Below are 43,819 nucleotides of genomic sequence, written 5' to 3' on the forward strand. Positions count from 1 at the left end.
GCGGCGCAGTCCTCGACCCCATCGGCCTCCAGCGTCCACGTCGGACGGTGGGCGGCGAACGCCTCCGGCGTGAGAAGCAGCCGGACCTCCTCGACGCGCTCGCCGCGACGCGCATACGTGTTCGTTCCGTCGGGCCGGTAGCCGAGCTTCTCGGAGACGCGGTGCGACGCCCGGTTGTCCGTGAACGCTCCCGAGCGTGCCCGCGTCGCACCGAGGTGGTCGAACGCGAACAGCAGGACCGCCGCGCGCATCTCCGTGCCGATCCCCCGTCGCTGATGGGCCAGCCCCAACCACGACCCGGTCGAGACCTCACGGGTCACCGCGAAGTCGGTGGCCATGACACTCTGCACGCCGACGACCTTCCCGTCGACGCGCACCAGGAAGTGCAGCGCCCACTTCTCCGGTGCGAACTCGGCCCGCTGCGACCAGAAGTGCTGCAGCGTTCCCCGCCCCATGTAGGCCGGATCGGCCTCCGTCCACGGCACCAGGAAAGGCATCTCGTCCGGGGGGTGAACTCCCTGGTAGCCGACCTCGACGAGGTCGAACAGCCCGGCGTCGTCGTCCGGGCGCAGCTCGATCCGCGGTGTACGCAGCACCAGGTGCCGCAACGGCCATTGCTCAGGATGGGTCATACGGGCAGAGCGTGCCGGATCGCGCGCGAGAGCTCGACGGAATAGCGTCCGCGCCATGTACGCCATCACTGTGCGCGAGCCTGGGGGCCCGGAGGCCCTCGAGTGGACCGAGGTGCCCGACCCGGAGGCCGGTCCCGGCGAGGTCGTCGTCGACGTCGCCGCCGCCGGGGTCAACCGGGCCGATCTCATGCAGCGCCAGGGCCACTACCCGCCCCCGCCCGGGGCCTCGGACATCATCGGGCTCGAGGTGTCCGGCCGGATCGCGGAGCTCGGCGAGGGCGTCGAGGGCTGGCGGGTCGGCGACGAGGTCGCCGCGCTGCTCGCCGGCGGCGGGTACGCCCAGAAGGTCGTCGTCCCGGCCGCGCAACTCCTCCCGATCCCCGACGGCGTCGACCTGATCACCGCGGCCGGCCTCCCCGAGGTTGCCAGCACCGTCTGGTCCAACGTCGTCGGTGCGGGCCGGCTCAAGGCGGGCGAGACGTTCCTCGTCCAGGGCGGCAGCAGCGGCATCGGCACGCACGCCATCCAGGTGGCCAAGGCGCTCGGCGCGAAGGTCGCCGCCACCGCCGGGCACCCCGACCGGCTGCAGCGCGTCCGCGACCTCGGTGCCGACATCGCCATCGACTACCACGACGACGTCGCCGAGGAGCTGAAGAAGGCCACCGCCGGCCACGGCGCCGACGTCATCCTCGACAACATGGGCGCCAAGGGGCTGGCGAACAACATCGCCGCCCTCGCCCCCGACGGCCGGCTCGTGATCATCGGCCTGCAGGGCGGGGTCAAGGGCGAGCTCAACATCGGGGCGCTGCTCGCCAAGCGCGGCAGTATCACCGCGATGGGGCTGCGCGGGCGTCCGGTGGACGGCCCGAACGGCAAGGGCGCGATCATCCAGGGGGTGCGCGATCAGGTCTGGCCGATGATCGCCGACGGCCGGGTCAAGCCGATCGTGCACGGCACCGTCCCGATGGAGCAGGCCGCCGAGGCGCACCGCCAGCTCGAGCAGGGCGGCGTGGTCGGCAAGCTGCTGCTGGTCGCGCCGCAGCGCTGACCGATCCCTCAGTTGAGCTCGGCGACCGCGCTGACCAGCGCCTCCACCTCGGTGACGTTGGTGTAGTGGGCCAACCCGATGCGGACCACCCCGCCGACCTCGGCGCTGCCCAGATGCGCGAGCACGCCGTGGTCGCCGGGGTCGGCGAAGGCGCAGATCCCCCGCTCGGCCAGGTGCTCGACGACGTCGGGTGCCTTCACCGAGGTGTGTGTGAACGACAGCATCGGGATCCTGCGCATCGGATCGCCCAGCACGATGGCCCCGGTACGGGTGCGCAGCTCGACGAGGAGCGTCGCGAGCAGGCTCGCCTGGTAGGCCTTGACCTCGGCCATCGAGGCCAGCAGCCGTTCGCGCCGGGTTCCGCCGGCGGTCTCGTCGAGCTCGGCCAGGTGCTCGATCGACGCGACGAGCGCGGCGAGCTGCGGACCGGAATGCGGCCCGATCTCCAGCCGGCGCGGCCCGTGGGCGGACGGTTCGAGCGAGCACGACGCGAGCCGGTCGAGCAGCGCGGGCGTACGGAACACCAGCGCCCCGACCTGCGGGCCGCCCCATGCGGCGGCGTCGACCGCGACGACGTCGGCGCCGAGCGCCGCGATGTCCAGCGGTCCGTACGGCGCCGCGGCATGGGCGTCGACGACGAGCAGCACACCGCGCTCCTGCGTTCGTGCCGCGATCTTGGCGATCTCCGGGCGGGTGCCGACCTGCGCGGATGCGGCGGTCAGCGCGACGACCCGGGCGGATCCGTCCAGGAGCTCGTCGAACTGCCAATCGGGCAGCTCGCAGGTCTCGATGTCGATCTCCGCCCAGCGCACGCCGACGCCCTTGCGCTGGGCGCTGCGCAGCCACGGGGCCACGTTGGCGACATCGTCGAGGCGGGAGACCACGACCTCGTCGCCGAGGACCCACGTCTCGCTGACCGCTTCGGCCAGCCGGTGCAGGAGTACGGCGGTGTTGGGGCCCAGGACCACACCGCGTGGATCGCCGGCGACCAGGTCCGCGACCGCGGCACGCGCGGCGTCCTCGATCTCCTCGGCGTGCAGCGAGGCCGGGAACACCCCGCCGGGAACCGAGACCGGCGCCCGTACTGCCTGCAGCGTCGCCGACGCCACCTGTTCGGGGACGTGCATCCCGCCGGTGGCGTCCAGGTGTACCCATCCGTCACCCAGTGCGGGTATGAGCCCGCGCACCCGGGCGACATCGAAGGCCATTCGGATACGGTAGCGGCGCCGCCAAATCGATCGGTGCCGATGAGGCCCGGTCGGCGGCCCGGGCCACGGCCCCGTCCAACCGCCCGGCCCGTCCCGCACCGAACGACGTCCAGGGCCATGATGGACGCCATGAGCGAGCCGTCAGACCAGAACACGGCAGACAGTGCCGAACAGCAGGTCATGGTGATCGGACCGGACGGCCGTCCGGTCGGCATGGCCCGCGTCCCGCAGTCGGGCGACGACGAGAACGGCGAGGACCAGGGCGTGGGCTCGATGGTCGAGCAGCCCGCCAAGGTCATGCGTATCGGCACCATGATCAAGCAGCTGCTCGAGGAGGTACGGGCGGCGCCGCTGGACGAGGCGTCGCGGGCCCGGCTCCGCGAGATCCATGAGAACTCGATAAAGGAACTGGAGCAGGGCCTCGCCCCCGAGCTGCGCGAGGAGCTGCACCGGCTCAGCCTGCCCTTCTCCGAGGAGGGGACGCCCTCGGAGGGAGAGCTGCGGATCGCGCAGGCGCAGCTCGTCGGCTGGCTGGAGGGGCTGTTCCACGGGATCCAGACCGCGCTGTTCGCCCAGCAGATGGCCGCCCGCCAGCAGCTGGAGCAGATGCGCCGCGGACTGCCGCCGGGGATGAGCGGCCACCCCGGACAGGCGATGCCCGACGGCACAGGCCGCGGCACAGGCCAGTACCTCTGACCCTCTGAACCTCGGGCCCCCGGACCCCGTGCACTCACGAACGGCACTTTCGTTCAGACCTGTTGAACGAAAGTGCCGTTCGTGGCGACGGGGCGCCCGGCCCGGTCGCCCGTGGTCCCACCGCTGGTAGGCGGTCGGCCACCCGCCGGTACCCTCGCGTCCGTGGCTGTGACCGTGACCGAGGACGGCAACCGGGCCGAGGATGCGCGCCCGCTCGTCGACGCCGCCCCGGGCCCGCGCAGCTGGCAGCGCGCCTTCGCCGACCTACGCCAGGGCTGGAAGCAGCGCACCCTGTGGGGCTACCTCGGCTGGCAGGACATCAAGCAGCGCTACCGGCGCTCGGTGCTCGGTCCGCTGTGGATCAGCATCAGCATGGGCGTCATCGCGACGGCCATGGGCATCCTGTACGCGGCGTTGTTCCAGGAGGACCTGCACAGCTTCCTGCCCTACGTGGCGACCGGCCTGCTGATCTGGAACTTCATCAGCGGCTGCATCCTCGAGGGCAGCGAGGTCTTCATCGCCAACGAGGGACTGATCAGGTTCCTGCCGGCGCCACTGAGCCTGCACGTGTACCGGCTGGTGTGGCGTCAGACGCTGTTCTTCCTGCACAACCTGGTCATCTGGGGCCTCCTGATGATCATCTTTCCGCAGCCGCTCGACTGGTCGCTGCTGCTGGCGATCCCCGCATTCGTCCTGCTCGTGTTCAACGGCGGCTGGATCTCGATCCTGTCGGGCATCATCGCGACCCGGTTCCGGGACATCCCGCCGATCATCTCCAGCGTCACCCAGCTGGTGTTCTTCATGACGCCGATCGTCTGGTCCTACGAGCGACTGCTCTCGAACCCGGCCGTCGCCGAGCGGGCCCGCATCGCCGAGCTGAACCCGGCCATGCACTTCGTGGAGATCCTGCGCCAGCCGCTGCTCGGCCACGACATCGTGTGGCGGCACTGGACCATCGTCGGTGTCATCACCGTGATCGGCTGGGCCGCCGCACTGGTCTGCCTGCGGAACTACCGCTCGCGCGTCGCGTACTGGGTGTGAGGACGGCCCGAACATGGTGAGCATCGACATCGCCGGCGCCTGCGTCGACTTCCCGATCTTCGACGCGAAGAGCAGGTCGCTGAAGAAGGCAGTCCTCGGCAAGGCCGGCGGCCGGATCGGCACCGAGAGCAAGGTGCCGATCATCGAGGCGCTGCGCGACATCAACATCTCGTTGCGCAAGGGCGACCGGGTCGCGCTCGTCGGGCACAACGGCGCCGGCAAGTCGACGCTGCTGCGGCTGATGTCGGGCATCTACGAGCCGACCCGCGGTCGCGCCGCCGTCCACGGCAAGGTCGCGCCCGTCTTCGACCTCGCCGTCGGCATGGACCCGGAGATCTCCGGGCTGGACAACATCCTCATCCGCGGGCTGTTCCTCGGGATGACCAAGAAGCAGATGGAGGCGCGGGTCGACGACATCGCGGAGTTCACCGAGCTCGGCGACTACCTGTCGATGCCGCTGCGCACCTACTCCACCGGCATGCGGGTGCGGCTCGCGCTCGGCGTCGTGACCAGCATCGACCCCGAGATCCTGTTGCTCGACGAGGGCATCGGCGCCGTCGACGCCGAGTTCCTGGCCAAGGCCCGCGACCGGCTCAACGAGCTGGTCGAGCGGTCGGGGATCCTGGTCTTCGCCTCACACTCCGACGAGTTCCTCGCCGACCTGTGCGACACCGCGATCTGGATGGACCACGGCACGGTCCGGGAGCACGGGCCGCTGCGCGAGGTGCTGCACCACTACAAGGGCCGCGACGTGCTGGCCGAGATGGAGGCCCGGTGAGCGCTGTGCCCACATCGGCGCAGCTCCCGCCGGACTCCGTCGTCGCCGTCGTCGTCACCCGGCACCGCACGGACCTTTTGGTCGACTCGCTGGCCGCCATGGCCAAGCAGACGCACCCGATCGCGCACCTCATCGTCGTCGACAACGGGCCCGATCAGCCGGCTCGCGAGGTCGTGGAGGCCTGCGGACTGCCGGTGACGTGGCTGCCGTCCTGGCGCAACCTGGGCGGTGCCGGTGGGTTCGCGCTCGGCATGCTGCAAGCGCTCGCGATGGGCGCCGACTGGATCTGGCTCGGTGACGACGACGGCCACGCCGCTGACGAGACCGCGCTGGCCATCCTGATGGACACCGCGACCCGGCGTGGGCTGGCCGCCGTCTCCCCCGTCGTCGCGGACAAGTCGGATCCGGACCGCCTGGCGTTCCCGCTGCGCCGGGGGCTGACCTGGCACCGGACACGCCCGGCCCTGCTCGCGGCCGACGGCCAGGGGGACGACGAGCTCCTGCCGGGAATCGCGTCGTTCTTCAACGGCGCGCTGTTCCGGGCCTCCACCCTGGAGGTGATCGGGGTGCCTGACCTGCGGCTGTTCGTGCGGGGTGACGAGGTCGAGATGCACCGTCGGATGGTGCGCTCCGGGCTGCCGTTCGGCACCTGTCTGCGCGCGGCGTACCTGCACCCGTACGGTTCGGACGAGTTCAAGCCGATGCTCGGCGGGCGACTGCACGCGCAGGACCCCGAGGACCCGGTGAAGCGGTACTACACCTACCGCAACCGCGGATACCTGATGAGCCAGCCGGGGATGCGCCGGATCGGGCTGCTCGAGGTACCGCGGTTCGCGTGGTACTTCCTCGTCACGCGGAGGGACCCGAAGGCGTTCGGCGAGTGGCTGCGACTGCTGCGCCAGGGCCGGGCGGAGCGCTTCGACCGCGCATAACCCCTCCCCCGCGAGTCGCGGTACCCCGCGCGCAAGTCGCGGTATCCCCGCGCGCGAGTCGGGATATCCCCGCGCGCGAGTCGGGATATCCCCGCGCGCGAGTCGCGGTATCGGGGCGCGCGAGTCGCGGTATCGGCGCGTGGTCGAGTCGCGGTCAGCGGCGGAAGACGACCGTCCGCAGCATCACGAAGTTGATCGCCGTCGCGCAGCCCTGGGCGACCACCCATGCGATCGAGGTCTCGAACCGCATCTGCGGCAACAAGGCCAGGGCCAGGGCGTTCATCCCCACGTTGATCGCGAACGTCGTCGCGTAGAGCGCCACGAACGCCGCGAAGCGACCCTTGCCGCCATCGGTGTCGGTGAAGGTGAAGCGCCGGTTGAGCAGGTACGCCGTCGTGGTGCCGAGGATGAAGCTGATGCCCTTGGCCGCGTGCACCCAGGTGCCGAGGGAGAGCAGCAGGTGGTAGAAGCCGAAGTCGACGAGCGCCGACACCGCACCCACGGCGACGAATCGGCTCAGCTGGCCGACCAGGCCGAGGGCGGCCGGCTCCGAACGCGTCGCGGTCACCGGGCCAGGGTATCGGCCGGGACGTGCACGGCCGACCGACGGCTTCGGATCGGCGTGCCGCGTTCCCGGAACGCGCCGACTGCGGTCGTTCCCACGGTGTTCGGAGTGCCGGACCGGGTGTGCCGGCGGGACGAGGGGCCGTCGGTTCCGCTGCGCAGCGACTCGCGCACCGCAACACCCCGACTCGCGCCGCAACACCCCGACTCGCGCACCGCGACACCCCGACTCGCGCACCGCGACACCCCGACTCGCGCGCCGCGACACCCCGACTCGCGGACGGCGACACCCCGACTCGCCCTCCTGGAAACCCCGACTCGCGGGTCAGAAGAAGCGGCCGGCGAAACGGTAGCGGCGGCGCACCGTCACCGAGCCCATGCCGCTGCGGCCGTAGATCCTGAAGTGCGGGCGGCCGGGGACCGGCGCGGACGGCACCTTGGAGCGGACGTGACCCATCGCCGCGACGAGCCCGTCGACGTCGGCGGTTGCGTCGTCCGGGACCAGCAGTCGGGCCGAGCCCGCACCGAGTTCCAGCTCCACCTCGACCACCGGGTGTGGTAGCTGGGTGTCGCAGAAGTCGAGGTAGACCGAGCCCATCCCGCTCTGCACCCGCAGCCGGGCCGGCACCGCCCACTGACCGGATCTGCGTAGCCCACCCATCCCGGTGCGCAGCACCATCGGCGGGCCGGCCGGAGTCGACAGCGGGGGCGGCGGCACGGTGACATCGATCGCCCCGCCGGGCAGGTCGGCCAGCGGCGGGGCGAGGTCGGCGCCGTACCGGGCCGCATAGACGACGGCGAGGCGCTCCTCGAGCTCGGACACCGTGATGCGACCCTCCGACAGCGCCTGATGCAGGCGGGCTGCGGCGCGCTCCCGGTCCGCGTCGGAGATGCGGATCCCCGGGCTGTCGCCGGACGGGGGCTGCAGGCTCACCGGCCAGAGGATAGTGGTCCGCCCACGGAAGGTCGCGCAGGCTCAAGCCCGGAACCGGGACAGGGGCGCCACCCGCGTAGCCTGGCGCCGATGTCGAGCCGGAGCACGAGCCTGAGCGGGTGGGGTCGCACCGCGCCCACCCTCGCCGAGGTCATCACACCGCACCGCCCCGAGGACGTCGCGGCCACGATCGCCGCCGCCGGACCCCGGGGCGTCATCGCCCGCGGTCTCGGCCGGTCCTACGGCGACCCCGCGCAGAACGCCGGCGGCACCGTCCTGGACATGACCGGCCTGAACACCATCCACTCGATCGACCCGGACACCGGCGTCGTCGTTCTGGACGGCGGGGTCAGCCTGGACACGCTGATGCGCGCCGCGCTGCCGCACGGGCTGTGGGTGCCGGTGCTGCCGGGCACCCGGCAGGTCACGATCGGTGGCGCGATCGGCGCCGACGTGCACGGCAAGAACCACCACAGCAAGGGCAGCTTCGGCAACCACGTGCTGTCCCTGGACCTGGTCACGGCCGACGGCACGATCCGCACACTCACCCCCGACGGCCCGGACGCCGACCTGTTCTGGGCCACCGTCGGGGGCATGGGCCTGACCGGCGTCATCGTGCGGGCGTCGGTGCAGCTGCACCGCACCGAGTCGGCGTACTTCGTCGTCGACACCGACCGCACCGCCGACCTCGACGAGCTGATGGCGCTGCTCACCGACGGCTCCGACGACTCCTACGGCTACTCCGCCGCCTGGTTCGACACCACGACCACAGGGGCCCAGCTCGGCCGGGCCGTGCTCACCCGGGGCTCGCTGGCGAAGGTCGACGAGCTGCCGGTGAAGAAGCGCGCCCAGCCGTTGACGTTCGATGCGCCGCAGCTGCTGACGTTCCCCGACGTGTTCCCCAGCGGCCTGGCCAACCCGGTGACGCTGCGGGCGTTCAGCGAGCTCTGGTACCGCAAGGCCCCCAGACGCCAGCGCGGCGCCATCCAGAACATCACCGCCTTCTACCAGGTGCTGGACCTGTTCGGCGACTGGAACCGGGTGTACGGGCGGCGCGGGTTCCTGCAGTACCAGTTCGCGGTGCCGTTCGGCGCCGAGGACACGTTCCGCCGGATCGTCGAGAAGATCGCCGCGTCCCCGCACGCGTCGGGGCTCAACGTGCTCAAGCGCTTCGGCGCGGGCAACAAGGCGCCGCTGTCGTTCCCGCAGCCCGGCTGGACGATCACCGTGGACTTCCCCGTCGCACCCGGCCTGCACCGCTTCTGCGACGAGCTCGACGAGCTGGTCCTGAGCGCCGGGGGACGGCTCTACCTGGCGAAGGAGTCGCGGACGTCGGCGGCGGCGTTCGCCCGCGGCTACCCGCGTCTCGACGAGTGGCGCAAGACCCGCGCCGCGGTGGACCCCGAAGGCGTGTTCGCCTCCGACATGTCACGACGGCTGGAGCTGACCTGATGATCGATGCCGTGGGCAACCCGCAGAGCATCCTGGTGCTGGGCGGCACCTCGGAGATCGGGCTCGCCGTGGTCGAGGCGTTCGCCTCCGATCGGCCACTGCGGGTCGTCCTCGCCGCCCGCCCCTCCGACCGGCTCGACGCCGCGAAGAAGCGCCTGGAGACCGCCGGCTGCGCGGTCGAGACCATCGACTTCGACGCCCGCGCCACCGACACCCACGCCGACGTGGTGCGCAAGGCGTTCGCCGGCGGGGACATCGACGTCGCGCTCGTCGCGTTCGGGGTGCTCGGCGACAACGAGCAGGCCTGGACGGATGTGAGCGCCGCGGTCGAGCTGGCCCAGGTCAACTACACCGCCGCGGTGTCGGTGGGGGTGGCGCTGGCCGATCGCCTCCGCGAGCAGGGCCACGGCGCGTTGGTCGCCCTGTCGTCGGTGGCCGGCGAGCGGGCCCGGCGCTCGAACTTCGTCTACGGCTCGACGAAGGCCGGGATGGACGCGTTCTACTCCGGCCTGACCGAGGCACTGCGCCCGCACGGTGTGGTGGTCACCGTGGTGCGGCCGGGCTTCGTGCACACCCGGATGACCGAGGGCCTCAAGGCCGCCCCGCTGTCGACCACGCCCGACGCGGTCGCCGCGGTGGTGGTGGACGCGGTGCGCTCCAAGAAGGAGCTGGTGTGGGCACCGGCACCGCTGCGTCTCGTGATGAGCGTGCTGCGGCACCTGCCGCGCGCGATCTTCCGCCGCATCCCGGCCTGATCTCTGTCGTGAGCGGCGATAGTGGCTTCAGCCGCTATCGCCGCTCACGGAGGGCGGTTACCAGCCGTTGACGTGCAGCACGGTGTCGAGCGGCTGGCGCGGCGCCGGCTTGAAGTCCGTTCCCTTGCTGTAGGCGACCGGGAGCAGCACGCCCTGTCGCACTCGCGGCGGGATACCGAGCAGCTCGGAGATCTCCTTCTCGTACTGCAGGTGCAGCGTGGTCCAGGCGCTGCCCAGGCCGCGGGCACGGGCGGCGAGCTGGAAGCTCCACGCGGCCGGGAGCAGCGACCCCCACAGCCCGGCCTGGTTTTCCGCCGGCAGCTCCTCGGTCGCGAAGATCGCCCCGATGAGGAGCACCGGGACGTCGGCCATGATCTCGGCGAGGTACTCGGCGCTGGACGCGACGCGGGCCTGCGTGGCGTTGCGTTCGTCGTCGTAGCGCTTGGAGCCCGCGTAACCAGGCGAGTTGCGGTAGGCGTCGAACGCCTGCCGGTAGTAGCCGGCGATGGCCTTGCGCTGGTCCGGGTCGGTCACCACGATCCAGTGCCAGCCCTGGATGTTGCTCCCGCTCGGGGCCTGCAGTGCGACCTCGAGGCACTCACGGATGACGTCCAGGGGCACCGGGCGGTCGAGGTCGAGCCGCTTGCGCACCGAGCGCGTGGTGGTCAGTAGTTCGTCGGGATCCAGCGGCAGCAGTTCGGTCATGCCCCGATCATCGTCGTGGACACCCGTGAGCGGTGAGCGGGGCTACGACCACTCACCGCCGACGGGAATCGGGTCAGCTGCCGGCCTGAGCCCAGGTCCGGTGCGCCGGACGGCGCTGCCGGCTTTCGATGGCCGCCGCCGCGGCGATCGCGGCGGCGAACGTCGGGGTGGTCGTGCGGGTCGTCGCGTGCCGAGGGCGGCGCGGCGCCGGCGGCAACATCTCTTGTTCGCCCGTGACCGCGGCCGCGCGGCGCCGGTGCGAGGGGGTGAACAGAGCGGCCGGGGCGCAGACGGCGGGCCGCCCGGGGCGGGCCGCAGCGGCGGCCCGGGTCGCGGCGACCGCCTGGGCAGCCGCCCAGGCCTGGGCCGCCGCCACCGGGTGGGGGCGCACCGCGGCAGCGGCGGCCGTCCGGGGGGCCGGAGCCCCGGCGCCCACGGCGATCGTCCGCAGCGCCCGGGTGACCGGGTCGGAGTCCGCTGCGACCTCGGCGGCCGGGCGGGGCCGGCGCGCACCGAACCACCCGCGCATCCGCAGCCGGGCCGGCTCCTCGATCCAGCGGTGGAGCCCGTGCGCCACGGGGAAGGTGACCAGCACGACCGCACCGCCGATGACGTGGGCGGTGACGGTCGGCTGCCACAGCGCCGGGAAGTAGGCCATCGCCAACCAGTAGACCTCGAAGATCGGGATGTGGACGAGGTACAGGCTGTACGAGATGCGCCCGCCGTGCACTGACCAGCGCGTCGACAGCGCCCGTGCCACACCGCGATCGGCCAGCGCCAGCGACCCGACGAGCACCGGGAACAGCGCGATCACCGCACCACCCCGGCCCGGCCCGACCAGCTCGCCGAGACACAGGCCTGCCGCGATCAGGAACGGCGTGATCGTGGCGATCAGCGAGGCGGCACGGCGGATCCGAACAGTGGCGGTCATCCGGCGCACGACCAGGTAGGTCAGGACCCCGGCACTGAAGCCGCACAGGATGCGGACCATCCAGCTCCACGGGAAGTAGGGGCTTCCCTCGCTGAGGTACGCCCACGCCATCGGCCCCATCAGCGCCAGCGCACCGAGCGCGAGCAGCGGGGGCGGCATGTTGCGCAGCCGATAGAAGACGACGACTGCGACGGGAAACAGCACGTAGGCCAGCCACTCGGCGCTGATGGACCAGGTCGAGCCCACCCACGAGGCGCCGTCGAAGAAGGCGTGGTCCCACAGGTGGACCATGAGCAGCTGCTCGAGCCATGCTCCGACGCTGACGACCGGCTGGACCCCCTGGAAGGCGATCTGGTCGTCACTGCCGAAGAGCAACCGGGCCCCGATCCAGAGACCGAATAGGTTGAAGACGACGACGTACGCGGGCCACATCCGGCACGCGCGGGCCCACACGAAGCGGGTGGCGGAGCCCGCTCGCAATGCCGGCCCCATCTTCTCGAGGTAGGTATAGGCGATCACGAAACCGCTGAGCACGAAGAAGAGGTCCACCCCGAGTGCTCCCGCCGTGAGCAGCGGGCCGACCACCTCGACGACGCCCGCGACACCGGGCAGAGCGGTGAAGTGGAAGTGGAACAGCATTACCCAGACCGCCGCGACGATCCGCAGCCCGGTGAGGGCCCGCAGCTCCCCACCCGCTCGGGGCGCGCCGGGAGCGGTAGGTTCTGCGGTCGTCGTCACATGTGCGGCAACGATGGGCCCCGATACGCGTTACGGGCGACCCCCAACTGGGCCTGAACGGAGCAATCGACTACTCACAGTCCGTTATGTCCTGCCGCCATTCGGATATTAGCCCGTTCAGATGACGGCGTCGTAGTTCCGGACAGTGACGGCCAGACGGGTCATGAGGTGGCCCGTCCGGGTACGCCGGCACCTGTCTAGCCTCGCGGCCGTGTTGACCTCCGAGCAGGTGACCGTCGACGGGGGTCGCGATCTTCATCCGCTCTCCGGTTCGCGCACCGACCGATGGGGACGCCGTGCCGCGGCCGGGCTCGGGCTGCTGGCCGCCCTGCTCGCCATCGCCTTCCCCTTCCTGCCCGTCGAGCAGGACACCGCCGAGCTGCGCTGGCCGTCGGCCGCCGGTGGCACCGCCCCGGTGACCGCGCCGCTGGTCGCGCTGCGGCCGGAGCGGCTCGTCGCCGACATCGACTGTGCCGCGATCTCCGCGCTGGACGCCCGGTCCCCCGGCCCTGCCACGGTGCTCTCCACGACACCGCCCACCTCCCCCGACGGAACGCTCGTCGGGCTGACGGTGACCGTGGCCGACGGTGCGCTGAGCTTCAGCAATCGCGGCCAGCGGATCGCGCTCGCCCCGCTGCCGGCACCCACCCCCGGCTGCACCCTGTCCATCACCTCCGACGCGACGTCGACGACGGCGGCCCTCGGCGGAACGTCATTGCTCGACGAGTCCGGCGATCATCGCCCTCAGGTCGTGGGCGTGTACTCCGACCTCGACGGAACGCGGGACGACATCGCCGGGACGGCGGTGCGGATCGCCGTCGACAACCGCTTCGACAGCACCCCGACCGGGCTCAAGACGGCGGCGGGCATCGCCGCGGTGCTCGCGCTGCTGGGTGCGCTGTGGGGGTTGCGCCGACTCGACGGACGGCACGGCAGGCAGGTCCCGCGAGCGTTGCCCCGCCCGTCGCGCGCACGGCGGGCCGATGTCGCGCGCGACATCGCGGTCGTAGGCGTGCTGGCCACGTGGTTCATGATCGGCAGCGTCACCGCTGACGACGGCTTCATCCTGACCATGGTCCGCGACGCCCAGAACTCGGGTTACGTCGGCAACTACTACCGCTGGTTCGACGTCCCGGAAGCGCCCTTCGGCTGGTTCTACCAGGTCTACGCCGCGTGGACGGACATCAGCCAGTCGATCGTCTGGCTGCGGTTGCCCGCGTTCGCGATGGGCGTCGTCTGCTGGCTGCTGCTCAGCCGCCGGATGCTGCCGCGGCTCGGCCGACAGGTGCGCCGCAGCGGCGCCGCCGGCTGGGCGGCCGCGGGTGTCTTCCTCTGCTTCTGGCTGCCGTTCAACAACGGTCTGCGCCCCGAGCCGGTCGTCGTGCTGGCCGCGCTGCTGGCGCTGTGCGCGGTCGAGCACGCACTCGTCATCCGCAGGCTGCTGCCGCTGGCACTGGGCCTGGTGGCCGCCGCCTTCGCCGTCGCCGCGACGCCGACCGGTCTGATGGCCGCGGCGCCGTTCCTCGCCGCGGGCCGCCCGTTGCTGGCCCTGGTCCGCGAGCGCTCGGCCCGGGACGGATGGCTGGGAGTGCTGGCCCCGCTGAGCGCAGCCGGGACGATCGTGCTGGTGGCGGTGTTCGGCGACCAGACGGCCGCAACGATCGTCGAAGCGACCCGGGTGCGCACGCAGATCGGGCCGAACATGTCCTGGTTCTCCGAGCTGTACCGCTACCAACTGCTGTTCTCCGAAACCCGGGACGGCTCCCTGGCCCGCCGGTTCCCGGTCCTGCTGCTCGTGCTGTGTGCCGCGGTGACCGTCGTCGTCCTGCTGCGCCGGGGGCGGATCCCCGGCGCCGCGACCGGCCCGGCGATGCGGCTGATCGGCAGCACCGTGGCCGCCTTCGGGGTGCTCGCCCTGACCCCGACCAAGTGGACCCACCACTTCGGCGCCTTCGCGGCCCTCGGTGCGGGGGTGGCCGCCCTCGCGGCGCTGGCCACGAGCGCCGGGGTGCTGCGGTCGCGGCGCAACCGGATGCTGTTCCTGGCCGCGGTGCTCACTGTCAGCGCGCTCGCGTTCACCGGGCCCAACACTTGGTGGTACGTGTCGAACTGGGGCGTCCCGTGGTTCGACAAGCCACCGTCGGTCGGCGGGTACGCGGCGTCCACCGCGTTGCTGCTGGCGGCCGCGGTGGTGCTCGTCGTGGCCGCGGTGGAGCACATCCGCGGACCGGAGACCGCCCGGCCGCCCCGGCCGGAGCGGCCGGGCCGTCCCGCGCGCTCGGACCGCGCCGGGCGCGCGCTGCGGCTCGGGACGGCACCGCTCGCGGTCATCTGCGGGCTGCTGGTGCTGTTCCAGGTCGCCTCGCTGGCCAAGGGCGTCACGAAGCAGCGAGGCAGCTACTCCCTCGGCTCCGACGTGCTGTCCGACCCGACCGGGTCGGGATGCGGACTGGCCGGGCGACTGCTCGTGGAGAACGATCCGGCCTCCGGGGTGCTCGCGCCCGCGGCACCGGTCGGGCCGGACCCGGAGCAGGCGGTGATCACCGGGTTCGTCCCCGAGGGGGTGCCGAGCACCGGGCCGGGGTCGGCTGCGGACACCAACGGGGACGGCAGCAGCGACGCCACCGTCACCGCGGCCGCGGCCGGCCCGGCGCTGGGGCAGGTGCTGGGCAGCTACCGCCCGGAGGGCAGCACGACCGCGTCGCTGCGGTCCGGGTGGTACGCGTTGCCGGACGAGGCACGCCGTGGCGACGCTCCGTTGATCGTGGCGATCGCCGGCCGGCTCGGTGACGGCAGCGCGCTCACCCTCGAGTTCGGCCGGGCCGACGGCGAGCGCGTCGAGACGATCGACCGCATCGAGCCGGACGGGAGCGCCGCCGTCGCGAGCACCGCCGATCCCGGCGGCGTCGCGGCCACCGGTGGGGGCTGGCGGGACCTGCGGCTGGACCTGTCCGGCCGCGACGCCGCCGAGGCCGACCGGGTCCGGGTGGTGGCCGAGGACCGCTCGCTGAATCCCGAGGGCTGGCTGGCCGTGGCCCCGCCGCGGGTGCCGCAGCTGACCCCGCTGACCGACATCGCCGCGCAGCCCGGCATGCTCGACTGGCCGACCACGTTCCCCAATCCGTGCCTGCGTCCGTTCGCGGTGACCGACGGGATCGCCGAGGTGCCGCGGTACCGGTTGCTGGCCGATCCGCAGCAGCGTGCGGTCGGCGAGAGCTGGTCGTCGGCGTCGGCGGGTGGACCGCTCGCGTGGATTCCGGAGGCCGCTCGTCAGCGCCTCGTTCCGCTGTACCTGGACGGGCAGTGGGACCGTGACCCGGGCCAGTTGCGGCTGCTCACTCAATGGGTTCCCGACGGCGCGAGGCCGGACGTCGTCACCGGTACCCGGCAGCGCTGGGGCTGGCAGCAGGACGGGCCGATGGGCGAACCGCCGGCCGGGCGGCCGAGCATCGCGCGCTGACCGACATGGCACAGAACCCCGCCGAGCCAAACCGGGCGGATGGTCGCGAACCGGATTCGCTGGCCTACCGTGGCCCGGTGCTCTCGCCCACCCCGTCGGAGGCGGACACCTCCCAGGAGCCGCAGCCCACGGAGGATCGCGGGGCACCGCGGCGGCTGGTCCTGATCCTGGGACTGGTCGCCGCACTCGCCGCACTGGCGTTCCCGTTCGCATCGGTGCATCAGCCTGTCGTGACCTACGCCTGGCCGCCGTCGGGGTCCGACCCGACCCCGGCTGCGATCCCGCTCATGCCGTATCAGCCGGTGGAGCTGACGGCCTCGGCCGACTGCGCTGCGGCGGCGCGGACGAGCGGAGTCCTGCTGTCGACGGTGCCGCTGCGCGCGGATCCCGGGGCGCAGCCGCTCACCGGGCTGCGCGTGAGGTCCGCCGCGGGGGCACTCGAGGTGTCCAGCGCCGGGATCGAGCTGGGCTCCTGGCCGCTGCCGGCCGGTGACTGCACCGTCACCGTCACGTCGGACCCGGCCCGGACCACCGTGCTGCTCGACGGCGTTCCGCTCGTCTCCCGGGCAGGGGACCTGCGTCCCGCCGTCGTCGGCGCGTTCACCGAGGCCACCGACGCGAGCGGCCTGAGCCTGCGGCTGACCGCCGACACCCGCTTCCAGACCACGATCAGCCCGCTCAAGGCTGCCCTCGCGGTGGTGTGCGTGCTCGCCCTGCTGGGCATGCTGGCCGCCCTGCGCCGCGCCGACCGGCACGTCCGGGCCCCGGTCCGGGCGCTGCCCCGGTGCTGGTGGCGGCCGCGGGTCGTCGACATCGCCGTCACCGGCCTGTTGGGGCTGTGGTGGGTCATCGGTCCGGTCACGGTCGACGACGGATACATCGCCGGCATCGTGCGCAACCGCCGCAGCAGCGGTTTCATCGGCAACGTCTACCGCTGGCTGAACGCCCCCGAGGCCCCGTTCAGCTGGTTCTACGACCTGTACTACGCGTGGTCACAGATCTCCCCGTCGACGGTGTGGCTGCGACTGCCCTCGGCGCTACTGGGGCTGGCGTGCTGGGTGTTGCTGTCGCGTGCCGTGGTGCCCCGGCTGCTGCCACGGGCAGCCGGGCGGGGGCGCGTCCGGTGGCTGGCGGCCGTCGCCTTCGCCGCATGGTGGCTGCCGTTCAACCTCGGGCTGCGCCCGGAGCCGTGGGTCGCGATCGGGCTGCTGGCGGTGTTCGTGGCCGTCGAGCGGGCGATCGCGACGCGGGCGGTGTTCCCGCTCACCGTCGGCCTCCTCGCGGCCGGGGTGACCACGGCGATCACCCCGGCCGGGTTGATGGCGTTCGTGCCGTTCGTGGCTGCGGGCGTGCCGGTCCTGCGGCTGTTGCGGGCGCGCACCGACCTGCACAGGCCGGCGCTGCCGGCCGCGCTCGTCGCCGCGCCTGCGGCGGCGCTGCTGCTGATGTTCGCCGACCAGAGCCTGGCCGCGGTTCTCGAGGCCATCCGGGTGCGGACGCTGATCGGCGGCGGGCAGCACTGGTACCAGGAGTACGAGCGCTACGCGCTGCTGGTCGAGCCGGACAACTTCCAGGGCGCCATCGGCAAGCGCGCGCCGGTGCTGCTGAGCCTGCTCGCCGCCGCCGGAGTGCTCTGGGCCGTCACCCGCGGCGGCAGGCCGGGCATCGCGGGGGGCCCGGCCCGCCGGATCGTCGTCGGGTTCCTGCTGGCCCTGCTGGTCATGGCCGCCGCCCCCACGAAGTGGACCCAGCACTTCGGTGACGTCGCCGGGGTCGGTGCCGCCGTGCTCCTGCTGGGCCTGGTGGCGTTCTCGGCCGCTGCCCTGCGTCGACGGTCCACGGGTGCCGAACGGCCGATGCTCGCCGGGCTGGGCGCATTGACGCTGGTCGGAGCTCTGGTGCTGGCCGGCTACAACGCCTGGCCCTACGTGTCGGGCTTCTACGGCCTCACCTGGAGCACGGTTCCGCCCCTGGTCGCCGGTATCCCGCTGGCCACGCTCTGGCTGGTCGGCGGCGGGCTGATCGTGGCCGTGCTGCTCGCGCGGTCGGCATGGCGGCGGGCCGCGCCGGGCCCCGCGGACACGCTCCTCCCGGGACGGGCACCCGCCCGCCGGGTGCCGGCCCCCGCCCTCGTCGCCCTCGTCCTCGTGCTCGCGGTGCTCGGGCTGCAGGTCCTGAGCTTCGTCCGGGTGAGCCTGGCCCACCGCGACGGCTACACCCTCGCGTCCGACGCTCTGGCCACGCTCGACGGGCGACCGTGCGGACTGCAGGAGGCCCTGTCGGTCGAGACCGATCCGGCAGCCGGCGCGCTACCCGCGGTCGCGGTCGCCGGACCGACGCTGCCCGTGGTCCCCGCGGACCTGGGGGGCCGAGCCATGCCGGGTGTCGCGGTGGCCGAGACCGGGAGCACGCCGTGGTTCGCCCTCGATCCCGAGCAGCGGGCCGGCCGGCTGCCCGTCGTGGTCACGGTGTCGGGCCGGATGCAGCCCGGGCAGGCGCTGCGTGCGGAGTTCGGCTCGAACGCCGGCCCGGGCCTCCGGCCGGGCTACCGCGTCGTCGCGGACCAGCCCGTGGACGCCGCCGACGGGACGGCCACGGACCGGCGGCTGATCGCCCCCGCCGACGCCGAGGTGGTGCGGCTCATGGTGGAAGCTCCCGCCGTGCCCGGGAGCGTGCTCGGCACCCCGGCGGTCGCCTCGTTGCCGCGGGTGCCACGCCTGACCCCGATGGCAGAGCTCCTCCCCGCAGGTACCCGGGCGATCCTGGACTGGCCGGTGGCGTTCGTGTTCCCGTGCCTGCGACCCGAGCCGCTCGCCCTGGGCGCGGCCGCACTCGCGCAGTGGCGCGTCGGGCCACCGCAGGACGATCCCGCCGCGGGGATCACCTACAGTCCCACGCTCGGCGGGCCCTTCGCCGCACCGCGACTGCTGGTCACCGAGCAGCGGATGGCCACCTACCTGCGCGACGATCCGACGCGCGACGCCGCGCAGCTGTACCGGTGGGTGCCGACCAGTCCGGTCGTAACGCCCGAACCCACCGTGACCAGCGGCGTCGTCGCCGACTGGCACGACAGCGGCCGCGCCCGGGTACCAGACTTGGACCCCATCGGTTGAGCGACGCGCCGAGCCCGGCGAACCCGGCCCCGCCTGCTTGACCCAGAATGTGGCTGACGGGGCACCCCTGCGCTCCCGATCCCGACCGGAGGACAACTGCTTCGCATGCTTGGCTCACCCGGCACCACCGAGACGCCGACACCATCCGGCGAGGGCTCCTCCGGCACGCCCCAGGAGCCCGGAGCACGACGCATCGTCGCCCAGCGTGGGTTGTTCGCAGGACCGTCGGCGCTCGTACCTGAAGACCTGTACGCAGAGGTGACCAAGGGGCTGGCCCGGCGGGAGCGCCATCGGCTGGAACTGTCACCGGGCAGCCACGTCACGACCAACACCTACTTCGGTCGGGTCCACGCCACCTACTGGCAGCGTTGGACCACAGTGACCGAGGTCGAGGTGGAGGCACTGGTCACCGGGTCCGGGCGGATTCGGCTGATGGCGTCGGACACCAACAAAGTCTGGCGGATCGTCGCCGCCCACGAAGCCCATGACGCCGACCGCGGCACCATCCGGCTGACCGCCCGAATCGACCGTTTCGTCGACGGCGGCGGGCTGTGGCTCGAGTTCACGACCGAGGCCGATGAGCTCCTCGTCGAGGACGTGCGCTGGACCGTCGCCGCGCCCACTGCGGTGCGGCCGGTGTCCGTGGTCGTCTGCACCTTCAACCGGGTGGACGACTGCCTCAACACCCTCGAGGCAATGGCGGACGATCCGGAGTCGCTCAGCGGTGTCGACACCGTCTACGTCGTGGACCAGGGCGGCGACCCCGTGGAGTCGCGCCCGCGTTTCGCCGAGGTTGCCGCCCGTTTCGGCGAGCAGCTTCGCTATCTGCGCCAACCCAACCTGGGCGGGGCAGGCGGTTTCACCCGCGGTCTGTTCGAGGCCACCGGAACGGACGCGGCTACGCACTCCGACGTGGTGTTCATGGACGATGACGTGCTGCTGGAGCCGGAGATCCTCATCCGGCTCACGGCATTCGCGAACCACACCACCCGTCCGACCATCGTCGGCGGGCAGATGCTGAACCTGCTGCATCCCACCCACCTGCACATTGGAGCGGAGTACGCCGACCCGGAGCGACTGGCGGCAGGGCTGCCGGTGGCGGAGGCATTCCACGACACGGATCTACTCGGCCTGGACGAGCGGAACCTGCCCAACGTTCAGGAGCGGCGGGTCGACACCGAGTACAACGGCTGGTGGGCCTGCCTGATCCCCGCCGAGATCGTGCGGGCCGTCGGCTATCCCCTCCCGATGTTCTTCCAGTGGGACGACGTCGAGTACGGCTATCGGGCCCGTGCGCACGGCTTCCCCACCGTGTCGCTCCCAGGGGCCGGCTTGTGGCACGCCGACTTCGGCTGGAAGGACTGGGACGAGTGGCACCGCTACTTCAATCTGCGTAATGCGCTCATCACCGCCGCACTGCACACCGGCTTCTCGGTCAAGACCATCGGCAAGCAGATCTCGGTGCTGCTCGGCCAATATCTGATCGGTATGCACTACGGGCTGACCGCCACCCTGCTACAGGCCGTCGAGGACTTCCTGATCGGCCCGGAGATCCTGCACGACGGTTCGGCTGCAGCGGCGGCGGAGATCCGTCGGATCCGCGCGGCTTACCCGGAGACCGTGGCGCATTCTGTGTCCGAGCAGCCGCACGACTTCCGTGACCTGCAGGTGGTGCGCGCCGCTCCGGAGCCCCGCATGATGGGCATGACCTGGCTGAAGCGCGCGGTCTACCAGGTCGCAGGAAAGGCGACGCACCGCACCGGGCTTATCCCGGCCGGTGATGCGCACTGGTGGCACGTGTCCTTGTTCGAGCGGGCCGTGGTGACCGACATGGCGGAGACCGGCGTCCGGGTCCGCACCCGCGACAGGGCGCGGATGCGCGAGCTCACGATCCGCGGGGCGAAGCTGCTGCGCCGGTTCGCCGCCGAGGGCCCGGCGGTCGCGGAACGTTATCGCGCCGCCCAGCCGATGCTGACCAGCCGGGAGAACTGGGCCCGGCTCTACGGCATCGAGGAATCCCGAGCGGAGTAGTTGGTAGCGCCAGACGTGACGGTGCCCCCTCGGCCGTAGCCGAGGGGGCACCGTCATCAGATCCGTCAGGCCGGATGGACGTCGAAGATGTGCTTCCAGCCCTCACGGCTGGTCAGCGACTCCTGCGCAGCGCGGTAGCGCCGGCGCAGCTCCGGCCACGCTCGCGCGATCTCCCGGTGCAGCGCCACCGACTCCTTGATCATGGCGCGGAACAGCTCCGGGTCACGCCGGCGGAACGTGACACCGCGGCCGTCGGGCGTCGAGACCGTCGCGGAGTCGAGCTGGGCCAGCACGAACCACTGCGCGTTGCGGGAGGGGACGTTGCGCTGCGGGACGGTCCGGTGCACCGGCGCCGGCGTCTTCAGGTTGCGCAGCACCCCGCGCGCGAGACCGAGGCCCACCTTGACCTTGCCGACCGGCGGCTCGGGGAAGACCTGCGAGGCGAGCGCGTCGAGTTCGGACAGCGGGACCTGGGTGGCCGAGTTGAGCGGGCGGCCGTCGTCGTACTCCGCGCGCTTGGCCCGGATCTCGCCGAGCACCACCGGCAGCTTCGGGAACAGGGCCTCGGGGCCGGTCAGGAAGTCGCGCAGCGCCATCGCCTGCAGCGCCACCGCCGAGTACTCCATCAGCATCAGGTGCCGAAGGGTGCGCTTGAACGTGTCCTTGAGCAGTGCCTTCGGGCTGTCCGGGCCGTGCAGCGCGGCGGCGACCAGCCGGTTGCGGTAGTGGAAGTAGGCCTGCCAGTCGCTGGTGTCGTCCTTCTCGATGAACGACATGTGCCAGATCGCGATGCCCGGCACGGTGGCCGTGCGGTAGCCGCGGGAACGGGCCCGCAGGCCGTACTCCGCGTCGTCCCACTTGATGAACAGCGGCAGCGGCAGACCGAGGTCCTCGGCGACCCGCCGCGGGATCAGGCACATCCACCAGGCGTTGTAGTCGACGTCGGTGCGGCTGTGCAACCAGGGGGTCTGGCGCAGCGTCTGGTCGGCGAGGTCGTGGTTGCCCTTGGTCTGCGGGGCGTCGCGCCAGATGAAGGCGTTGCGGTCGACGACCTCGCCCATCGAGTGCAGGTGCGAACGGGCCTGCAGGGACAGCATCTGGCCGCCGACGAGCATCGGCTCGCGGGAGAACCGGGAGAACGCGACGGCCCGCAGGATCGAGTCGGGCTCGAGCAGGATGTCGTCGTCCATGAACAGGATCTGCTCGCAGTCGGTGCTGCCCAGCGCCTCGTACATGACGCGGGCGTAGCCACCGGAGCCACCGAGGTTCGGCTGGTCGATGATCCGCAGCCGGTCCCCGAGCACGGCCGCCGCCTCGGCGTAGCCGGCCTGGTCGCGGACCTTCTGGTTGCCCTGATCCGGAATGATCACGGCGGTGACCGCGTCGAGGACCAGCGGGTCCTCACCGATCGCGGTCAGGGTGGCGACGCAGTCGGCGGGCCGGTTGAACGTCGGCATGCCGATCGTCACCGCAGCGCGACCGGGCGCGTTCGCGGGGGCGTACCAGCCGCCGGAGTGCAGGGCCAGCTCGTCGGAGTCGGTGGTGAGGTCGAACCAGTACCAGCCACCGTCCTCGAACGGACGCAGGTCGAGCTCGATGTCGAGCTCGTGGCGGCCGGGGGTGGTCAGCACCTCGCCGCGCACGTAGATGTGCGAGCCGTCGGCCTTGGAGCGGTAGACGTCGACCCGGCCGGTGCCCTCCAGGGAGAGCTTCAGGTGCACCTCGGTGAGGGTCGACCAGCGCCGCCAGTACCCCGCCGCGAAGCCGTTGAAGTAGGCGCCGAAGGAGACCTCGCTCTGCTCCGGCAGCACGGCAGTGGTCCGGGACGTCGGGCGCAGCCGGCGGCCGGTGACGGCGGAGACCGTCAGGTTCAGCGACTTCGCCGTCGGCTCAGCCGGATCCGGCTCCACCGGGGCCAGCCGGGTACCGGAGCGTTCGTCCATGTACAGCGAGCGGACGCTCAACGGGTCGGCGGTGCGCGGCAGGATGACCCGCTGCAGCAGGCTCTCGGACCGGTGCGGGTCCGGGGGCGCCGCCTGGGAGCGCGGGGCCGGCTTCCGTCGACCGGTCTTCTGGATCGTGGCCGCGTCGGTCATCAGCTGGAGTCAGTCCTCGGGGGTCTCGGTGCCGCTGAGGGCCTTGCCCTCGGTGAAGTACGGCGTGATCCGGTTGTCGAACATGGTCAGTGCGGACCCGATCGCCATGTGCATGTCGAGGTACTTGTACGTACCGAGCCGCCCGCCGAACAGGACGTTGCGGTTGGCGGTCTCCTTGCGGGCGAGGTCGCGGTAGCGCTCCAGCTTCGCCCGGTCGTCCGGGGTGTTGATCGGGTAGTACGGCTCGTCACCGGACTCGGCGAAGCGGGAGTACTCCCGGACGATGACGGTCTTGTCCTTGGGGTAGTCGCGCTCGGGGTGGAAGTGCCGGAACTCGTGGATCCGGGTGAACGGCACGTCCTCGTCGTTGTAGTTCATCACCGAGGTGCCCTGGAAGTCGCCGGTGTCGTGGCGGACCTCCTGCTCGAAGTCCAGCGTGCGCCACCCGAGCTCGCCCTCGGAGTAGTCGAAGTAGCGGTCCAGCGGACCGGTGTAGACCACCGGCGTGCCGTCCGGGATCTGGCCGCGGACATCGAAGTAGTCGGTGTCCAGACGGACCTCGATGTTCGGGTGGTCGGCCATCCTCTCCAGCCAGGCCGTGTACCCGTCGACCGGCAGACCCTCGTAGGTGTCGTTGAAGTACCGGTTGTCGAAGGTGTAGCGGACCGGCAGCCGGCTGATGATCGACGCGCCCAGCTTGGTGGGGTCGGTCTGCCACTGCTTGGCCGTGTAGCCCTTCACGAACGCCTCGTAGAGCGGGCGCCCGATCAGGGAGATGGCCTTCTCCTCCAGGTTCTGCGCGGTCGCGGTGTCGAATTCCGAGGCCTGCTCGGCGATCAGCGCGCGGGCCTCGTCCGGGGTGTGCGACCGGCCGAAGAACTGGTTGATCAGCGCCAGGTTCATCGGGAACGCGTAGACCTGGTCCTTGACCCGGGCGAACACCCGGTGCTGGTAGCCGGTGAACTCGGTGAACCGGTTGACGTAGTTCCAGACCCGCTCGTTGGAGGTGTGGAACAGGTGGGCGCCGTAGCGGTGGATCTCGATGCCGGTCTCCGGCTCGGGCTCGGAGTAGGCGTTGCCGCCGAGGTGCGAGCGGCGCTCCAGCACGAGCACCCGCTTGTCCAGCTCAGCGGCGGCCCGCTCCGCGACCGTCAGCCCGAAGAAGCCCGAGCCGACCACGACAAGATCGAACCCTGCGTAATCCACGACCGCCGAGGGTAGCGGCGCCGCCTGACCGGGCCCACTCGGCCCGCTCGCTATGCTCGGGCTCACCGGGTTCCGACGCCGCCGACTCGGTACAGCGACCGGGAGGGTGCTCGTGACCTGGCCAGAAGTCCAACCTTCGGACATCTGGGTCGTCGCCGTATACGTGCTGATTCTATGGGTGCCCGGCTTGCTGTTGGGAAAGGCACTAGGCGCCCGCGGCTGGGTCCTCTTCGGGACTTCACCCCTGATCACCTATTCAATTGTCGGACTTGCCGGTCCCGCCTATTCTGCAGCCGGACTGAACTGGTCCACGATGTCCTTCGGCGTGACCGTCGGAATCATAGCTGTCGTTGCAGGTACGGTGTCGATCGTTTCCGCTCGAAGTCCGGCCTCCACGGGCAGGCGCATCGCGGCAGTCCCCCCGCCATCCGAATGGTCCCAGGCAGCCAGCATTGCGGTGGCCGCCGTTGCATCGTCCGCTGCAGTGGTGGGCGCGGCCGCGATCTTGACAGGTATACGCACTTTTTCCGCCATTCCACAGGACTGGGACGCAGTCTTCCACGCCAACGGAATACGCGAGATCGCAACGACCGGCAACGGCGGACTTTTTGCGATGGGCCAGGTCAATTGGTACGAGGATGGAATTGCGGTCTTCTATCCGAATGCCTATCATCTGCTCGCAACGATCGCGTACCAACTGACCGGGTCGACGCTCCCAGTCGTTCTGAACGCTCACACGGTGCTCATCCCCGGCCTGCTCGCGTTCTCGCTCGTCACTCTCGTCAGGCGACTCGGCGGACGCGCGGTTCTCGCAGGATTCTCCGCCGTGGTGGCTGTCTCGATCTCCGCGTTGTACGACTTGCTCTGGCGAGGACCGCTGCTACCCTTCGCGACCGGTCTGGCACTGACTCCTTTGATCGTCGTGCTCTTGCTGGAACTCGTCGACGCTCCTCGGTGGAGAGGGATGGCCCGGCCAGGTGTACTGCTCTCCATAGGCCTCGCCGGATTGCTCTGCCTCCATCCAGCAATCATGATCGGCGGTGCCCTCTTCGCCGCTCCAGCGATGATCCAGCGATGGTGGCAACAGCCGAGTTCGGCGCGCACCGACCTACCCGTCACCCTTCTGTCCGGACTGATCGGAGCCGTCTTCTGCGTACTGCAACTCGCCGGAGCTGCGAGTTCTGCTTCCAATCTGAGCGCTATCGACTGGCCCGCCGATCTCAGTCAGAACGAGGCGATTGGAGAGCTCCTCACCTTCAGCCACGCCGGCCCCTTCCCGCAATGGTGGATCGTGGCAGCAGTCCTTGCGGGGCTGCTAGGTTACCGACGTCTCGCACAGCTGCGCTGGCTCGGCATCGTCGCCGTCGGCTTCGGCTCATTGTTCGTGATCGCCGCATCGTCAGACGAGCCGTGGGCAAACTCCATCACAAGTTTCTGGTGGAACGACCGGTGGCGCCTGATCGCACTCGCCGCGGTTCCGCTGTGCGTGATCGCCGGGCATGGTCTTGCCGAGATCCAGCGGGTCGCCTGGGACGGTCTGTGCACCATCTGGTCGAAGATGCGCAGCGCGCGGAACCGCGATCGATCAGCGGTGGGCTCCGCAGTCGTGGCCGTGGCCGTCGTCATCGCCTTCGCCCTCCTCAGCAACGATCTCTACTTCGCGCGCAATGCAGCACGAATGGCTCAGAACGTGGGCGACGGTCCCGCCATCTCCGGGGAGGAAGTAGCCGGAATTCGCGCACTTGCCGACATTGTGCCGGCCGGATCACGAGTGCTGAATGACCGAGGCGACGGTTCTGCATGGATGTACGCATTGGCCGGCGTACGTCCTGTGGCAGGCCACTACGACGGATTCCGCACAGGACCTGACGCAGCGATTCTTGCCCGCCAGTTCAAGGACTATCCGACCAACCCGGAGGTTCAAGCAGCAGTCCAGCGGCTGAACATCGAATATGTGATGCTCGGGAAGGGCTTCCTCAGACCGGATACACAACGCGCCCCCGGCCTCACCGACCTGAGCGGCGCCAACTGGCTGACGCGGGTCTACATCAACGACGATGTCGTCATCTACCGAATCGACGATGCTGATCTAGACGCTGGCCGACAACGTGAAGGTGAGCCCGTGGCGTCGGGTTGACCACCTAAGCGGCTGCCGCCGTCGGGCCAAGGGTAAGCATCAGGGCGCGTACGATACATGGACCGTTCAGATATTCCATCACTATCCCCGATAGTCAACCCGGACGAGATGCAGCGCCGACTGCACGGGCCGCACGTACAGCCAGCCGAGTCGAGTCAGTCGTAGGCCGGCGGCCAGTCCCGGGCCGGGACCGTCGCGAGCTCGCCCGTGATGCCCTCGGGCAGGGTGAACCCAGCCGAGTACGGTAGCGGCCGGCCGACCAGCCGGTACAGCAGCTCGTGGGTGCACCCGGCCGTGGCGGCCCGGATGAGGATCTTCCGCCCGGGCCGGCCGCCGGCCCGGTGCCCGGGCAGCTGCCGCAGCGCCTCGCTCAGCACGGTGATGTGGTCGGCGGCGGTGGTGCCGGCGTTGCCCGGGCGCAGCAGCACCGACAACGGTTCCCCGCTGCCGCCCGGCCCGTGGCCAACGACGGTCCACAGCGGGTGACGGCCGAACCGCGCCTCAACGTTGGGGCGGCGCCCTCCTTCTCGCTGTGCGCGGTCACCAGGGTGGCGTCCACGTCGATGACCAGCGGCGGTCCGCGCTCACGCCGTGGTCCGGGCTGTGCTGCCCGGCCCGTGCCCACGCCCGAGACGGGCGACGGCCCGGGCGGAGGCGATGGCGCGCAGCGCCGCGGTGGCACGCTCGGCGAGCCGGTCGAGGGTGCGGGACAGCGTCGGAGCCGACGCAACCGGGCCGTAGACGCCGGGCTCGGCGCGCAGCAACGCAATGTCGGCCAGGCAGTCCCCACCCAGTCCGAGGGCCACCGCCCGGTCGAGCACGATCGTGGCGGGGTCGTGCACCGCGTTCGCGCGCCGCCACGGCGCGAGCGCGGTCCACAATGCCAGCCCGCCGGACAGGGCCCGGTCCAGCCCGGCCGCCCGGACCGTCTCGGTGAGCAGCAGCCCACCAGCCAGAGACACGGCCCTCGACCCGGCTGCGTCCGCGGCCGGGCACGGGGAGAACCCACTACCCCTGCTCACCTGGAAGGTGCTCCTGATCTCGCACGGACACGGGCCTCGACAACCCACATCCTTGCTGCTCAGAAGCACCTTTGAGCGTTCAACACGCCCTCGCGCGACCCGCCCGTGAAAGCGCCGGGTTAGCCCCTGATCGGTACCCACCCGCACCGACCGAGCCGGTCGGCGAGCAGGGCGCCAGTGCGGCCACGTTGCGCACATGGCTCGATGCCATGCCGTCCCTCCGCCTACCTGCTCGACGTCGTGCTGGCCAGCTTGGTCGCCGGGCTGCTTGCTGTCGCTGCCCTTGCTTGGCGCCGCCCTCGCAGACGCACTAGCTACAGCGAAGCACCCAAGATCAAGAAGCGGCAGCAGCTCACCTCGGCACTATACGAACCGTCGAGCAACCTGCCAGTACGTACGGACCATCATGTTCGCGAGCCAGGTCAGGGCGGGCGAGCCCACCACCTGTCTGTCCAGGTCCGGTGTCAGCAGGGCCATCCACACCGTCGATGGTTCAGTCCGTTGAGCTTGGACCTCACGCCGCCGCGCCCGCAGGTGCGCCCGGTGCTTCCACAGCCACCACCAGCCACGGAACTTGTGCCGCCCCCACCCGCCGATCACGGCATGTCCCGCCAGCAGCAGTTCCACCACGAGCAACAACGGTCCCAGGACAATGAGCGCGCGTGTGCTCCAGAGGGTGGCCACCATCATCAGGCGGTTGCGCTCAAGCAGATACATCTTGGTGGCGTTCCGCGAGAACTCGTAATGATGCAGGGCGATGGCCGTGGGAACGCAGCGGGCGGCCCATCCCCGCTGCCAGGAGCGCAGGCTCAGTTCCGTGTCCTCGACGTAGGCGAAGTACTCGGCATCGAAACCACCGAGGGCAGTCCATACAGAACGACGCACCACGACACATGCGCCGCTGGCGGCAGTGACGTCAAAGGACGAGGAGCGGCTCTCGCGGGTGTACAGCCCGCCCGCCCACGAGAGACCGACGATGTGAACGGGGTTGCCAGCGCTGTTGATCAGCTCCGGAGAGTCCGCGATGCGGACACTGGCCATCACCGGGCCGATATCCGGCCTGGAAGCCTCGGAGACAAGCTGTCTCAGCGTGTCCGGGCACAGAACACAGTCCGAGTTGACCAGTGCCACGAACTCGGTGGACAAGGCCCCGACACCGAGGTTGCAGCCACCTGCAAAGCCCAGATTCCTCCCTGGCCGCAGTAGCCGGAACCGGCCGTGATCGGGCACCGCGGCGAGATCCTCGGGACGGCAGCCGTTGTCGACCACGACCAATTCGACCCGCACGCCGGTTGACGCGAGGATCGAGTCGACGCAGGTGGCAAGCCAGGGTTCGTTCTGCCACGCCAGAACCACAACGCCGACGATCGCCGGCGCGGAGACGGCTTCAGCGGCCGCGGCCACCTCCGCGGAGACGTGGAAGCGCGGGGGCCCGCCTTCAGGAGAAGCGATGATGATCACCGGCGTTTCTCGCGGCGGTCCACGGCCGCTTGGCCATCCCGGGGCAAACCCGGGCTGAGTGCCGTTCGGGGCCGAGGCCGAACACGAGCACGTTGACGACGACCAGCACGGCGCGGAGCCTATCCGGACGAGCCTCCCGAGTTTCGACGCCCCTCGGTCCCCGCCGGAACAGCGACGAGCCGGGCGCAGGAGCGCTTGAGCGTCCGGGCCCGACCTGTCGACATGCGTCCCGTACTGTTTGCCGGGTGGCGAGGGCGGCGCAGATCCGCAGGCAGCTCTCCGGGGCCGCAACGGTCAGCGGTGGCCTGGCGCTGCTCGGGCTGGCTGCCTACGCCTTCCTCGCCCTTGCCGGGCACGCACTGGCGCCCCACGACTACGCGGCCGTTGCGTCCCTGTACTTCCTGACAGCCATTGTGGGTCCTGGGCTCTTCGTTGCGGTGGAGCAGGAGGCCAACCGCGAGGTCAGCAGCCGCATCGCGGCCGGCTCCGGTACCGCGCCGGTCATGAAGGCCGCGTGGCTCGTCAGCGCGGGCCTCGCCGTACTGGTCATGCTCGTCCTGCTGGTCCTCTCACCGGTCCTCGTCAGAGAGGTCTTCGGCGGATCGTGGCCGCTACTGGTGGCCGCTGTCGTGTCCGTCGGCGGAGCAGCTGCGGTCTACGTCCTGCGGGGAGCGTTCGCCGGACAGCGCCGTTACGGCTGGTACTCCGCAACCCTGGCTGCGGAGGGACTGGCACGTCTCGTTCCCTGTGTTGCGCTGGTCCTCATGGGGATCGCCGACCCCACGACCTTCGGCTACGTCTTCGCACTCGGGACAGCCGTCGCCGCGGCGGCAACAGTCGCCGGCGGCCGTGTGGGCGCCCCGGGACCCGCCGTCAGCCGATCCGGCATGGCTCGCGGCGTTGGCCTTCTCGCGTGCGCATCCGGGTTGACCTTGCTTGTCGCCAACCTCGCTCCGGTCGTGGTGACCTCGCGGCTCACGGATGACCCTCGGGTCGCAGCAAGCTTCGCCTCGCTGTTCATCCTGGCCAGGACACCGCTGTTTCTCTTCGCGCCGGTGCAGGCCCTGCTACTCCCGCGGTTGGTAGGTGCAGCGGCGATCGGTGATGCAGGCACCGTCCGTCGGCAGGTAGGAACGGTGCTCGCCGCCGTAGCTGCCGTCGGACTCCCTGGAACCGTGTTCGCAGCGCTCCTCGGCCCCTGGGCGGCCCGAGTCTTCTTCGACGCTCCAACCGACCTGTCGATGGTCCTAGCCGGCCTGCTCGGGCTGAGCACGGCGGCGATGATGGCTGCTCAGGTGCTGCAGTCGGCCCTGGTGGCGCTTCGTGTCCACCGGATGACGACCGTTGCGTGGATCATCGGCACCCTGATCTTCGTGACGCTGCTGTTCATGCCCATCGACCCGGTGGTTGCAGCGGTCGTCGCACAGTTGGTGGCACCGTTCGTCGTCGTCAGCATCATGGCGGTCGCGATGCACCGGGCTCTGCGGACGCTCACCAGCGACACCGAGGTCCCCGCCTCAGCATCTTCCTGACGAGGGAGACGTCCTAGGCGGTGGACACGGTCGGACTGCCGTCACCCGCGATGGCCGATTCCGGCCGGGTGAGAGCTTTCCCATCGACCCGGCCGTTCGTTTCCGACTCGGCGCTCGGAGATGTCATCACTTCGGCAGCCGGACGCACCGACACGATCCATACGAGCGCCCCAACGATGAGCAGCCCAAGGATCTGCGCAACGATCGGCGTCGCGGACCCGACGATCGGGTGCCAATCTCCAAGCCGCGGATCGAGGCTGGTGATGCCGCGCTCGCCGACCTCCGGTAGCCCCCGCTGCCACCGCGCCATCGTGTAGAGCAGACAGATGAGGTGGATCGGCAGGAGCAGTAGGGCCGTGAGTCTGACGATGGTCCGAGCGTAGGGAGCGGCTACAGCTCGCTCTTCCAGCACGAAGGCAGCGAAGAGCACAACTCCGGCGAGCATCGGCAGGACGTAGCGACCCTGCGTGATGAACCCGGTCTCGTTCGCGAAGCGGACCTCCATGTAAGCCGGTACGAGCACGCCACCGCCCAGCAGCAAGAGCATGCGCCAGCGGTCGATTCGGCGAGCGACGACCAGGCTCGCGAGCAACAGGGCACCCGCGGCGAGCTGCCAGGTCAGGTAGAAGACCCCAGACATACGGGTGTCCAGCCAGCCCGTCACTCCGATCATCTGGTCGAGGTAACCGCGCCAGTTCTCGGCCTCGATCATCCAGGCCTGGGAAGCTGTCAGAATCCTCCCCCCGGTGTAGTCACCGAGGTCGGTCGTGTTCATGGCCAGGATCCAGACGACGGCGCTGAGGCCGGCCGCGCCGATCCCGATCACCCAGGGCCAGGTGGCCTTGCGGCTGAGGAGCGGTCGGAGGTTCTGGCTGCGCCACGGCACCAGGAACGCAATGAATCCCACGGCGAGCCAGAGCAAACTGCTGGCTCGGAGCACGGCGAGCGCAAGACCGCTCAGCCCCGCGAGCCACAACAACCCCGTCGTCGCGCCTTTGGTCCGACCGACGAGCAGCGGGATCAGCGCTGTGAAGAACGCAACTCCGGCCGCCATTTCCATACCGTTCGGGTTGATGGCGCTCGCCATGTACGTCGCCATGGGCGTGACGGCAACCAGCAGACCAGCCAGCATCAGCCGATGCCGGGAGCACCGGACGATGCTGACCAACGCACCAGCGAGCAGCGCTGCAGAGAGAGCTCCGCTGAGGAGCCTTGCGATGAGAAGCCCCGACCAACCGGGCCACCACTTCAGTGGCAAGCCGACCACGGCGTAGTACGCCGGGTAGTAGCGCCCGGCGCCACTCGGCGCCACCACCGGCGTCGCGTCCGCGCTCGGCGGCTCCGCGCAGGCCGCGGACTTCATCGGATCGAAGGCCCAGCAGTTGGCCCTCACAAGGCCAGCGGGAACCGTTTGGAAGGCCCCGGTTCCCCGTTTGGCGTCGGCCTCCGGAGGAGCCACCTCTCCGGAGACCACACCCACTGCCCGCACCACGTGGTCGAACTCGTCCGGCGAGCCGTCGTACGGCGCGGCGAGCGACCAGCTGGCGATCATGAGAAAGAACCCCATGAAGGCCGTGATCCACAACTTGGACGAGCTGAGTCGCACGAGGCCTCTGATTCTGGTTCGGCGGCACCATCCGGAATGCGCCCGAGAGCCTACAGTCGGCTTCCCTGCGCGGTGCACCACAGACCTGATGTCCACACTCCGGCTCTTTCCCCTACCCTGCGTCAGGAGGCCCTGGATCCCCTGGCGTCCGACCAGAACCGGAGATCGGTCCGTTCGAGGGGCAGCTGCGTGGTATCTCGTCTCACGACGACGGTAGGTCGTGTCAGCCGGCACAGCGGGGTTCGGTTCCTCGTTGTCGGCGGGCTCAGCGTGGCCATCGACGCCGGCTCGCTGTTCGTGCTGCATGGCGTGCTCGGGCTATGGCTTCCACTCGCGACGGCGATGGCATTTCTCATCGCGTTCGGGGTGAACTTCGGCCTCAACCGGATCTGGACATTCCAGGCCACTGGCGCGGCCGGGATGCACCTGCTGCGCTACGTCTCCCTGGTAGCGGCCAACCTCGGGATGACCGTCGTGCTCGTCCAGGGTCTGACCTGGTTGGGGCTTCCGTATCTGATCTCGAAGCTCTGCACGACCGCTGTCCTCGCAGTCGTCAACTACGTCGTGTCGAAGAAGTGGGTCTTCAAGTGACCGCCGCCACCGGACCGTCGGGCCCGGCGAAGGGCGCGGTCCCACTGGCGGCATCCCGGGCTGTACCGCTGTCCGATGCCTTCTCCGGAAGATCGAACAGTTTCGGCATCCTGCGATGGACCTTGGCGACACTCGTCATCGTCGGGCACGCATACCCGCTCGGAGGCTTCAGCGGCGGCACCGACCCGCTCTTTGACTGGAGCGGCGGCCAGGAGTCGTGCGGCGGGCTCGCGGTTGCCGGGTTCTTCATCATCAGCGGCTTCCTCATCACCCGAAGCTGGGCAAGCTCGGGGTCGGTCATGCGCTTCATGTGGCACCGGTTCCTGCGGATCTTCCCAGCGTTCTGGGTCTGTCTCGTCCTCACCGCGTTCGCGTTCGCGCCACTGGCGTGGTGGCGCGAACGAGGCACACTCGCCGGCTTCCTGACGGAGCCGGCGCGAAACGCCGTCGGGTACATCACGCAAAACTTCTGGCTCTCGATCAATCAGTACGAGATCGGTGATCTGCTCAGCAGTACCCCGTACGGCTCAGGTAGGCCCGGAGCGTGGAACGGCTCACTCTGGACGCTGAGCTACGAATTCGGCTGCTACCTGGTGATCGCGCTGCTGGGGGCGGTTGGGCTACTCAACGGGCACCGGGCGATCGTGACCGCCCTGGCAAGTCTGATGTACCTCGTCACATTGTCAGCTCAGATCGATCCCGGCCTCGCGGCCCGCCTGGTTCCCCTCTTCTCCGACACCTGGTTCGGCCGGTTCCTGTTCCTCTTCCTGCTGGGATCGATGTTCGCCCTCTACGCAGATCGGATCCAGGTCGACGACAGGTTGGGGGCTTTGGCCCTCGTTGCGACCGCCGTCTCCCTACACGGCGGCGGCTGGATCGCGGTGGGGTATCCCGCGTTGGCATACATGCTGATCTGGCTCGCCGTCCGGCTTCCGTTCTCCGCCTTCGACCGCCCTGGCGACTTCTCCTATGGGACCTACATCTACGCATTTCCGATTCAGATGCTGCTCGCCGAATTCGGTGTCCAGCGCCTCGGTCTCGCCGCCTACATGCTGCTCGGTATCGCTATCACCGCAGCTTTCGCAGTACTCAGCTGGCACGTGGTGGAGAAGCGTGCGTTGAGACTTAAGCGGTGGACACCTCAGCGTCCGAGATGGCGGAGCCGCGCTGCCGAGCCGGATTCCTTGAGCAGCAGAGCGCGTCCGACACCGGAATCGCCCGCGACAGCGCCGGAGACGGTGCGCGACTCCCCGCAGTCGAACTGAAGAACTATCTGGACCCCATCTCCGGGTTGCCCCGGTCCGCCACACGCGGGCTCTACCCCGAGGTCTCGGACCCAGACTCCTCCTCGCACGGCACAGACTTGTCCCTGCGCGTAGGCACATCGTCGATCTTCATCCGAAGGGCACCGACTTCCTCGGCCAGGCGCCGAGTCTGCTCCTCCAACAACCCGACCTCGCCGGAGAGCTGGAGCGAGACGGTCAGCAGCGCAAGGAGCGACACAAGGAAGAGCAGGTTGCTCGGCGTCTCGATCCCGACAAAGCGTGCGGTGACGTTCAGCAGGCTCGGGAAGACCGCCACTGTCAGCGTTCCGAGCGCGAAGAGAACCCAGATCACTGCGTACTTCTCCCGCAAACGCCGCCGCCGGAGCAACTCCGCGACGAGTAGCAGGACTCCGACCGCGATGACCAGCGAGAAGATCGTCAGACGAGCCATCAGCGCTGTGACAGAGGGTCGGCCGAGATCTGCGGAGGCCGTCTGAGGAGCGCGAGCCCGACGGCGGTGATGACGCGCATCAGGTAAATCGCTGCCCGAAGAGCGTTCTGGCTGGCTTCACCGGCCTGGCGAGGTCGCATCGCGACTGGCACCTGTCGAATGACCAGGCCGCACCGGTGAGCGATGACCAGGGCTTCCACGGTGTCACCGAGGTACTCCTCCGGGTAGTGGCGGGCAAAAAGCGCGACGGCTCTCCCCTGCGCCAACCGGAAGCCCGATGTCGGATCGGTGATCCGGGTCCCGGTCATCGTCGTGAGCATCGAGGACAGGAGCTTCATGGCCCACTTGCGCGGCCCCTTGACGACATAATCCCCACGGCCGGCAAATCGGGCCCCGATGACGACGTCCGTCCCGCCGGCAGCGTCGATCAGCACAGCGATGTCCGCCGGATCGTGCTGACCGTCGGCGTCGACCTGCACCACCTTGTCGAACCCATGGTCGGCGGCATACCGGTACGCAGCGCGCATTGCGCCACCGACCCCTAGATTGAACGGCAGCGACATGACCATCGCGCCCGCGGCGCGCGCGCGCTCCGCCGTGCAGTCCGTGGAGCCGTCATCGACGACCAAGATCGACGCGTCCGGCTGCTCACGCATGACATCCGCAATCACCCGTGCGACCGAGCCCTCTTCATTGAGAGCAGGCATCACGACAAGGAGGCGAGCGACCTCAGATCGTTGCGGCACGGCTGACGTTGGGTCGGTGGCCTCGACACTCATCGTTCCGACTCCTGATCGACTCGGCGGGGCTCCGAGGAAGCCGACCCGAGACCTTCGTGCGGACGACAGTGTGAGTCATCGACAGCGCCAAGACCTCTCGCGTGCACTGCGGGATCGTAGCGTTAGGAGCACCCGTGCTGACGCAGCAACCCGTTGATCACGATTGACGGGCCTGGATCAGGCGCGATGCACGCAGCTCAGGTGAAATCACTCGAATCAGGGCGTGGAACCATCCATCCGAGCCTGCGCCACCGCCATGACGTACTCGCCGTAGCCGGACTTGGCCTGGGCCGCGCCCAGGGCGTAGCAGGCCTCGGCGTCGATGAACCCGCGCTGCAGCGCGATCTCCTCCAGGCACGCGATCCGCACCCCCTGGCGGTGCTCCAGAACCTGCACGTACTGACCGGCCTCCAGCAGCGAGTCGTGGGTCCCGGTGTCCAGCCAGGCGAACCCCCGGCCCAGATCGACCAGCCGGGCGGCCCCGGCGTCGAGGTAGGCCCGGTTGACATCGGTGATCTCCAACTCGCCGCGGGCCGAGGGCCGCAACCCGGCAGCGATCTCGACCACCCGCTCGTCATAGAGGTACAACCCGGTAATCGCCCGGTTGGACCGGGGCACCGCGGGCTTCTCCTCGATCTCCACCAGCCGCCCGGCCGCGTCGGCCACCCCGACCCCGTAGCGCTGCGGATCGCGCACCGGATAGCCGAACAGCACCGCCCCGTCCGCGCCGCGGGCGATCCCGTCGATCCCGGCGCGCAGCACGTCGGCGAACCCGGGACCGTGGAAGATGTTGTCGCCCAGGACCAGCGCGCAGGGCTGCCCGCCGATGTGCTCGGCGCCGATCAGGAACGCCTGCGCGATGCCCTCGGGCTTGGGCTGCGCGGCGTAGCCCAGGCGCAGCCCGAGCTCGGCGCCGTCCCCGAGCAACCGGCGAAACAGCGGCAGCTCCTCCGGGGTGGTGATGACCAGGATGTCGCGGATCCCGGCCAGCATCAGCACCGACAACGGGTAGTAGATCATCGGTTTGTCGTAGACCGGCAGCAACTGCTTGGACACCGCCCGGGTGATCGGATGCAGCCGCGTGCCGGCCCCGCCGGCCAGAATGATGCCCTTCATCGGCCGGAATGCTGTCACACCGTCGATCAGGTGTAGACCGCCAGCACCAGCGCCGCGATCCAGGCCAGCGCCAGCACCTGCAGCACCCGGTCCGCGAGCGCGATCTCCTCGGGCTCGCCACCGTTGCCGCCGTCGACGTCCACCGCGTACCGCAGCACGGCGATGACGAACGGCACGATCGAGATGACCGACCAGACCGAGTTGTGGTGCGCCTCGCGGATCTCGAACGCCCACAGCCCGTAGGTCATGATCAGGACGGTGGCCGAGAGCGCCCAGACGAACCTCAGGTAGGACGCTGAGTAGCTCTCCAGCGACTTGCGGATCTTCGCGCCGGTCTTGTCGGCCAGTTGGATCTCCGCGTAGCGCTTGCCCGCGACCATGAACAGCGATCCGAACCCGGCCGCGAGCAGGAACCACTGCGACAGCGTTATGGCCGCCGCGGCGCCACCGGCGATCGCACGGAGCAGGAAGCCGGAGGCGACGATGCAGATGTCGATCACCGGCTGGTGCTTGAGCCACAAGCAGTAGGCCAGCTGCACCCCGATGTAGACCGCCAGCACGATGACCAGCTCCATCGAGGCCAGCAGGCTGACCGCGAGCGACCCGAGCAGCAGCACCACCGCAACGACGATCGCCAGCTGCGCCGGCACGATGCCGGCGGCGATCGGCCGGTTGCGCTTGGTCGGGTGCGCCCGGTCGGCGGCGATGTCGTTGGCGTCGTTGATCAGGTAGATCCCGGACGCCGCGAGCGAGAACGCCACGAACGCGATGGCCAGCTTCAGCGCCACCTGGGTGTCGAAAAGCTGCCCGGCCGCGAACGGCGCGGCGAGGACGAGGACGTTCTTGACCCACTGCCGGGGGCGCATCGTCTTGAGCACGCCACCGGCCATCCCGGCGGCACTGCGAGCCGGGGTACCGGTCTGTGCGGGCACGTCGGTGCTCGTCATCGCGTGGTCCCCTTCTGCCGGCGGGTACGGGCAAGCCTTCGCGTCACCGTCGCGACGGCCGCGCCGAGCGCGGAACCCACGACGACGTCACTGGGGTAGTGCACGCCCAGCACCAGCCGGGACAGCGCCATCGGGGGCACGAGCACCGCGGGCAGGGGGCGCCGCAGCAGCCGGCCGTAGAGGACCGCCGCCGCCGTGGTCGACGTGGCGTGCGCCGACGGGAAGCTCAGCCTGCTGGGGGTACCGACGAGCACCTGGACGCTCGGGTGGTCGGGCCGGGACCGGCGGACGACCCGCTTGACCCCGATCGACGCGCCGTGGGCCGCGGCCACACCGGCGGCCGCGACGAGCCAGTCGCGCCGTCGCGCCCGGTCGGTCGCCGCGCCGAGCAGGCCGATCGCCAGCCAGCCCGCCGCGTGCTCGCCGAACAGCGACATCCCGCGGGCCACCTTCACCACCGACGGCCGTGCGATCGCGCCCTGCACCGCCTGCAGCGCCCGCACCTCCCCCGCAGCGGGGTCGGGGAAGGGCTCGGCGGCGTCAGTGACGCCGGGGACGGGGGCAGTCGGAACGGGGCGGTCGAGGAGCTCGGCCACGAGCGGGGCCTCCAGTGGGCACCGCGCTCGTTCTGCGGGCGCCGATGGGTGGGTTCATTACGGCGGGCCATGGTACGCGTGGTGCTTCCGCCCTTACGGGCGATGCCGCGCGCGCCCGTACCGGTGGTGCGGAGCTCCCGCTAGAACCAGCGCTCGAGCACCAGTGCCAGCCCGTCCTCGGCGTTGGTCGCGGTGACCTCGTCGGCGATGTCGAGGAGCGCAGGGTGCGCGTTACCCATCGCCACCCCGTGCCCGGCCCAGCGCAGCATCTCCAGGTCGTTGGGCATGTCCCCGAACGCGATGACGTCCGGCGCGGCGACGCCGGCCCACTCGGCGACCTCAGCCAGCCCGGTCGCCTTCGTCACCCCGGCCGGCGAGGCCTCCACCAGGCCACGCGGGTGCGAGAACGTCAGGTCCACGGCGTCGCCGACCAGCGGCTGCAGTGCCGCCACCATCGCGTCGCTGCTCATGCCCGGTGCCCGGATCAGCATCTTGACCGCCGGGCGGACCAGCAACTCCGAGCGTGGAACGCTGCTGTTGTCCGGGTTCGGCCAGGCGTGCTGGTAGTCCGGCTCGGCGACGAACTGGGTCGCCGCGTCGTCGAACGCCCGGGCGCCCACCCGCTCGACGGCGAGCCCGCAGCCGGGCAGGGCCCGGGTCGCGGCCTCCGCGAGCTCGGCCAGCGCGTCGGGAGCGAGCGTGCGGGCCCACACGACCTCGTCGGCGACCGAGTCGTAGAGCACCGCGCCGTTGGCGCAGACCGCCAGCCGGGCCACGCCGAGCTGCTGCACCACCGGCGGGATCCAACGCGGCGGTCTACCGGTGACCAGCACGAAGCCGATCCCCTCCGACACCAGCCGGCCGATCACGGCGGCGGCGCGTGGGCTGACCCGCTCGTCGGGCCCCAGCAAGGTGCCGTCCACATCCGTGGCGACCAATCGAGGTGCCTGCACGCCTAACGCCGTCCACCAGTCACCCTGTCCAGAGTACGGCTGGACCCGGCGATCAGTCGTTCGTGTGCTTACCCTCTCGTGATGGCGGATGAGACCACGGCGGCCGAGTTGCTCGTCCGGTGCCTGGAGGCCGAGGGTGTGAACCAGGTCTTCGGGATCCCGGGTGAGGAGAACATCCACTTCGTCGACGCCCTGCGCGACTCCCCGATCCGGTACGTGCTGACGCGGCACGAGCAGGCCGCCGCGTTCATGGCCGAGATCGCCGGGCGGCTCACCGGACGGGCCGGGGTCGTCTCGGCCACGCTGGGCCCCGGCGCGATCAACCTGCAACTCGGGGTGGCCGACGCGCAGACCAACTCCACCCCGCTGGTGGCGCTGTCCGCGCAGGTGGGGCTGAGCCGCATCTACAAGGAGTCGCACCAGGCCGTGGACCTGGTCGGGATGTTCCGGCCGATCACCAAGTGGGCGGACCTGGTCCCGGGGCCGCCCGCCGTGCCGGAGATGGTCCGCCGGGCGTTCAAGATCGCGCAGACGGAGCGCCCGGGCGCCACCTACCTGGCCGTGCCGCAGGACGTCGAGGGCGCCGCGGCGCCGGCGGATGCCGTCCCGCTACCCACGGACCGGGTCCGTTACGAGGAGCCGTCGCCGAGCCAGCTCGGGCGGGCGGCCCAGGTGATGGCGGACGCGGAGCGGCCGATCCTGCTGGCCGGTCACGGCGCGGCGCGGCACGGCGCCGGTCCCGCGCTACTGGCACTGGCCGAGGCATGGAACGTGCCGGTGGCCACCACGTTCCACGGCAAGGGCGTCTTCCCCGACGATCACCCGCTCGCCCTCGGCGCCGTCGGGTTCATGCGGCACGACTACGTCAACTTCGGTTTCGACGCCGCCGACGTGGTGGTCGCGGTCGGCTACGAGTTGCAGGAGTTCGACCCGGTCAAGATCAACCCGGGCGGCGACAAGAAGATCATCCACGTACACACGTTCCCGGCCGAGGTCGACGCGCACTACCCGGTGGCGGTCGGCATCGAAGGCGACATCGCCCGGTCGCTGACCGCCCTGGCGACCGCGGTGCCCCGCCGGTTCGACACCGGCCCCGCCACCGGGAAGATCCGCAAGCTGCTGGCCGACGAGCTCGACCGCGGTGCCACGGACGACCGCTACCCGCTCAGCCCGCAACGGGTCGTGGCCGACACCCGCGCCGCGCTGGGACGCGACGACATCGTGCTGGCCGACACCGGTGCGGTGAAGATGTGGATGGCCCGGCTCTACCCCACCTACGTGGCCAACACCTGCCTCATCTCCAACGGGCTGTCCACGATGGGTTTCGCCCTGCCCGGGGCGATCGCGGCCGCCCTGGTCCGGCCCGAGGTCCGCACGCTCGCCGTGGTCGGCGACGGCGCGTTCCTCATGCACAGCCAGGAGATCGAGACCGCGACGCGGGAAGGGGTGCCGCTGACCGTCCTGGTCTGGGAGGACGACTCCTACGGGCTCATCGAGTGGAAGATGAACCTGGAGCTGGGCCGCAGCTCCAGCGTCCGGTTCGCCAACCCGGATCTGGTCCGCTACGCCGAGAGCTTCGGCGCACGGGGATACCGGGTGGGCGCGGCCGGCGAACTGCTCCCGATCCTGCGCGAGGCGCTGGCCGACGACGGCGTGTCGATCATCTCCTGCCCGGTGGACTACACCGAGAACATGCGGCTGACCGACTGGCTGGGTGAGCTCAGCGGCCCGTTCTGACGCCGTCTCCGGTCGGGAGTGGACCCGAGCGTGCACGGGTAGATCGATGGCCGATCACGAGAGACTCCTCGGCGCGCTGCTCGATCGCGCCGGAACGACGTACGCCTCCCAGGCCGGCATCCGGTTGACGGACACACCGGCGCCGCTGTACCGGCTGCTGGTGCTGTCGGTCCTGCTGTCCACCTGGATCCGGGCCGCCATCGCCGTCGCCGCCGCCCGCGAGCTGGTCGACTCCGGGATGGGCACGCCGCAGCGGATGCTCGACGCGTCCTGGCAGGAGCGGGTCGACGCGCTCGGCCGGGCCCACTACGTCCGCTACGACGAGACCACCGCGACCGCGCTCGGCGAGGGCGCCGAACTGCTGCAGACCGAGTACCGGGGCGACCTGCGCAGGCTCCGCGCGCGCGGCGAGGACGACCCGGCCCGGATCCGGAAGCTGCTCACCGCGTTCCCCCGGCTCGGGCCCGTCGGCGCCGACATCTTCTGCCGGGAGGCGCAGGAGGTCTGGCCGCGGCTGCGCCCGGCGCTCGACGGCAAGACCCTCGACGGCGCGCGGCGGATCGGGCTGCCCGCGGACGCCGATGACCTGGCGAAGCTGATCCCCGAGCACGACACGGCCCGCGCGGCGGCGGCGCTGGTACGGGTCGCGCTCGACGGTGACCTGGCCGACGAGGTCGTCGCGGCCGCCGGCTGACCTCGTCAGAGGATCGCGACCGCCACGACCAGCCCGAGCGCCAGGTGCGCCGCGGCGACCACCAACGCCTGCGGCCGCAGGTCCGGGGCCGCCAGCACCTCGCCGATGTCGATGCCCGTCACCCACTCCAGCAGCCGGACCCCGCCCACCTGGGCGACGATCCCGACCAGACCGAAGATCAGCGAGGCGAGCAGGCCCTCGGCCAGCAGGCCGGAAGCCCCGTAGATCGCCGTGACCACGATGAACGCCATGCTGACCATGCCTGCGGCCGTCACCGCCACCGAGTTCGGCAGGCCGTCACGCACCATCCGGTTCAGCTTGCCCGGAGTCGTGAGGTCGATCGCGTAGAAGCCGAGCAGCATGAGCAGCAGCCCGATCAGGGCGTACAGCAGGATCGCGCCGATGCCACGGCCGACGGCCGAGAAGAATCCCGGCTCCAGGGCAAGCAGGGTCGTCACGTCGTCCTCCAGGTTGTGATGTGGGGAGCTCGGGAACTGCGGGTGTCACCCGGGACCGCGGTCAGGACTCCGGGATGCGGTGCGGGACGAACGCGGCGCCGTCGTCGGTCACGAGCCCGACGGTCTCCCGGATGCCGAGCCCCGCGGCGGTGTCGCCGACGATCCACGCACCCAGCGCCGGCCGGAAGCCGTCGAACTCGGGAAGCGGATCGAACAGCTGGTAGACGTAGCCCTCTTCGCCGTACACGCCGCCGGTGGACTGTTCGCTTCCCGGCGAGACGATCGAGATGTTCGCGCCCTCCCGGCCCAGCCGGGGCTTACGCACGTACTCGGTGAGCAGGCCCGGGTTGTCCAGGTAGGCCGGCAGCAGGTTCGGGTGGCCGGGATACATCTCCCAGAGCACGGCGAGCAGCGCCTTGTTCGACAGCAGGGTCTTCCACAGCGGCTCGAGCCACAGCGTCTCGGGCAGGCTGCGCACCACGTGCTTGCCGAAGTCGTCGGAGAGCACCCACTCCCAGGGGTAGAGCTTGAAGACCGACGACATCGGGGCTTCCTCGAGGTCGACGAACCGGTCCAGCGCGGCGTCCCAGCCGATGTCCTCGATCGCCAGCCCGACCGTGTCCAGGCCCGCCTCCGCCGCGGTCTCCTGCAGGTAGCCCACGGTCACGTGGTCCTCACCCGAGGACTCCGCCCCGGACCAGGTGAAGTGCACCTCCGACGACGGCAGCGCCTCCTTCACCTCGATCCAGCGCTCGACCAGCCTCTCGTGCAGGGAGTTCCACTGGTCGTCACCGGGGCGGGTGTCCTTGAGCCAGTGCCACTGCAGGATCGACGCCTCCAGCAGCGTGGTCGGGGTGTCGGCGTTGTACTCCAGCAGCTTGGCCGGCCCGCCGCCGTCGTAGCGCAGGTCGAACCGGCCGTAGACGTACGGGTCGTGGCGGCGCCAGGAGTCGGCGATGCCCTGCCAGGACCACTCGGGCAGGGCGAAGTCGCGGAACCGCTCCGTGGTGACGACGTGGTCGACGGCCTCCAGGCACATCGAATGCAGCAGTTCGACGTCGGCCTCGAGGGAGAGGATCTCGTCCATCTCGAACACGTAGTGGACCGACTCGTCCCAGTACGGCCGGGCCGCACCGCCGGTTCCCCGCCCGGGCGTGCCGAAGACCATGCCCTGCTCGGTGACCCGACGCTCCCAGTCCGGGCGGGGTGCCCCCGTTTCTCGACGCACGTGCCGTCCTAGCTGCCGCTGCTCGAACCGCTGCCGGAGACCCCGAGGCCCCCGCGGGAGATGGTCTTACCCGACGGTGTGGACACCCGCGCGTTCTTCGGCGCCACCGTGGTCCCGCCGGTGGCGACCTGGCCGATGCCACCGCTGCCGCCGTAGTTGTAGTGGTACTGCCGGCCGCCGCCCCCGATGAAGATCGGGATGAAGCCGACCCCGGAGTGGTAGGTGCCGTTCGCCGCCGGCTGCACGCAGTTGCTGTCGTCGACGACGACGTTGTTCTCGTCGACGCAGCGGGCCTCGACCGTCTCCTCGTCGTTCGCCGCCGAATAACCGACGGCGATCAGCGCGACCACACCGACCGTCACTCCGGTCCCGATGAGGATCCGCTTGCGCTTCTTGGACTTCTCCTGCGCGGAGTACTTCGCAGCGGCCTCCTCGCGCTCCCGGCGCGCGGCCTGCTGGCGGGCGCGACGCTCGGCCAGCGTGGGCTCGCGGGGGGCCGTGGTCTCGTCCTGGAAGCGCATCCGGCCCGTACGGCCACCCTGTCGGGTTCCACCGTTCGACTGATCGGGTCGCTCCGACGACGCGCGGCCGGCCGAGCCGTCGGCCCCGTCGGCGCCGTCCGGCGGCAGCTCGCCGCCCGAACGGTCACGCTCGTCGTTCTCGCTCATGCTCCACCCCCGCGCGCACCGTACAACCCGCGGGATCACAGCGGAACGCGGCACGCTCGCAGCACCACGGCGACCGATGACCGCGCCGTCGCGCCGCGGGCCGGGGAACTCGATCGAGGTAACGGCATGATGACGGCCGTCATGGCTCCCCACATCACCGTGCCCGGCGCGCAGCGTTCCCACGCGGCCGATCCCGCGGACCGCACCCCGGGCGGCCGCAGCGGATCCACCGGTCCCGCCGGTCGGGCAGCCGCACCG

Annotated in this window: 37 protein-coding genes (1 of these 37 only partly in view); 16 read left to right on the forward strand and 21 right to left on the reverse strand. The window is 70.5% G+C overall.

Annotated features, from left to right (window positions below):
* A protein-coding gene (locus HF519_RS00595; protein ID WP_169409603.1) for a GNAT family N-acetyltransferase crosses the window boundary here: on the reverse strand, positions 1–632 show its 5' portion. The gene continues 16 nt to the left of window position 1, outside the view; the window shows 632 of its 648 coding nt (coding positions 1–632); the start codon lies at positions 630–632; the stop codon falls past the left edge of the window.
* 55 nt (positions 633–687) lie between these two features.
* On the opposite strand from HF519_RS00595, the gene HF519_RS00600 reads away from it, so the two are divergent.
* Positions 688–1,680: an NAD(P)H-quinone oxidoreductase gene (locus HF519_RS00600; protein ID WP_169409604.1), complete on the forward strand. Its 993-nt coding sequence runs from the start codon at positions 688–690 to the stop codon at positions 1,678–1,680.
* Positions 1,681–1,688: 8 nt separating this feature from the next.
* On the opposite strand, the gene HF519_RS00605 is transcribed toward HF519_RS00600, so the two are convergent.
* Positions 1,689–2,888, reverse strand: coding sequence for an aminotransferase class V-fold PLP-dependent enzyme (locus tag HF519_RS00605; RefSeq protein ID WP_169409605.1), 1,200 nt, complete (start codon positions 2,886–2,888; stop codon positions 1,689–1,691).
* Between the two features lie 129 nt (positions 2,889–3,017).
* Between HF519_RS00605 and HF519_RS00610 the strand changes: the two genes are divergently transcribed.
* From HF519_RS00610 to glfT1, 4 genes are all read left to right on the forward strand, one after another.
* Positions 3,018–3,584, forward strand: coding sequence for a bacterial proteasome activator family protein (locus tag HF519_RS00610; RefSeq protein WP_281358354.1), 567 nt, complete (start codon positions 3,018–3,020; stop codon positions 3,582–3,584).
* Between the two features lie 168 nt (positions 3,585–3,752).
* Positions 3,753–4,625, forward strand: coding sequence for a galactan export ABC transporter permease subunit Wzm/RfbD (gene wzm, locus HF519_RS00615; protein WP_312859818.1), 873 nt, complete (start codon positions 3,753–3,755; stop codon positions 4,623–4,625).
* 13 nt (positions 4,626–4,638) lie between these two features.
* The gene (gene wzt / locus HF519_RS00620) at positions 4,639–5,403 is read left to right on the forward strand and encodes a galactan export ABC transporter ATP-binding subunit Wzt/RfbE (protein WP_169409606.1); all 765 of its coding nucleotides are present in this window, start codon (positions 4,639–4,641) and stop codon (positions 5,401–5,403) included.
* On the forward strand, positions 5,400–6,335 hold the full coding sequence (gene glfT1 / locus HF519_RS00625; protein WP_312859814.1) for a galactofuranosyltransferase GlfT1: 936 nt from the start codon (positions 5,400–5,402) through the stop codon (positions 6,333–6,335). The genes wzt and glfT1 overlap by 4 nt, the downstream gene beginning before the upstream one ends.
* A 154-nt stretch (positions 6,336–6,489) precedes the next feature.
* On the opposite strand, the gene HF519_RS00630 is transcribed toward glfT1, so the two are convergent.
* Together HF519_RS00630 and HF519_RS00635 are read right to left on the reverse strand one after the other, a co-directional pair.
* A complete protein-coding gene (locus tag HF519_RS00630; RefSeq protein ID WP_169409607.1) occupies positions 6,490–6,903 on the reverse strand; it encodes a GtrA family protein in 414 nt (137 codons plus the stop codon).
* Between the two features lie 321 nt (positions 6,904–7,224).
* On the reverse strand, positions 7,225–7,833 hold the full coding sequence (locus tag HF519_RS00635; protein WP_169409608.1) for a DUF1707 SHOCT-like domain-containing protein: 609 nt from the start codon (positions 7,831–7,833) through the stop codon (positions 7,225–7,227).
* 90 nt (positions 7,834–7,923) lie between these two features.
* Between HF519_RS00635 and dprE1 the strand changes: the two genes are divergently transcribed.
* Positions 7,924–9,285 (forward strand): decaprenylphosphoryl-beta-D-ribose oxidase, encoded by a 1,362-nt coding sequence (gene dprE1 / locus HF519_RS00640; protein ID WP_169409609.1) that lies wholly within the window; start codon positions 7,924–7,926, stop codon positions 9,283–9,285.
* A complete protein-coding gene (dprE2, locus tag HF519_RS00645; protein ID WP_169409610.1) occupies positions 9,285–10,040 on the forward strand; it encodes a decaprenylphospho-beta-D-erythro-pentofuranosid-2-ulose 2-reductase in 756 nt (251 codons plus the stop codon). Before dprE1 ends, dprE2 begins: the two co-directional genes overlap by 1 nt.
* 57 nt (positions 10,041–10,097) lie before the next feature.
* Here the strand turns inward: dprE2 and HF519_RS00650 are convergent, their stop codons facing one another.
* Both HF519_RS00650 and HF519_RS00655 read right to left on the reverse strand, forming a co-directional pair.
* Entirely contained in the window at positions 10,098–10,745 is a 648-nt protein-coding gene (locus tag HF519_RS00650; protein ID WP_169409611.1) for a nitroreductase family protein, read from the reverse strand.
* Between the two features lie 73 nt (positions 10,746–10,818).
* Positions 10,819–12,414: an acyltransferase family protein gene (locus HF519_RS00655; protein ID WP_169409612.1), complete on the reverse strand. Its 1,596-nt coding sequence runs from the start codon at positions 12,412–12,414 to the stop codon at positions 10,819–10,821.
* Between the two features lie 211 nt (positions 12,415–12,625).
* On the opposite strand from HF519_RS00655, the gene HF519_RS00660 reads away from it, so the two are divergent.
* The 3 genes from HF519_RS00660 (at position 12,626) to HF519_RS00670 (ending at position 21,018) form a co-directional block, all read left to right on the forward strand.
* The gene (locus HF519_RS00660; protein ID WP_169409613.1) at positions 12,626–15,874 is read left to right on the forward strand and encodes an arabinosyltransferase domain-containing protein; all 3,249 of its coding nucleotides are present in this window, start codon (positions 12,626–12,628) and stop codon (positions 15,872–15,874) included.
* 77 nt (positions 15,875–15,951) lie between these two features.
* Complete coding sequence (locus tag HF519_RS00665; RefSeq protein WP_169409614.1) at positions 15,952–18,987, forward strand: arabinosyltransferase domain-containing protein; 3,036 nt, start codon at positions 15,952–15,954, stop codon at positions 18,985–18,987.
* A 105-nt stretch (positions 18,988–19,092) separates the two neighbouring features.
* On the forward strand, positions 19,093–21,018 hold the full coding sequence (locus tag HF519_RS00670) for a glycosyltransferase (RefSeq protein WP_169409615.1): 1,926 nt from the start codon (positions 19,093–19,095) through the stop codon (positions 21,016–21,018).
* A gap of 65 nt (positions 21,019–21,083) precedes the next feature.
* Here the strand turns inward: HF519_RS00670 and HF519_RS00675 are convergent, their stop codons facing one another.
* Together HF519_RS00675 and glf are read right to left on the reverse strand one after the other, a co-directional pair.
* Positions 21,084–23,114, reverse strand: coding sequence for a glycosyltransferase (locus HF519_RS00675; protein WP_169409616.1), 2,031 nt, complete (start codon positions 23,112–23,114; stop codon positions 21,084–21,086).
* A gap of 9 nt (positions 23,115–23,123) precedes the next feature.
* Positions 23,124–24,320: a UDP-galactopyranose mutase gene (gene glf / locus HF519_RS00680; protein WP_312859815.1), complete on the reverse strand. Its 1,197-nt coding sequence runs from the start codon at positions 24,318–24,320 to the stop codon at positions 23,124–23,126.
* Positions 24,321–24,432: 112 nt separating this feature from the next.
* Here glf and HF519_RS00685 point away from each other — a divergent pair, with 112 nt between their 5' ends.
* Positions 24,433–26,457 carry a DUF6541 family protein gene (locus HF519_RS00685; protein WP_169409618.1) on the forward strand — a complete coding sequence of 675 codons (2,025 nt, stop codon included), beginning with the start codon at positions 24,433–24,435 and terminating at the stop codon, positions 26,455–26,457.
* A 155-nt stretch (positions 26,458–26,612) separates the two neighbouring features.
* On the opposite strand, the gene HF519_RS33460 is transcribed toward HF519_RS00685, so the two are convergent.
* The 3 genes from HF519_RS33460 to HF519_RS00700 all read right to left on the reverse strand — a co-directional run bounded on the left by HF519_RS33460 (position 26,613) and on the right by HF519_RS00700 (position 28,940).
* A complete protein-coding gene (locus HF519_RS33460) occupies positions 26,613–26,885 on the reverse strand; it encodes a hypothetical protein (protein ID WP_438826363.1) in 273 nt (90 codons plus the stop codon).
* A gap of 156 nt (positions 26,886–27,041) precedes the next feature.
* On the reverse strand, positions 27,042–27,677 hold the full coding sequence (locus HF519_RS33465; protein ID WP_438826364.1) for a transposase: 636 nt from the start codon (positions 27,675–27,677) through the stop codon (positions 27,042–27,044).
* A 165-nt stretch (positions 27,678–27,842) separates the two neighbouring features.
* Positions 27,843–28,940: a glycosyltransferase family 2 protein gene (locus HF519_RS00700; protein WP_169409620.1), complete on the reverse strand. Its 1,098-nt coding sequence runs from the start codon at positions 28,938–28,940 to the stop codon at positions 27,843–27,845.
* A gap of 92 nt (positions 28,941–29,032) precedes the next feature.
* On the opposite strand from HF519_RS00700, the gene HF519_RS00705 reads away from it, so the two are divergent.
* Positions 29,033–30,472, forward strand: a complete 1,440-nt coding sequence (locus HF519_RS00705) for a lipopolysaccharide biosynthesis protein (protein ID WP_169409621.1) — start codon at positions 29,033–29,035, stop codon at positions 30,470–30,472.
* A gap of 13 nt (positions 30,473–30,485) precedes the next feature.
* Here HF519_RS00705 and HF519_RS00710 read toward each other — a convergent pair whose 3' ends face one another.
* Positions 30,486–32,039 (reverse strand): DUF2142 domain-containing protein, encoded by a 1,554-nt coding sequence (locus tag HF519_RS00710; RefSeq protein ID WP_169409622.1) that lies wholly within the window; start codon positions 32,037–32,039, stop codon positions 30,486–30,488.
* Between the two features lie 75 nt (positions 32,040–32,114).
* On the opposite strand from HF519_RS00710, the gene HF519_RS30785 reads away from it, so the two are divergent.
* Both HF519_RS30785 and HF519_RS00720 read left to right on the forward strand, forming a co-directional pair.
* Positions 32,115–32,669 carry a GtrA family protein gene (locus HF519_RS30785; RefSeq protein WP_246241970.1) on the forward strand — a complete coding sequence of 185 codons (555 nt, stop codon included), beginning with the start codon at positions 32,115–32,117 and terminating at the stop codon, positions 32,667–32,669.
* A complete protein-coding gene (locus HF519_RS00720) occupies positions 32,666–33,934 on the forward strand; it encodes an acyltransferase family protein (protein ID WP_169409624.1) in 1,269 nt (422 codons plus the stop codon). Before HF519_RS30785 ends, HF519_RS00720 begins: the two co-directional genes overlap by 4 nt.
* A 52-nt stretch (positions 33,935–33,986) precedes the next feature.
* On the opposite strand, the gene HF519_RS00725 is transcribed toward HF519_RS00720, so the two are convergent.
* From HF519_RS00725 to HF519_RS00750, 6 genes are all read right to left on the reverse strand, one after another.
* Positions 33,987–34,385 (reverse strand): DUF2304 domain-containing protein, encoded by a 399-nt coding sequence (locus HF519_RS00725; protein ID WP_169409625.1) that lies wholly within the window; start codon positions 34,383–34,385, stop codon positions 33,987–33,989.
* Positions 34,385–35,164, reverse strand: coding sequence for a glycosyltransferase family 2 protein (locus HF519_RS00730; protein ID WP_169409626.1), 780 nt, complete (start codon positions 35,162–35,164; stop codon positions 34,385–34,387). The genes HF519_RS00725 and HF519_RS00730 overlap by 1 nt, the downstream gene beginning before the upstream one ends.
* 216 nt (positions 35,165–35,380) lie before the next feature.
* Complete coding sequence (gene rfbA / locus HF519_RS00735; RefSeq protein WP_169409627.1) at positions 35,381–36,280, reverse strand: glucose-1-phosphate thymidylyltransferase RfbA; 900 nt, start codon at positions 36,278–36,280, stop codon at positions 35,381–35,383.
* Between the two features lie 26 nt (positions 36,281–36,306).
* On the reverse strand, positions 36,307–37,227 hold the full coding sequence (locus HF519_RS00740; RefSeq protein ID WP_169409628.1) for a decaprenyl-phosphate phosphoribosyltransferase: 921 nt from the start codon (positions 37,225–37,227) through the stop codon (positions 36,307–36,309).
* Complete coding sequence (locus HF519_RS00745; RefSeq protein WP_438826365.1) at positions 37,224–37,823, reverse strand: phosphatase PAP2 family protein; 600 nt, start codon at positions 37,821–37,823, stop codon at positions 37,224–37,226. Before HF519_RS00745 ends, HF519_RS00740 begins: the two co-directional genes overlap by 4 nt.
* A 140-nt stretch (positions 37,824–37,963) precedes the next feature.
* A complete protein-coding gene (locus HF519_RS00750; RefSeq protein WP_169409629.1) occupies positions 37,964–38,776 on the reverse strand; it encodes an HAD family hydrolase in 813 nt (270 codons plus the stop codon).
* An 81-nt stretch (positions 38,777–38,857) separates the two neighbouring features.
* Between HF519_RS00750 and HF519_RS00755 the strand changes: the two genes are divergently transcribed.
* Both HF519_RS00755 and HF519_RS00760 read left to right on the forward strand, forming a co-directional pair.
* Entirely contained in the window at positions 38,858–40,513 is a 1,656-nt protein-coding gene (locus HF519_RS00755) for an acetolactate synthase large subunit (RefSeq protein ID WP_169409630.1), read from the forward strand.
* Between the two features lie 46 nt (positions 40,514–40,559).
* Positions 40,560–41,207 carry an endonuclease gene (locus HF519_RS00760; protein WP_169409631.1) on the forward strand — a complete coding sequence of 216 codons (648 nt, stop codon included), beginning with the start codon at positions 40,560–40,562 and terminating at the stop codon, positions 41,205–41,207.
* A gap of 5 nt (positions 41,208–41,212) precedes the next feature.
* On the opposite strand, the gene HF519_RS00765 is transcribed toward HF519_RS00760, so the two are convergent.
* The 3 genes from HF519_RS00765 to HF519_RS00775 form a co-directional block, all read right to left on the reverse strand.
* The gene (locus tag HF519_RS00765) at positions 41,213–41,665 is read right to left on the reverse strand and encodes a DUF350 domain-containing protein (RefSeq protein ID WP_169409632.1); all 453 of its coding nucleotides are present in this window, start codon (positions 41,663–41,665) and stop codon (positions 41,213–41,215) included.
* 61 nt (positions 41,666–41,726) lie between these two features.
* Positions 41,727–42,893, reverse strand: coding sequence for a glutathionylspermidine synthase family protein (locus HF519_RS00770; protein WP_169409633.1), 1,167 nt, complete (start codon positions 42,891–42,893; stop codon positions 41,727–41,729).
* An 8-nt stretch (positions 42,894–42,901) separates the two neighbouring features.
* Positions 42,902–43,561 carry a hypothetical protein gene (locus HF519_RS00775; protein ID WP_312859816.1) on the reverse strand — a complete coding sequence of 220 codons (660 nt, stop codon included), beginning with the start codon at positions 43,559–43,561 and terminating at the stop codon, positions 42,902–42,904.
* Positions 43,562–43,819: the final 258 nt, after the last annotated feature.

This window comes from Pseudonocardia bannensis (assembly GCF_012911875.1).
Classification (GTDB): domain Bacteria; phylum Actinomycetota; class Actinomycetes; order Mycobacteriales; family Pseudonocardiaceae; genus Pseudonocardia; species Pseudonocardia bannensis.

Coding starts and splice junctions, on each gene's coding strand:
- HF519_RS00740 (WP_169409628.1), bottom strand. CDS start 37,227: ATGACGAGCACCGACGTGCCCGCACAGACCGGTACCCCGGCTCGCAGT.
- HF519_RS00775 (WP_312859816.1), bottom strand. CDS start 43,561: ATGAGCGAGAACGACGAGCGTGACCGTTCGGGCGGCGAGCTGCCGCCG.
- dprE2 (WP_169409610.1), top strand. CDS start 9,285: ATGATCGATGCCGTGGGCAACCCGCAGAGCATCCTGGTGCTGGGCGGC.
- wzt (WP_169409606.1), top strand. CDS start 4,639: ATGGTGAGCATCGACATCGCCGGCGCCTGCGTCGACTTCCCGATCTTC.
- HF519_RS00710 (WP_169409622.1), bottom strand. CDS start 32,039: ATGGGGTTCTTTCTCATGATCGCCAGCTGGTCGCTCGCCGCGCCGTAC.
- rfbA (WP_169409627.1), bottom strand. CDS start 36,280: ATGAAGGGCATCATTCTGGCCGGCGGGGCCGGCACGCGGCTGCATCCG.
- HF519_RS00605 (WP_169409605.1), bottom strand. CDS start 2,888: ATGGCCTTCGATGTCGCCCGGGTGCGCGGGCTCATACCCGCACTGGGT.
- dprE1 (WP_169409609.1), top strand. CDS start 7,924: ATGTCGAGCCGGAGCACGAGCCTGAGCGGGTGGGGTCGCACCGCGCCC.
- HF519_RS30785 (WP_246241970.1), top strand. CDS start 32,115: ATGCGCCCGAGAGCCTACAGTCGGCTTCCCTGCGCGGTGCACCACAGA.
- HF519_RS00610 (WP_281358354.1), top strand. CDS start 3,018: ATGAGCGAGCCGTCAGACCAGAACACGGCAGACAGTGCCGAACAGCAG.
- HF519_RS00600 (WP_169409604.1), top strand. CDS start 688: ATGTACGCCATCACTGTGCGCGAGCCTGGGGGCCCGGAGGCCCTCGAG.
- HF519_RS00650 (WP_169409611.1), bottom strand. CDS start 10,745: ATGACCGAACTGCTGCCGCTGGATCCCGACGAACTACTGACCACCACG.
- HF519_RS00670 (WP_169409615.1), top strand. CDS start 19,093: ATGCTTGGCTCACCCGGCACCACCGAGACGCCGACACCATCCGGCGAG.
- HF519_RS00725 (WP_169409625.1), bottom strand. CDS start 34,385: ATGGCTCGTCTGACGATCTTCTCGCTGGTCATCGCGGTCGGAGTCCTG.
- HF519_RS33465 (WP_438826364.1), bottom strand. CDS start 27,677: ATGTGCGCAACGTGGCCGCACTGGCGCCCTGCTCGCCGACCGGCTCGG.
- HF519_RS00755 (WP_169409630.1), top strand. CDS start 38,858: ATGGCGGATGAGACCACGGCGGCCGAGTTGCTCGTCCGGTGCCTGGAG.
- HF519_RS00760 (WP_169409631.1), top strand. CDS start 40,560: ATGGCCGATCACGAGAGACTCCTCGGCGCGCTGCTCGATCGCGCCGGA.
- HF519_RS00675 (WP_169409616.1), bottom strand. CDS start 23,114: ATGACCGACGCGGCCACGATCCAGAAGACCGGTCGACGGAAGCCGGCC.
- HF519_RS00730 (WP_169409626.1), bottom strand. CDS start 35,164: ATGAGTGTCGAGGCCACCGACCCAACGTCAGCCGTGCCGCAACGATCT.